Annotated in this window: 55 protein-coding genes, 1 tRNA gene and 1 pseudogene (2 of these 57 cut by a window edge); 34 read left to right on the top strand and 23 right to left on the bottom strand. The window is 66.5% G+C overall.

Annotation, left to right across the window (positions count from 1 at the left end; genetic code table 11):
• Together HNR07_RS12600 and HNR07_RS12595 are read left to right on the top strand one after the other, a co-directional pair.
• Positions 1-243: the 3' portion of a DUF397 domain-containing protein gene (locus tag HNR07_RS12600; protein ID WP_184365145.1), read on the top strand. The gene continues 138 nt to the left of window position 1, outside the view; 243 of the gene's 381 nt are visible here — the last part of the coding sequence; the start codon falls outside the window, past its left edge; the stop codon is at positions 241-243.
• Between the two features lie 27 nt (positions 244-270).
• The gene (locus HNR07_RS12595) at positions 271-807 is read left to right on the top strand and encodes a hypothetical protein (protein ID WP_184365144.1); all 537 of its coding nucleotides are present in this window, start codon (positions 271-273) and stop codon (positions 805-807) included.
• Positions 808-1,012: 205 nt separating this feature from the next.
• On the opposite strand, the gene HNR07_RS12590 is transcribed toward HNR07_RS12595, so the two are convergent.
• Complete coding sequence (locus HNR07_RS12590; RefSeq protein ID WP_312893770.1) at positions 1,013-2,188, bottom strand: methyltransferase domain-containing protein; 1,176 nt, start codon at positions 2,186-2,188, stop codon at positions 1,013-1,015.
• Between the two features lie 522 nt (positions 2,189-2,710).
• Between HNR07_RS12590 and HNR07_RS12585 the strand changes: the two genes are divergently transcribed.
• Genes HNR07_RS12585 through HNR07_RS12575 form a run of 3 tightly spaced genes read left to right on the top strand, consistent with a single transcriptional unit; the run spans position 2,711 to position 4,938 of the window.
• The gene (locus HNR07_RS12585; protein WP_184365143.1) at positions 2,711-2,860 is read left to right on the top strand and encodes a hypothetical protein; all 150 of its coding nucleotides are present in this window, start codon (positions 2,711-2,713) and stop codon (positions 2,858-2,860) included.
• Between the two features lie 60 nt (positions 2,861-2,920).
• On the top strand, positions 2,921-4,144 hold the full coding sequence (locus HNR07_RS12580; protein WP_184365142.1) for a JmjC domain-containing protein: 1,224 nt from the start codon (positions 2,921-2,923) through the stop codon (positions 4,142-4,144).
• A complete protein-coding gene (locus tag HNR07_RS12575; RefSeq protein ID WP_184365141.1) occupies positions 4,066-4,938 on the top strand; it encodes an aldo/keto reductase in 873 nt (290 codons plus the stop codon). The genes HNR07_RS12580 and HNR07_RS12575 overlap by 79 nt, the downstream gene beginning before the upstream one ends.
• Positions 4,939-4,940: 2 nt before the next feature.
• Here HNR07_RS12575 and HNR07_RS12570 read toward each other — a convergent pair whose 3' ends face one another.
• On the bottom strand, positions 4,941-5,888 hold the full coding sequence (locus HNR07_RS12570) for an aminoglycoside phosphotransferase (protein WP_221318793.1): 948 nt from the start codon (positions 5,886-5,888) through the stop codon (positions 4,941-4,943).
• A 69-nt stretch (positions 5,889-5,957) separates the two neighbouring features.
• A complete protein-coding gene (locus HNR07_RS12565; RefSeq protein WP_184365140.1) occupies positions 5,958-9,230 on the bottom strand; it encodes a type ISP restriction/modification enzyme in 3,273 nt (1,090 codons plus the stop codon).
• 251 nt (positions 9,231-9,481) lie between these two features.
• On the opposite strand from HNR07_RS12565, the gene HNR07_RS35580 reads away from it, so the two are divergent.
• Together HNR07_RS35580 and HNR07_RS35575 are read left to right on the top strand one after the other, a co-directional pair.
• On the top strand, positions 9,482-9,610 hold the full coding sequence (locus HNR07_RS35580; protein ID WP_281386568.1) for a hypothetical protein: 129 nt from the start codon (positions 9,482-9,484) through the stop codon (positions 9,608-9,610).
• A 22-nt stretch (positions 9,611-9,632) separates the two neighbouring features.
• Positions 9,633-10,667 (top strand): protein-L-isoaspartate O-methyltransferase family protein, encoded by a 1,035-nt coding sequence (locus tag HNR07_RS35575; RefSeq protein ID WP_184365139.1) that lies wholly within the window; start codon positions 9,633-9,635, stop codon positions 10,665-10,667.
• A gap of 428 nt (positions 10,668-11,095) precedes the next feature.
• Here HNR07_RS35575 and HNR07_RS12555 read toward each other — a convergent pair.
• The 9 genes and pseudogenes from HNR07_RS12555 to fxlM form a co-directional block, all read right to left on the bottom strand.
• Positions 11,096-11,806, bottom strand: a pseudogene (locus tag HNR07_RS12555) (phosphotransferase); the annotation flags it as partial.
• 33 nt (positions 11,807-11,839) lie between these two features.
• A complete protein-coding gene (locus tag HNR07_RS12550; RefSeq protein ID WP_184365138.1) occupies positions 11,840-12,130 on the bottom strand; it encodes a protein kinase family protein in 291 nt (96 codons plus the stop codon).
• A gap of 69 nt (positions 12,131-12,199) precedes the next feature.
• The gene (locus HNR07_RS12545; protein ID WP_184365137.1) at positions 12,200-12,763 is read right to left on the bottom strand and encodes an NUDIX hydrolase; all 564 of its coding nucleotides are present in this window, start codon (positions 12,761-12,763) and stop codon (positions 12,200-12,202) included.
• Between the two features lie 30 nt (positions 12,764-12,793).
• On the bottom strand, positions 12,794-13,909 hold the full coding sequence (locus HNR07_RS12540; RefSeq protein ID WP_246420279.1) for a hypothetical protein: 1,116 nt from the start codon (positions 13,907-13,909) through the stop codon (positions 12,794-12,796).
• On the bottom strand, positions 13,906-14,733 hold the full coding sequence (locus HNR07_RS12535; RefSeq protein ID WP_184365136.1) for a thiopeptide-type bacteriocin biosynthesis protein: 828 nt from the start codon (positions 14,731-14,733) through the stop codon (positions 13,906-13,908). Before HNR07_RS12535 ends, HNR07_RS12540 begins: the two co-directional genes overlap by 4 nt.
• A 26-nt stretch (positions 14,734-14,759) precedes the next feature.
• A complete protein-coding gene (locus HNR07_RS12530) occupies positions 14,760-16,004 on the bottom strand; it encodes a lanthionine synthetase C family protein (protein ID WP_184365135.1) in 1,245 nt (414 codons plus the stop codon).
• The gene (locus tag HNR07_RS12525) at positions 16,001-19,024 is read right to left on the bottom strand and encodes a lantibiotic dehydratase (RefSeq protein ID WP_184365134.1); all 3,024 of its coding nucleotides are present in this window, start codon (positions 19,022-19,024) and stop codon (positions 16,001-16,003) included. The genes HNR07_RS12530 and HNR07_RS12525 overlap by 4 nt, the downstream gene beginning before the upstream one ends.
• A gap of 81 nt (positions 19,025-19,105) precedes the next feature.
• Positions 19,106-19,252, bottom strand: coding sequence for an FxLD family lanthipeptide (locus HNR07_RS12520; protein ID WP_184365133.1), 147 nt, complete (start codon positions 19,250-19,252; stop codon positions 19,106-19,108).
• A gap of 51 nt (positions 19,253-19,303) precedes the next feature.
• Positions 19,304-20,518: a methyltransferase, FxLD system gene (gene fxlM, locus HNR07_RS12515; RefSeq protein WP_184365132.1), complete on the bottom strand. Its 1,215-nt coding sequence runs from the start codon at positions 20,516-20,518 to the stop codon at positions 19,304-19,306.
• 427 nt (positions 20,519-20,945) lie between these two features.
• On the opposite strand from fxlM, the gene HNR07_RS12510 reads away from it, so the two are divergent.
• From HNR07_RS12510 to HNR07_RS34350, 4 genes are all read left to right on the top strand, one after another.
• Positions 20,946-22,178: a helix-turn-helix domain-containing protein gene (locus tag HNR07_RS12510; protein WP_184365131.1), complete on the top strand. Its 1,233-nt coding sequence runs from the start codon at positions 20,946-20,948 to the stop codon at positions 22,176-22,178.
• 11 nt (positions 22,179-22,189) lie between these two features.
• Positions 22,190-23,053 carry a class I SAM-dependent methyltransferase gene (locus tag HNR07_RS12505; protein WP_184365130.1) on the top strand — a complete coding sequence of 288 codons (864 nt, stop codon included), beginning with the start codon at positions 22,190-22,192 and terminating at the stop codon, positions 23,051-23,053.
• Positions 23,054-23,110: 57 nt separating this feature from the next.
• Positions 23,111-23,773: a 3'-5' exonuclease gene (locus HNR07_RS12500; RefSeq protein WP_184365129.1), complete on the top strand. Its 663-nt coding sequence runs from the start codon at positions 23,111-23,113 to the stop codon at positions 23,771-23,773.
• Positions 23,774-24,008: 235 nt separating this feature from the next.
• Entirely contained in the window at positions 24,009-24,191 is a 183-nt protein-coding gene (locus HNR07_RS34350) for a hypothetical protein (RefSeq protein ID WP_221318792.1), read from the top strand.
• A gap of 59 nt (positions 24,192-24,250) precedes the next feature.
• Here the strand turns inward: HNR07_RS34350 and HNR07_RS12490 are convergent, their stop codons facing one another.
• The 4 genes from HNR07_RS12490 to hemC form a co-directional block, all read right to left on the bottom strand.
• Positions 24,251-25,030 carry a protein kinase family protein gene (locus tag HNR07_RS12490; RefSeq protein WP_184365127.1) on the bottom strand — a complete coding sequence of 260 codons (780 nt, stop codon included), beginning with the start codon at positions 25,028-25,030 and terminating at the stop codon, positions 24,251-24,253.
• A gap of 173 nt (positions 25,031-25,203) precedes the next feature.
• The gene (locus HNR07_RS12485; protein ID WP_184365126.1) at positions 25,204-25,524 is read right to left on the bottom strand and encodes a MazG nucleotide pyrophosphohydrolase domain-containing protein; all 321 of its coding nucleotides are present in this window, start codon (positions 25,522-25,524) and stop codon (positions 25,204-25,206) included.
• Positions 25,525-25,644: 120 nt separating this feature from the next.
• Positions 25,645-26,298: a C39 family peptidase gene (locus tag HNR07_RS12480; protein ID WP_184365125.1), complete on the bottom strand. Its 654-nt coding sequence runs from the start codon at positions 26,296-26,298 to the stop codon at positions 25,645-25,647.
• Positions 26,299-26,433: 135 nt separating this feature from the next.
• Complete coding sequence (hemC, locus tag HNR07_RS12475) at positions 26,434-27,348, bottom strand: hydroxymethylbilane synthase (protein WP_184365124.1); 915 nt, start codon at positions 27,346-27,348, stop codon at positions 26,434-26,436.
• A gap of 193 nt (positions 27,349-27,541) precedes the next feature.
• On the opposite strand from hemC, the gene HNR07_RS12470 reads away from it, so the two are divergent.
• The 3 genes from HNR07_RS12470 (at position 27,542) to HNR07_RS12460 (ending at position 29,268) form a co-directional block, all read left to right on the top strand.
• Positions 27,542-28,015 carry a hypothetical protein gene (locus HNR07_RS12470; RefSeq protein WP_184365123.1) on the top strand — a complete coding sequence of 158 codons (474 nt, stop codon included), beginning with the start codon at positions 27,542-27,544 and terminating at the stop codon, positions 28,013-28,015.
• 73 nt (positions 28,016-28,088) lie between these two features.
• Complete coding sequence (locus HNR07_RS12465; RefSeq protein ID WP_184365122.1) at positions 28,089-28,832, top strand: class I SAM-dependent methyltransferase; 744 nt, start codon at positions 28,089-28,091, stop codon at positions 28,830-28,832.
• Positions 28,833-29,007: 175 nt separating this feature from the next.
• Positions 29,008-29,268, top strand: a complete 261-nt coding sequence (locus tag HNR07_RS12460; protein ID WP_184365121.1) for a hypothetical protein — start codon at positions 29,008-29,010, stop codon at positions 29,266-29,268.
• Between the two features lie 38 nt (positions 29,269-29,306).
• Here the strand turns inward: HNR07_RS12460 and HNR07_RS12455 are convergent.
• A protein-coding gene (locus tag HNR07_RS12455) for an IS3 family transposase (RefSeq protein ID WP_184371482.1) occupies positions 29,307-30,505 on the bottom strand; the annotation gives its coding sequence in 2 pieces (ribosomal slippage) (positions 29,307-30,262 and positions 30,262-30,505; 1,200 coding nt in all).
• Positions 30,506-30,988: 483 nt separating this feature from the next.
• Between HNR07_RS12455 and HNR07_RS12450 the strand changes: the two genes are divergently transcribed.
• The 5 genes from HNR07_RS12450 to HNR07_RS12430 all read left to right on the top strand — a co-directional run bounded on the left by HNR07_RS12450 (position 30,989) and on the right by HNR07_RS12430 (position 34,861).
• Positions 30,989-31,264: a hypothetical protein gene (locus HNR07_RS12450; RefSeq protein ID WP_184365120.1), complete on the top strand. Its 276-nt coding sequence runs from the start codon at positions 30,989-30,991 to the stop codon at positions 31,262-31,264.
• A gap of 723 nt (positions 31,265-31,987) precedes the next feature.
• Positions 31,988-32,872, top strand: a complete 885-nt coding sequence (locus tag HNR07_RS12445) for a tetratricopeptide repeat protein (RefSeq protein WP_184365119.1) — start codon at positions 31,988-31,990, stop codon at positions 32,870-32,872.
• A gap of 628 nt (positions 32,873-33,500) precedes the next feature.
• Entirely contained in the window at positions 33,501-33,878 is a 378-nt protein-coding gene (locus HNR07_RS12440; protein ID WP_184365118.1) for a hypothetical protein, read from the top strand.
• Positions 33,879-34,236: 358 nt separating this feature from the next.
• Positions 34,237-34,384 (top strand) — tRNA-OTHER (locus HNR07_RS12435).
• A gap of 27 nt (positions 34,385-34,411) precedes the next feature.
• A complete protein-coding gene (locus HNR07_RS12430; RefSeq protein WP_184365117.1) occupies positions 34,412-34,861 on the top strand; it encodes an NADAR family protein in 450 nt (149 codons plus the stop codon).
• A 139-nt stretch (positions 34,862-35,000) separates the two neighbouring features.
• Here the strand turns inward: HNR07_RS12430 and HNR07_RS12425 are convergent, their stop codons facing one another.
• The 4 genes from HNR07_RS12425 to HNR07_RS12410 form a co-directional block, all read right to left on the bottom strand.
• Positions 35,001-35,216, bottom strand: coding sequence for a hypothetical protein (locus HNR07_RS12425; RefSeq protein ID WP_184365116.1), 216 nt, complete (start codon positions 35,214-35,216; stop codon positions 35,001-35,003).
• Between the two features lie 38 nt (positions 35,217-35,254).
• Positions 35,255-35,485 (bottom strand): hypothetical protein, encoded by a 231-nt coding sequence (locus tag HNR07_RS12420; RefSeq protein ID WP_184365115.1) that lies wholly within the window; start codon positions 35,483-35,485, stop codon positions 35,255-35,257.
• Between the two features lie 147 nt (positions 35,486-35,632).
• On the bottom strand, positions 35,633-36,937 hold the full coding sequence (locus HNR07_RS12415; protein ID WP_184365114.1) for an acetate and sugar kinases/Hsc70/actin family protein: 1,305 nt from the start codon (positions 36,935-36,937) through the stop codon (positions 35,633-35,635).
• Between the two features lie 62 nt (positions 36,938-36,999).
• A complete protein-coding gene (locus tag HNR07_RS12410) occupies positions 37,000-37,449 on the bottom strand; it encodes a prolipoprotein diacylglyceryl transferase (RefSeq protein WP_184365113.1) in 450 nt (149 codons plus the stop codon).
• A 2,122-nt stretch (positions 37,450-39,571) separates the two neighbouring features.
• Here HNR07_RS12410 and HNR07_RS12405 point away from each other — a divergent pair.
• Together HNR07_RS12405 and HNR07_RS12400 are read left to right on the top strand one after the other, a co-directional pair.
• On the top strand, positions 39,572-39,871 hold the full coding sequence (locus tag HNR07_RS12405; RefSeq protein WP_184365112.1) for a hypothetical protein: 300 nt from the start codon (positions 39,572-39,574) through the stop codon (positions 39,869-39,871).
• Between the two features lie 9 nt (positions 39,872-39,880).
• Complete coding sequence (locus tag HNR07_RS12400; protein ID WP_221318790.1) at positions 39,881-40,375, top strand: DUF2493 domain-containing protein; 495 nt, start codon at positions 39,881-39,883, stop codon at positions 40,373-40,375.
• Positions 40,376-40,450: 75 nt separating this feature from the next.
• On the opposite strand, the gene HNR07_RS12395 is transcribed toward HNR07_RS12400, so the two are convergent.
• Positions 40,451-40,801 (bottom strand): histone-like nucleoid-structuring protein Lsr2, encoded by a 351-nt coding sequence (locus HNR07_RS12395; protein ID WP_184365111.1) that lies wholly within the window; start codon positions 40,799-40,801, stop codon positions 40,451-40,453.
• 185 nt (positions 40,802-40,986) lie between these two features.
• Here HNR07_RS12395 and HNR07_RS12390 point away from each other — a divergent pair, with 185 nt between their 5' ends.
• The 3 genes from HNR07_RS12390 to HNR07_RS12380 all read left to right on the top strand — a co-directional run bounded on the left by HNR07_RS12390 (position 40,987) and on the right by HNR07_RS12380 (position 44,359).
• A complete protein-coding gene (locus HNR07_RS12390; RefSeq protein ID WP_184365110.1) occupies positions 40,987-42,912 on the top strand; it encodes a DHH family phosphoesterase in 1,926 nt (641 codons plus the stop codon).
• 17 nt (positions 42,913-42,929) lie between these two features.
• Positions 42,930-43,721 carry a CPBP family intramembrane glutamic endopeptidase gene (locus HNR07_RS12385; protein ID WP_184365109.1) on the top strand — a complete coding sequence of 264 codons (792 nt, stop codon included), beginning with the start codon at positions 42,930-42,932 and terminating at the stop codon, positions 43,719-43,721.
• A 197-nt stretch (positions 43,722-43,918) separates the two neighbouring features.
• A complete protein-coding gene (locus tag HNR07_RS12380) occupies positions 43,919-44,359 on the top strand; it encodes a hypothetical protein (RefSeq protein WP_184365108.1) in 441 nt (146 codons plus the stop codon).
• A gap of 152 nt (positions 44,360-44,511) precedes the next feature.
• On the opposite strand, the gene HNR07_RS12375 is transcribed toward HNR07_RS12380, so the two are convergent.
• Positions 44,512-44,655 carry a hypothetical protein gene (locus tag HNR07_RS12375; protein WP_184365107.1) on the bottom strand — a complete coding sequence of 48 codons (144 nt, stop codon included), beginning with the start codon at positions 44,653-44,655 and terminating at the stop codon, positions 44,512-44,514.
• Between the two features lie 812 nt (positions 44,656-45,467).
• Here HNR07_RS12375 and HNR07_RS12370 point away from each other — a divergent pair.
• The 10 genes from HNR07_RS12370 to HNR07_RS12330 all read left to right on the top strand — a co-directional run.
• The gene (locus HNR07_RS12370) at positions 45,468-47,333 is read left to right on the top strand and encodes a DNA primase family protein (RefSeq protein ID WP_184365106.1); all 1,866 of its coding nucleotides are present in this window, start codon (positions 45,468-45,470) and stop codon (positions 47,331-47,333) included.
• A gap of 31 nt (positions 47,334-47,364) precedes the next feature.
• Positions 47,365-47,526 carry a hypothetical protein gene (locus tag HNR07_RS12365; protein WP_184365105.1) on the top strand — a complete coding sequence of 54 codons (162 nt, stop codon included), beginning with the start codon at positions 47,365-47,367 and terminating at the stop codon, positions 47,524-47,526.
• Entirely contained in the window at positions 47,523-50,777 is a 3,255-nt protein-coding gene (locus HNR07_RS12360; protein ID WP_184365104.1) for a hypothetical protein, read from the top strand. The genes HNR07_RS12365 and HNR07_RS12360 overlap by 4 nt, the downstream gene beginning before the upstream one ends.
• A gap of 180 nt (positions 50,778-50,957) precedes the next feature.
• Positions 50,958-51,119 carry a hypothetical protein gene (locus HNR07_RS12355; protein ID WP_184365103.1) on the top strand — a complete coding sequence of 54 codons (162 nt, stop codon included), beginning with the start codon at positions 50,958-50,960 and terminating at the stop codon, positions 51,117-51,119.
• A gap of 71 nt (positions 51,120-51,190) precedes the next feature.
• Positions 51,191-51,511, top strand: a complete 321-nt coding sequence (locus HNR07_RS12350; protein WP_184365102.1) for a VRR-NUC domain-containing protein — start codon at positions 51,191-51,193, stop codon at positions 51,509-51,511.
• Positions 51,512-51,625: 114 nt separating this feature from the next.
• Positions 51,626-52,576: a hypothetical protein gene (locus HNR07_RS12345; RefSeq protein WP_184365101.1), complete on the top strand. Its 951-nt coding sequence runs from the start codon at positions 51,626-51,628 to the stop codon at positions 52,574-52,576.
• A gap of 303 nt (positions 52,577-52,879) precedes the next feature.
• Positions 52,880-54,820, top strand: coding sequence for a DEAD/DEAH box helicase (locus HNR07_RS12340; RefSeq protein WP_184365100.1), 1,941 nt, complete (start codon positions 52,880-52,882; stop codon positions 54,818-54,820).
• Between the two features lie 196 nt (positions 54,821-55,016).
• Positions 55,017-55,148, top strand: coding sequence for a hypothetical protein (locus tag HNR07_RS35570; RefSeq protein WP_281386558.1), 132 nt, complete (start codon positions 55,017-55,019; stop codon positions 55,146-55,148).
• 13 nt (positions 55,149-55,161) lie between these two features.
• Entirely contained in the window at positions 55,162-55,317 is a 156-nt protein-coding gene (locus HNR07_RS12335; RefSeq protein ID WP_184365099.1) for a hypothetical protein, read from the top strand.
• Positions 55,318-55,473: 156 nt separating this feature from the next.
• A protein-coding gene (locus tag HNR07_RS12330; RefSeq protein WP_184365098.1) for an N-6 DNA methylase crosses the window boundary here: on the top strand, positions 55,474-56,124 show its 5' portion. It continues 87 nt past the right edge of the window; only the first 651 of its 738 coding nucleotides appear in the window; its start codon is at positions 55,474-55,476; its stop codon lies beyond the right edge, outside the window.

Below are 56,124 nucleotides of genomic sequence, written 5' to 3'. Positions count from 1 at the left end.
GACGGCTTCCGCGCCGTCCGGGACGGCAAGTCCTCGGAGAAGGGCACCCTCTTCTTCACCCCCGCCGAGTGGGAAGCCTTCGTCCTCGGGGCCCGGGACGGTGAGTTCGACATCCCCGAGGAGTACCTCACCGAGGAGGAGATCAAGATCCAGCGCGGCCAGACCGAGGTCGAAGCGGCCTGGGTGCCCTCCCCGCTGAACACCCCGGAAGCCATGGCCGAATACCACCGCCGCCAGAACTGAGAGCAATGCTCCTGGCATGCTGAGCCCATGACTGGTAACACTCATCAGGACCCTGAGGAGCGCCATGCCCACCTGATCCGGGTCTTCACGGCTCTGGGTGCGGCGGATCCGCAGGCCTGGGCCGACTCCGAAATGGGCGAGGACATTCCGCAGCTGGCCCGTTTCCTGTTTCTGCGTTGTGTCCGGCAGGTGGTGGCGCAGTGGGAGCAGCCCGGCGCCGTGGAGCAGCTGCTCGCCGATCCGCGAAGCCCCGACGCGCTGGCGCAGTTCGAGGCTGCGGGCATCGAGCCACGGACGTTGGCGCTCTTCGCCAGTCGAGTCGCCCATGCCACCGCCTTCGACCTGGCCTATCGGCTGGCAGACTCCGACTTCGTCGACCACGACCCGCAGGATCCCGACGGATACCCGCCAAGGGAGCTCCGCGACGAACTTCCTGGCTGGTGCCTGGTGGAGTCCACGCCGACCGGTGAACACACGGACCGCCACCTCGACAGCCTGCACGAGGACATCGGCGGGCTCTGGGAGGAGTTCACCGCGGAGTTCGAACCGCGGCGGGGTGAGTAGGAGTACCGAACACCCACACGCTCTCGAACCACAAGTCTTGCCAATTACTCCAGAACGATCGGGAAGGGCACTGCCCGGCTTGAGGGTCCCCTCTGCGCACACCCTTCAGGAGTGCGTGCTCCCTGTCCGTTGGGGATGCTGGACGACCGCCGATGAGTCTCCGCGGTACCAGCAGCCTCCGGAAGGGCGGTGGCGTTGGGGAGGGTCAAGCCACGGGGGTGTGAGGTGTGTCCACCCACAGCCGTTGGTCGCCCCCGACCGTCACGCTCACTCCGAGCCGGTCACGGCCTGGTCTCCCCGCTGCCTCCCAAACGCGGTGGGCTCTGTCGATCTCCGCGCACAGATCGCGGGGCCCGCCGCGGTGCGCCTCGTAGTCGCTGTCAGCGGGCACGTACTCGACCAGGGCCCACGAACCACGCCTGTCGTACAGGTAGACGGTGGCCTCGCCGCTGTCGTCCGCTGCGGGGTAGCGGACCGTACTCAAGTGGGGGACCAGCACCCCGAGCACCAGGGCTAGGCCCCCAGCCGGGTCAGCGTCGCAGACCGGCATGGGGTTGAAGGTCGTGCGGTACTCCACAGCTCCCGGGGCGCCTTCGTCAACGTAGTCCCGCCAACCCCCGGCCGGCACCCGCTGGTCGCGCAGCCACATGAACGGAGCATCACCGCTGACCTGCCCGTGCGCGGTCCCGGTGTCGTCCACGGTCAACCGCAGAAGGCCGGTGGTCGCGAATCCGGTCGCCCAGGGAGTGACGATGACACCGCCGGGCCGGGTCTGGGAGATCCACGCACCGGGGATGTCGTGGGCCGCGACGGTAGCGAGAACGCGATCGTAGAGCGCTCGGCTCGGGACCCCGCCGACACCGTCTCCTACGACCAGGCACGGCTTGTATCCGGCCGCCGCCAGGTTCCTTCGCGCCCGCTCGGCAAGAGCCGGGTCGATCTCGATGGAGGTGACGTGCTCGTCACCGAGCCGCTCACACAGCAGTGCGCAGTTATACCCGGTCGCGGTGCCGATCTCCAACACGCTCATACCCTCGCTCACGTCCAGGGCCTGGAGCATCTCGACGACCAGAGAGGGCTGGGAGGCCGAAGAGGTGGCCCGCTCACCGCGCCCATCCGGGTAACAGGGGCGGCCGTCATCGACCTGGGTGATGACCGAGACGTCATCGTAGGCCCAGCGGGACCAGTTCAGGTGTGAGCGGGCCACAGCAACGAGGCGGCCGTCGCCGGCGTCAAGGTCCTCTCCCCACACGGTGTCGGGGAGAAAGTCGTGCCGCGGCACCCTTTCCAGAGCCTGGCGCCAGGCTGGGTCGGTGAGGATGCCGCGCTCTGCGAGGAGAGCGGCGAGGGCGGCCCGCCGCTCGATGTGGGGATCGGCCACTACTTGCCCTGTTTCTCTCCGCCGCCGCCGTGCGGGCTGAGGTGCTGGGAGTCATTGTCCTTGGGGTTGCCGCGCTGGTCCGGGGGTTTGTCTGCGTCGCTGTGCTTGCCCATGTCAGCTCTTCCAGGGGTGAGGGGAGACGGTACAGGGTGACGGTAGCTCTTCTGTGACTCTGCGTTATGAAGTTGTCCGGAACCGGTCTGTGATGTGTGGGCAGGTGCGAGGGAGGGAAAACGTGTCAGCTCGGGCGAGGCCGCTGTCATGGGCGAGCGCAAACTTCTGCACCTGCCTGGTAGAGCCGAAGATCATCCCAGATGTGCCCTGTTGCGGGCCGGAGCGAATTTCACATCAGCACCACTAGTTCTATTTATTCAACTGAAGAACAACTGGTGCGACAGTCATGAAACCAAGACAAGTCGGCGACCTGTGGTTACAGGTTTTGGTGCTAGATGTCCTATTGACTCCATGGAAGGCTGAAAATATCCTCATGTCGCTTCACCCCTGACGGAAAAGGAGAGAGTCATGAGTGCCCCCTCTGGCGACCTGGTGATGAACGTAGAGGTCCTGGCTGGAGTCCACGACCGCTTCGATGCTGAGCACTCCGATCCCACGGGAACCTCGGTGGGCGACGACGGAGAAAACCGCGACGGATTCGCCCACGTCGAGCCCTAGCGTTTCCCGGAAACAAAATCTTCTCCGAGCTTCGGCAAGCGTTAATCCTGGAAGGGACCCATGGAACACCGGTTCGTACGGGAGATCGAGCAGGCACTCAGCTGGCCAGGGCCAAGCATGCTGGGCAAGGAATTCACGCGCGGGAGCGTGAGCGACTCCAGTCTCCCCACTCGACTGCTGACTCCGCACAAGCTGCTCGACCTCATCATGAGACGCAGCCTGTCGGCCCCGCAGTTCCGGTGCTTTCGCGCGGGAGAGGAGCTCCATCCGTCCCGGTTCCTCAGCGACTCGGTGAGCCGTCGCGGTCAGAGCATCCGGATCCCCGATATGCGCAGACTCGGCCGCCTGCTCGACGATGGCTGCACCCTGGTACTCGACGAGGTGAACTTCTTCGACCCCACCATGGAAGTGGCATGTCGGGCCCTGCAGTGGTGGTCGCATGAACTCGTCCAGGTCAACACCTACCTGACCACCCAGGACGCGGCCGGGTTCTCCCTCCACTGGGACGACCATGACGTGGTGATCATCCAGCTCGCAGGAGAGAAAAGCTGGGAGGTGCGCGGCGCTTCCCGAGTCGCACCCATGTACCGGGATGCCGAACCCAACAACGAGCCCCCCGAGGACGTGCTCTGGGCCGGGACCATGCGCCCCGGCGACGTCATGCACATCCCCCGCGGCTACTGGCACCAGGCCACCCGCACCGACCGGGGAGATGGCTACAGCCTCCACGCCACCTTCGGCTTCGTCAAGCGCGCAGGAGCCAACTGGATCGCATGGCTCGCCGACCGGGCCCGCGAACACGAGCTGTTCCGCCATGACCTGGAACGGTGGAGCACGAGCGCATCCATCGAGGCCCAGCAAGAGGCGCTCACCCAGGCCGCCGCAGAACTACTCAAGGCCCACACCCCCTCGGAGTTCCTCTCCGCCCGGGAAGAGCAGCGTCCAGCTTCACGGCACGTTCCCCACCTGCCGATCTTCGGGAATCTCACCGACGTGGTGTGCGTGACCGAATTTCCCCCACACGTTCGCGAGGATGGTGGCGCTGTCACTGTCCAGGCCGCAGGCAAAAAGATCACCTTCGCCGCCAAGGCTGCCCCGGCGCTGCGAATGCTCCTCAGCGGAGCCCCTGCGCGCGTAGCCGATGTCGCCGAGGAAACAGGTGTCGACGCCGCGCAACTCGCCAACGTCCTGGTCAAGGAAGAACTGTGCGCTCAACTGACCCCGGAGTTGTTCTCGGCCTATACCGGTCTCGTTATGAACGAGACCTTCTCGAAGGCGCTCTGAAACTCGGAGTCCACCGGATCGACACCAGCTACAACTACCTCGGCTTCGCCGCCCACCACACTCTCGCCCAGCGTGCGGGTGACCTGCTGCCAGAGCTGTCGATCTCCACCAAGGTCGGATTCTTTCCTGCCGGGAGGGGCGGCAGTGAGCACTCCTTGGACCCGCAGCGGCTGCGGCAGGCCGTGGAGGAGAGCGCGGAGGAGCTTGGCGTGTCCCCGGACGTGGTGTTTCTGCACAACCCCGAGCACACCCTCGCACGTTTGGAACCCCAGCAAGCGAGCGACGTTCTGGCCGACGCTGGCGCTGAACTGGAAGCCGCGGTGGCCAGCGGATTAACCTCCTCCTGGGGCATCGCGTCGTGGAACCCGCAGCCCCTTCTTCCTGCGCTCGAAGGAACAGGGGACACGTCCACTCCGCAGGTGTTCATGGCGCGCTCAGGCTTGACCGTCAGTTCCCGCACCCTGCACGCCATCGAAGCAGTTACCGCGCTGTGGGGCCTTTCCCCAGCCCAGAGGTGGGGGATGAGCCCGTTCGCTGGGCACAGCACGGACCCGGTGTGGGACCAGGTCAACGCTCGTATGTTCCTTTCGGATGACTCATCCTGCTCGAATCTGGCTGCCGCCTTCCGGGCCTCCTACGAACTCCCGAACGTCAGCCGTGTGGCGGTTGGAACCAACCAGCTCGGCCATCTTCGTGAACTACTCCAGGCCGCACAGCTGCCAGCTAACGACTCGGCGATCGTCAGCTACCGAGCCCTGCTGGCCACCGCTTCCACCAACCGCCGACGCGTGTGAAGCTACGCGCGGCCCTCTCCCTGTTCTGCCCGCAGTTGGCTGATCAAGGAGTCAGCTGCGTGACGCGCCGGTTCGGTGAAGGGCATGGTCTTTCCGCTGCGGGCGTGGGCCCGCAGCACGTTGGCGCAGAACAGCAGCTGAGACAGCCTCCCCGCCCGTGTACAAAGGTCCTGGCGGAACTCGTTCTGGACACGGTCAGCGACCGACGGCACTCCCAAAGAGAAACCCCACAAGGTGGCGGCGTCATAGCCGCGCGGGGCCGCCCCCCAGTCCTCCCAGTCCAACAGGTGACATTTGGCGGCGGTGAGATTGCCCCAATGCAGGTCAGCGTGCGCGGTGCCCCATTCGTCCACATGCGTGTCTACAGCGTCGCCGAAAACCTCGGTAAGGCGGCGAGTCAGGTGGGCCTGGCCCATGCCCACACGATCAGTGCTGTGGGAAGCCAGCGCGGTCAGGGACTTCTTCAGCTCAGACCACCAGGCGTTACCCAGCTGGGGATCAGTGGTGATACTCCCGTTCTCCGCGATGACCGGTGCTTTGACCAACGTCATCTCATCAGCCCGCCACACCGCGTCCCGAGGCTCGTCCTGCCAGCGTACGGAGCGCCGCAGCTGTGGTTTGGAGACCCCGGTCAGTACCGAAGCACATTCAGCACCCGTCCAGGACTGACCATTCATCCGGTCAGCACGACGCCACTGGATCCTCACCCACATGCCGGTGTTCGTGCGGAATCCAACGGTGCTCCCGGTGTTGCCGTAGGCCGCACTGCTTCTGTCGAGTTCAACACCCAACCAGCGTTCCACTAGCAGGAGAACGTCCTCGTGTTCCTGCTGATGGATGTCGTGTATAGGCTTGACTTGGCCAGATTGGGGGGCAACATTTGCCATGAGGAGCCTCCCTCTCGTAAGGAATTTTGGCACCAGCTGCTTCGGTTTGATATTCCTGGCCATGCGTCGAAGCAGAATTTTTTGACTCGCTGGAGAAGGCGATTTTTGTTTGATGCAACTCCCTTGTCTAAATCAGCTGGTCAAGGGTGGCTTTGTGTGCCACTCATGGGAATTGTCTTGGGCGTTTCGGTAGTAAGAATCCAATTTTTCCTCGAGGAGAACTAGCAGAGTTAGGCGTTGGACCGTGGCGGTCACTTGGCGTACTTCACCCGAAGTCAGGGCACGCCCTAGGACACGTTCATCACGGTAGGAGAGCCACTTGCGCAGAACGGCGTATCCGCCGATTTTGTAGCCCCAGACAGCAGAGGGGACTGCGGACCAATGAGCATCCCCGTTGAGATGCACCTCCATCGCTGTCCCTAGACGTTCTATCGCTGTGGGAGGCAGGCCCAAGGTGCCAGTGAGAGCTTGAAGATGATCGTGTTCCTTGGCTGTCCACGACCGGCTGCTCGTCCGCCCGTTGGCAGGCAAGACCTTGTTGGCCTGAATACTCGCCCAAGAGACCAAGCGCAGGCTTTCGTGTGACAGCGGAGTGTCGTGGGTGCTGGTAATCGCCCCCAGCCCGCGTAGGTGTTGACCCGAGTCTCCGACCAAGGAGGACAGAGGGGTATCTGTGGTCAGCAGTCCTGCGATCTGACGCCCGAGTGCGGCACCCGTTCTCAACAACGCTGCGTCTGCTGGGAGGGGCACACGTTGGTAGTGAAAGCCCCCGCCATCACAGTTCTCTGACAAATAAGCAGGGCTGAAGCCGATAGCCAGCGCATGCAGCCACGGCATTTCCCCGACGGTGACATCAACGTCTGGGTCGCCAGCACCGATTGCGGCAAGCCACTCCCGGGCACGTGTGGACAGGTTGGCGCGTGCTTCCTGGCCGGTGTCAAAAATCGAGGTCTGCCCGTTCGGGTCTTCGCGCTCCCCTGCTAGGCGGGTGGGAATGTAATAGGCGTTCTTATGGAGAGCGTGGTCGTCTCCAATGCTGGGGCTATAATAGAAAGCTGCTCCGTCCAAAGCGCGAGGCACCCTGCGTCGGGCGAGGAAGAATTCACTTCCTTCCTCGGCCATATTTTGCAACTCCGGTCGGGGTTCATTCCACAGCGGCCGTTTCGGATCGGTGTAGGCCCACTGGTATTCATAAGGACGAACGAGGTAGGGGCGCAGATGATGAGGATCGTAGCCGCCCTTGGCGATCAAGGCCGCTCGGGTCTTCTCTGGATTGAAGCGAGCCCATGGGTGTGCGAGACCTTCTAGGTCCTGGCCCAAGTCTTCCGTCTTCACAGCCGGGTCGAGGTAACGCCGCATCCGCCCCTCCAAGGCTTGGGGGTCGGAGTCGATGAGCGTTCCTCCGCGTTTTTCGAGCAGCCCTGGCATGGGAGCAGCCTCAGCCAACTCGTCTACACGCGCCCATGTGAAGTAGTCAGGATGCAAGTTCTGCGGTCGGAGAGTGTAGGCGGTGTCCTGTAGCGGAACCAGCGGAGCGTACGCGGGCTGGTCGGTAGTGAGGCTACGGTACAGGTCAGATTTTTTCTCGCTTCCCCAAAAATCCCGGTACAGCACGACAGAAGCCTGGTCCTGCTGGCTTCGACGGCGCACGAAAGTGCTGATCGCCGTGCCGACACTGATCCCCGAGCGGTTGTGGTTGGTGGCGAAGACTGAAGGATCGCTTTGTCCGTCCGGGGTCTTCTTCCCCGTCTCGCGTGCGTCACCGTTGAGGTTGTCGATCCACAGGCAATTGAACTCCTGCAGCAGGCGTTTACGTACCAGCACCAACGAAGGGTCATTCAAGTAGGAGAAGTTGCTGATGAGGCAGACCACACCTTCCCCTTGGGCTTCGGTGATACGGCGCTCGGCCAACCTCAAGAAACGGATGTAGAGATCGTCGATGTTGCTGCGCTTCACACCCCAGCTGGCGAGGCCCTCCTTGTACACGTCAACGAGTCCGCCTTCCTCCTCAGGGCTGACTCCCGCATAGGCGTTGTAGGGAGGATTGCCCAGGACCACGAGGATGGGACTTTTCTGCTTTACCTCGCTGGCCGCATCCCGTTCAGCTACAAGTTCAGGGAAGCCGAGCTGGGGCTGCTCTGCTCCCTTAAGCCAACCGGTCAGTGCGTTGGTCAGATACACAGCCGCTCGCTGCTCGGTTTCGGTATCCAAGGGTGCGCCCAGAGTGCGCAGGTACATGCCGATCTGCAGGTGAGCGACGACGAAGGGGGCGGGAAGTATCTCGAACCCGATGATTCGTTTCAGGGCCGCTTCGCGCACATCGTGGCCGGCGAGAGCGTCACCAGTCGTCTCACTGAGAGTGCGGTGGATACGACGCAGCACCTCCAGGAGAAAGGATCCGGTGCCAGCGCAGGGATCGAGGACATACACCCGCTCGTCGGCCAGCCCGTCGGGACAGTCCATCTCCTGGCGCAGCATCGTGTCGACTCGCTCCACCATGTAGGAGACGACCTCGCGTGGCGTGTACCAAATGCCCAGTTCGCGGCGCAGATTCGGGTCGAACTCGGCGAGGAAGGGCTCATAGAAGTACAGGACGGCGTCACTGGACTCGAACGTGGCGAAGAAAGCCTGACGGTCGACCCGATTGAGAGCATCCCCAGCCCAGTCCAACACCTCGCCCAGGTGCAAGGGCCGCAGCCGGGAAGCGTTGGAGACCTGGTCGAAGAGAGCACGAACCACAGGGACGTTCAGCAGCCAGCTCGCGGTGCGCCAATCGAAACGCTCCGTGCCGTCTCTGGGCTGCTCCGACCAGAAGACCCAGGCCGAGAAGATGCCGTAGAAGAGAGTTTGTACCAGGGTCGACCGGAAGAACCGGTCCTGTTCTTCTCCCTGGAAGGTGAGGCCGAGCGCCTCTCCCAGAGCCTTACGAAGAGGGTTGAGCGCCCGCAGATCGCCTTTATCGATGCGGTCAAGTGCCTGGCGCGCGTATGCGGCGAGGAAGAATGCGAGATCCTCAGCGCGGGTGATCGGTGCCCCGACCATGAGCACCCGGTTGAGGTAGCTGTGCAGGCTTGCGGCCACATCCGGAAAGTCCTTGCGGCGCTCCAACTGCTGAAGTTCTTCAGCGGAGCTGGCCAGAGTGAAGGTTTCCCTGCGCTGCGGCCCTTCTGCTGTTTGCTCCCACAGGGCGAACTCGTGGAAGTTGGTCAGCAAGAGCTTGCCGTAGCGGCGCAGGTACTTCTTTGCCTGAGCTGAGGAAGCGATCTTGTTCAGATCGGTTTCCAAGGGCTTGGCTTCGACCGCCCCGTGGGTAGGGAGTTGACGCTCGAAGGCTGCACCTGATCCCCCGGCCCGGCGAAGCTGGTGGGCAGCGAACAGCCCTCCGTCAGGGATGCCTGCGCCCATGTCGCCTGGATGGAGCACCGCGGTAATCGGTGGTGAGCACGTACTGCCTGCGGCGTTGAGGAGTCGTTCTAGCACTCCATAGTAGGAGGTCTCTGGGACACCGACTCCGGAGCCGAAGATACGGCAGGTGTCGCGTACGTACTGCTGGACGGGGGCAGAGGGGTTTGGTGAGGTTGACACGGCATCATTATGGCTCAGATCTTCTGAATGGGGCGGACCTGGTGGAGGTTGCTGATCGAGTAGTCGGTGTCGTGGGGCGAGAGATAGAAGCCGGATTCGACTCACCCGCCATCCACGCCTGGGCCCAGGCCCCCGACGGAACTCCCGTCGGCGAAGAGGACACCGAGTCCTGGCCGTGGACCCCCGCCCTCCACCTCTGACCCACCGACTGGACCGGACACGATGACCGACACCGCCACCTCACCCGCCATCACCGCCGCGCTGGCCCGCGTGGACGAGACCCACTACCGCGGCACCGACAAACGCGCCGTCCGCCAGACCACCCCGCCCTCAGTCATCGAACGCCACCTGCCCCTGCTGGAGATCGAACCCGGAATGCGGATCCTGGAGATCGGCACCGGCTCGGGCTACTCCACCGCGCTCCTGGCCGAACTCGTGGGCCCCGGCGGGGCGGTGGTGTCGGTGGACGTGGAAGCCGACCTCATCACCCGCGCCCACCAGCTTCACCAACAGGCCGGATACACCACCATCACCTCTTTGGCCGCTGACGGCTACGCCGGCGCCCCCGACCAGGCCCCCTTCGACCGGCTCATCGCCTGGACCACCCCGCCTCACCTGCCCACCGCCTGGGCCGAGCAGGTCCGCCCCGGCGGCATCATCGTGGCGCCGCTGGTGTGCGCACCCATCGCCTACGCCACCGCCATGGCCCACATCACGATCACCGACACCCACACCCCCGGACGGATCAGCCTGCACCGCGGCCAGTACGTGCCCATGACCACCCCGGCACTGGACCGCTCCCGGTACGCCACGGTGGCCCGCACCGTTGACGGCGAGCGCAGCCCCTCCTACATCTCCGCCCCTTGGATCACCGCCACCGGCGACCAGGAACTCGCTGAGCGGGTCTTCGCACGCATGCTCAACGCCCCCCACAGCGAGCCCGTGAGCATCAGCTGGCCCGAGATCGAGCACTTCAAGCTCTGGGTCATCGCCCGCGACCCGGACGGTCTGACCATGGCCCACCGCGGCAAGGAAACCATGGTCGGCACTACCACTCCCGACCATGTGGGGTTCGTGGCGCTGTTCCCCGAGACCCGGCTGGTGGCCGATGCCCCTGACTCGCCCGCACTGGAGACGATGCGAGACCTGCTCCAGGAATGGAAGAACACGGGCTGCCCTCAGATCGAAGACCTGGACGCTGACGTCGCCGCCGTCGCGGATGGATGGACGCTGGAGCTGACCACACGCACCACCTAGGCAGAGGCCGAGCCGACTACGCAAGCGTCGGATTGCTCTTGGCCGGACAGGAGGCGGCCAAGTGCACACCCCGATCTGGCGAACCGGGTCTGACACACGCCGGAGCACTGTACCCCCAGCGAAACCTAGTGAACCCCTGGCACTTGAGCCCACTCCTGGCACCCGGCAGAGTCTGTCCTTCAACCGTCACAGGATGTTCCACCGCAGAGCGCCGTTGCCTTCGCGGTATCCCGCGATGCGACGGCGCACCTAGTTGAGTGTCCGGTGTGTGCTTGGCCTTCCGTGCCACAGGTTCTGGGGTCTACCCTCTCTACGGGGGCCTCGCTGGACATCTTGGGGGACTCCCGTGAACACCTGGCACATGTCGCTGCACAGTCCGTCGGACCCCTCGGACTGCTCCGTGGGCTACTAGGCCAACAGATCCGCGGTCACCAGCGCTCTGGGCGAGAAGCGAGACGGTGAAGTGTCGACTCCACCGTTTCCAGGTTCTCCAGCAGACGTCGAGCTGCCTGGTGGCGTAGCTCCCAGAACTGGTCCAGGTCGTCCTGGAGCAGGCCCGGGGAGCGGTAGTGCTGTTCGACTCCGTACAGGCTGGTCAACATCTGGATGAGGATCACCCGGCCGCAGAAGAGCACGTCCTGTAGGTCGACGTTGGGGTTGGTGTCCTGGTAAGCGCTGATGAGTGTGGCTGCAGAGTCGATCCATCCATCGGTCAGGGTGATGATTCGCGGATCGAAGGCGATGCGTCCCAGCTCCCAAGCCACCAGGTAGGGCACCGGTGGGCGAAAGTCGATCACCGCAGCCAGGTCCTCACCGTCGAACAACAGGTTCGGCGCAGTGTAGTCACCGTGCAAGACCTGTGTGGTCAAGCCCCGGGGAACCTTGGCGAGCAGGCCAGGGACCTCTTCGAGCATGGCCAGCCGTTCGGTGAGAGTGCGCTCTGCGAGGACGTCGAAGTCCTCGTGTCGAGGTCCTCCCCGAGCCAGGTCGAGCAGACCTTCAGCACAGTTTCGGATGGCGTTGACGTCTGGGGCGTACCACTCCTGCACCCAAGGAGAGGGCTCCCTGCTGAGCAGGTGGCGGGAGAAGGTGCGGTGGATCTGCCCCAGGGCATGGCCGGCAGCTTCCTGCTGGGGACGGGTGAGCCCTTGGAGCTCGTGGTGGCCCTGAACCTACTCCCACACCGATACCGCGACCGGTCCGGATCGGTACAGGACGTCCTTGTCCAGTGATCCCCGTACACGGGGCGTGGGCACACCGTCGTCACCAGCTACCCGGGTGAGCTCGATGGCTTGGCGCTCATCCTCAAGGTGGGCACCGCGGGAATAGACCTTCACGAACAGGTCGTGGCCAGTGCACATGGCCCGATAGTTGGTCGTGCTCTGACCACCATGGATACGCTCCAAACGCACAGGGGACAGGGCATACCCAGAACGCAGGGCCGCGATGACATCATCGTTCACAGGATGGTCCTCCCTGGGCCTGTCCATGCGGGCATCCGCCTGTGCAAGGAAGTCTTCACCAGCCCCCGATCAGTTGCCGCGCCTCGGCGGCGCAGCTGCTCGCGCGATGCGTGGCCCGACCAGGAGCTCGGCCTCAGCCAGCGGGTACCAGGCGGCTCCCGTCACCTCCGACTCCTGGATGCGCCCTATTTCCAGTTGCGTTGAGGCGGTGAAGGAGTATCCGAGGTCCAGGTGGAAGTGCGCTGGCTCGTTTCTCGACGGGCGCGCCGGGACACGGCCGTATTCGATGTAGACGGGGTCATGCGAAGCCGGGGAGATCTGGCTGGGGTCGACGTCGGTTTCCTCGACCAGCTCACGCACCGCGCCGCCGAGCAGCGTGACATCCTCCGGCTCCAAGTGCCCGCCGGGCTGCAACAGGATCCCGCCATAGGCGAGATGGTTGACCAGCAAGATCTCATCATTGCGGACCACCAGTGCACCCACGGTCACGTGCATGGGGAAGGTGTACCGGGATGCGAAGTTGCTTCCCTGCGCCAGCAAACGCATCGGTTCGGCCATCGACTCCGCCTCGTTGGGGTAGCGGTCAAGGTAGGCGGCTACCACGCCTGTGATGTCGGAGTCACTGATCGCCACGGTCTGCTCCCTCCCCAGGGCCAAAGCTGGCTACACCAAGCCCGCTGTTTGGAAGCTGTCGGTGAGAAACGCAGCAGCTCTGTCACCGACCCCCGCCAGCTCTTTTCCCAACCCGATCGACTGCTGGGTCCCAGCCGGTTGCGCCTGCGCGACACGTTCCCGCAACGCCTGACTCTGTTCTTCGCTCAACTGTGCTGTGAGGACCGCAGACTCCAGCACCGCGGTAGCCGCGTGCGTGTCCGCGGACTCTCTGGCGCCGACGATCACGTGCGCAGCCAAGGCGTGGTGGTCGGGATCCAGTTCGCACGCCAGCACGCCCAGCCGGGCGGCGAACACCGCCCCACCGGGTGTGGGCGGCAGGTGCTGGACGGCGTCGACCATGGTGGTGATGGCGCCGACCGCATCACGTCCGGCCACCAGGTCGGTCGCGGTGTTCAAACACGCGGCCACCGCGCGCTCCCATGCCTCCGAGCAGTCCGTTGCGGCCAGCAAGCCGGTAGCGGTGTCAGGGTCGTGGAGGTGCAGGGCGGCCAGAACGGCGACTTGGCGGCCATCCAACAGCCGGGCGCCGATGCCGTTGTAGCGGTGCAGATGGACCATCGCGTCCTGCCAACGCCCTGCCGCGCACAGCGCCCGGGTGCCGTCAGCGAGAAGGACCGCCCACAGGAAACGGCGTAGCTCAGCACGATCGCTTGGGGTGGCGACCAGGTCTCCCACTGGGCAGCTGCGGCCGAGCACGTTCGCGGGGCCGCCACGATCGGCGGCCTCGAACAGGGACCCCAGCACCGCGTAGGCGCCGGAGGGGTCCCCGGTGCGGATGGCAAGGCGGGCCAGATTCACCAGGGGCTGCAGGGCGAAGGTCGCCGCCTTCGCGGTCAAGCGCGCTGCCAGGGTGAACGTCTCGTACTGCTGCCAGCACAGAGTGGTGGCCAAGCCTGGGTGGCCGGTGTCGCTGGCGATAAGCGCGGCCTTGTTCATCACCTCGCAGGCGCGCGCCACCTGCTCTTCGGGGGCAAGGGTGTGGTCGGCCTGGTGGAGCAGGTTGTGGAGTTCGGTGACCCGCTGTTGGAGGGGGAGAGCTGCGGGGCGGGGGCGTGGCACCAGCGGCAGGTACCGGGTCGCTGGGGGAAGCTGGGCGCGCCTCATAGTCCGACCGTTTCGGGGTCGAAGATGCTCCGGGCAGCGGCGTGGCAGAGCACGGCCTGGGCCGAGACGGGGATGGCGAGCCGGTTCCAGTGGAAGATGAGGTGGTGGGCCAGGACGTCGCGCAGCCCGCGGTTCAGGTGGCCGCGGGCGTTGAGGTCGGCCAAGGTTCGCCCGCACGTGTGGAAGGCTTCCGCCCAGGGGGCGTAGCCGTTAAAGGCGCCGCCGGGGGAGAAGTGTGCGGCGCGCGGGCCGGGCTCCACGCTCAGCAGGTGGTGCACCTGCCCGCAGATCTTGCCTGACAGGTGGGTGGGGGAGGGCAGAGGGCGCAGAGCGGCTACGCGATCCCACACGTCGCCCTGTTCGAAGGGATCCAGTTCAGCGGCGCGCATGAGGGTGTGGGCCAGGAGTAGCGAGACCTCCTTGCGGCGGGCGGGTCCGTGGATGGTGGCCAAGAAGCGGGTCAGGTGGTGGGTGTCGGCGCAGAAGAGGGTGTGGGCTGCGGCCATCGCCTCGCTACCACCGAAGGCGCGGATCTCAGGCTCGTACACCACGGGTGTCCACCTGCTGATGTGCCCGGTGCGGGCGAGCTCGTCCAGGAGATCACCCACCTGCTCTCGCACGGCAGCCTGCGCAGCCGGGGCCCCGGGCAGGGGGGTGCGGCACCGCCAAGCGCCCTTCTTACGCATCAGGAACCACCCCCTGTCGGCCTGCTCCAGGGCCGGTGCCAGACGGTGGACGCCGGCCTGCTCGGCTGTGGCCGGGTCGGGGAACTCGACGTTGACCTGCCACCACACCTGGGCGGTGGCAGGGGCATCGTTGAGCACGGTCGGCTCCTTTCGAAGGGCTGGGGTCAGGCCAGGGCCAGGTGGGCGTCCCACGGCACACCGGGGGCGGTCCCGTTGGCGTAGGTGTTCAGGGCCAGCGCGATGCCGGCGCGGCCGTCGAGGAACTCCGGATCCAGGTGGGTCTCATCCTCGAGTTGGTCCAGGAGGGTGGTGGCGATCCGGTCCAGGTCTGCTTCCAGGGGAGCAGCAGGGGCGTCGGTGTTGATGCGCCACGCGCAGTGCAACAGCCCGGCCCATCCGTGGCAGAGCCCCAGGTCGGTGAGTGTGCCCAGCTGAGAGGCATCGCGTAGGCAGTGGGCCATGCTCTGCTCGGCCATCGCTTGCCGGTCCTGGTCGTTGAGGGCGAGCCCGGCGAGCTGCTGGGCCCGGGCCAGGCCGGGGGTGCCGTAGCACCACGTGGGCCGTTGCCCGCAGGCGGCGGTGGTAGGTCCGCTCTCCCACCGCTGGGGGGTGAGGTAGTAGGGCCACCACACCCCCGCGGGCGCGCTGTGGCGGTAGGCGTCCAGGATGGCGCACATCCGCTCGATCGCTTCGGTGTGCCCGCTGACGGTCAGACCCCGCAGCGCCGCCAGCGACAACACGGCCAGGGTGGCGCTGATGCCGTGGGCCACACCGAGGTTGAGGTGCCCGCCAGGGAACTGGGGGTCCAGTTGGCTGTGGGGGGACTGCTCGCTCCACCAACCCGGCAACTGCTGGAGGTCTTCGGGCAGCGGCAGGGACAACCGCACCAGGTAGGCGAGGACCTGTCGGGTGATGGCGGCCTCGGGGTGGGTGTGCAGGTGGTAGACGGCCAGCCCGGTGAGCCCTTGGATGAGGTCGAACTCGGCCAGAGGCGGACGTTGCCCCCGCCCGATCCGGGTGTGAGCCTGGTCCAACCGGTGCTGGGTCAGGCGTGTGGTGACCTCGTCCAGGCGAGTGCGTGCTCTGGCCAGGTGGGCGGGCGAGGTCGCGGCGATGGCCGTGAGCAGGCCCAGAGCCGGGGCACCGGACCACAGGGTGGCGGTGTCGCTGCCGTTGACCGGGCCGGACAGGGCGCGGGCGATCCACGTGCGGGCGCTCTCCCAGGAGCCGTGTCCGGTGCGGGCGGCCTCGGTGTGGGCCAGCGCCACCCCCGCGGCCCCACCACCCACCGAGGCGGGGCGTGTGCGCAGGGCCGGTTTGCCGGGCAGGAAGGTCACCTGGTCTGGGTCGGTGAGCTCGTCCAGGAGCCTTCGGGCAGCGGCGTGGGCCCGCTGGGCGGTGGTGTTCACCGTTCCTCCTTGGTGCGGGCGTTCCAGCTCAACGCGGCCGCCCGTGCCAGCGCCAAGCACGCCCGCTCGGCGTCCGGGTCGGGGCCGAACAAGCGTGTGGTGTGCAGGTGCAGCAGGTCCGGCAGCACGTCCTCAACGGTGAGGCCGAGGTCGGCGAGGGCCTTGGTGTAGGCGCGGGCCGCCACCGCACGGCGGCCCCAGGCCCGCTGGAGCGGATCGGGAAGGTGTGGTGTGTGGCCCGGTGCGGTGAGCGTGATCGTCTGTGTGGCCTCGCCGCGGTCGGTGACGCCGGGGGGTGCGTGGTCGATGAGCCACCGTCGGGCGGCCGGTTCGTCGCCCAGAAGGTGGTGGACCAGGCCGGTCATGCTCACCGCCGCCCACACCCGCTTACCGTTGGCGGTCGAGTCGGTGGCCAGCTGGGCGGCCACGGCGCGGGAGTCGGCCACGAACAGCCTCTGGGCGGCCTCCATCGCCGCACCGGGGCCGAACCTGCCGGATTCGGGGGTGTAGGTGTCGTGGACGACGGAGGCGACCAGGCCTCGCTCGCGTAGGTCACGCGTCCAGGTGTGCAGCCCCTGGAGCTGGTCGGGCTCCTCCACCCGGACCCGTACACGCAGGTGGGGGTCGGGGTCCTGGTAGCGCAGGAACCACACCTGGGGTGTTCCTGCCCTGGTCAAGCGGGGGAGTTCGTTGGTGATCAGATCGGTGGTCCGATCGGGGTGACCGTACAGCTTCAGCGAACACCACCCAGCCGTGGTGCCGGGCAGGTGTTCGACACTGCGGGGGTGCGCGGACCCGGGTCGGAGGCGGTAGGGGATCGGTGTCTGGTTCGCGGTCAGGGTGGCGACGAGCTCGTGGGCGCGGCCCCCCACCCATTCCAGGTCCTGCTCGGTGGGTGCTTCGCGTAGGAACACCCGCCCGGCCGCGGCCAGCTCGGCGCGTACCAGGTCCTGGTGCGCGGGCAGGTCCAGGTCAAGGAGGAGGCGTTGATCGTTCTCCCCGAGCTCCACACGCGCCGGGACCCGGTGGGTGGTGCGCCAGTGGTGCAGTTCTTCGACCCATTCCCGCCACGGCGCCCGGGGGAGGGTGTGGGCGTCCAGCCGCCACCGGGCCGGGGCCAGGACGCATTGTCGCCAGCGCACCCGCGGCAGTACCGGCAGGTGGGTGGCGGCTCCCCAGGAGAAGGGGACCGGCACGGCGGTGCGGCTCCAGGGCAGTTCCGCGAGGAAGCGCAGCAGCGGGTGGGCGGCGCGGGTGAACTCGAGCGCGCTGAAGAACACCGGCTCCACCGGGCGCAGGTCGCGGCGGGTGATCAGATGCAGATGGTGCGGGTCGGCGCTGACGGCCAGATCGTCCAGGCCCAGGGCGTGGGGGTCGCCCGGATGGTGTTGTCCCAACGCCAGCCGGGTCGCCAATACCGCGGGGGTGCGTGAGACCTGGTCGCCGCGTGCGGAGGCCGCCGGGCAGGTGAGCTGGGCCAGGGTCGCGTCCTGGCGCAGGGTGGGCAGTTGCCGGTACAGCTCGCTGAGAGCCTCTCGGCCGGATGAGGGCAGCAGGTCGAGGAAGCGGCCCACGGTCGTGCCGGCCCCGCGCGAAGCCCCGGCGACGAGGACGCGAAAGTCACCGGAGTCGAGAGCCTCTCGGCTGGTGGCGTGAACACGCACCCGCAGTTCGGTGTGCGGCCACACCGTCTCGAGTTGGCCGGCGCCGAGACGGTCCAGGAGGGCGTCGTCCACCACGACCTCGCCCGTGCCCTCCAGGGTGGCACGGTGGGCCAGGTCGAGTAGGGCGGCGTCGCGTTCGGAGAGCGCCTCGCCCGGCGGCGAGGGCAGCCGGGAGCCGTGGAACCCGGCGGGCAAGCCGAGCCCGCGGTCGGGGTCGGTCAGCTCGGCCACCGGTACCACCGCTCCGATCCCGTAGCGTTCGCAGAACCGGCGGTGGTAGTCGCGCCAGGCAGGGGTGCCCTCGCGCAGGGGGGACAGGCGTGTCAGGACGGAAGCGGCTTCCTGGATCTGCCAGGCGAGGGTGCGCGGCAGGTGCAGGTCGCTTTCCAACCGCAGATCCACACAGGTCGACTCCTCCACGGCAGCCACCTGCGCCAGAGCGGTGCGGGCCTGGCTTTTCGCCTTGGCCTGCCCTTGGGGGGTGAGCGCCGTGTCGTGCTCCTGTAGGCCCTGGTGGGCGGCCTCAAGTTGGGCCAGGACTGCTGCGGCGCGCGGGTATCGGTCAGCGCCGGCCCCGCGTGCTGTCGCGAGGAGGTATCCCAAGGGGTCGGCGGTGTCCATGGGCGGGTGCAGGCAGCTCAACAGCACACGGTGACGCACCAGCGTGCCCACCAGGTCACGGACAGCCTCGGGCCGGCGGGGAAAGGCCGTGTTCAGCGCGGCCTCCACCGCGGCCCAGGAAACAGGGGCCTGGGCCACCTCCAGGGCCTTGCGCGCGGGTGCGGTCAGGCGCAGCGACGAACAGGTGCCCCGTTCTGCCCCCGGCGCGGGCTGGTGCTCGACAATGATCCTCCCGCTCCGGATGAGGGCGAGGTTGTTGACGGTGACCCTCAGACGGGCAGTGAACTGCGCCTCGCAGGACTCCAACTGCTCCACGGCAGCCCTGATCCATGCCGTACTCACCCGCCCCACGGGCCGGTGGCGGTCCCCGATGCGTCCGGACACAGCGCCGGTAAACCGGGTCGTGGTCACTGCGGCGAACAACCCGAACGGTGCGGCACGGCTCTGGGCGCGCAACACATACCGGACACAGGAGCGCACCACCCCGGCCAGGTCCCGTCCGCTACCCCCCTCGCGGCAGATCTGGTTGATGCGCTGGGCGAGTGGGGGACTGGCGTCGCTGATCGCCGCCCCCAGCATGGGGTGGTCACGGACTTGGCCCAGCCAGAGGAGCCACGCACGGCGGTGCTCGGGGCTGTCGATGGGGCCCTCGGGCCAGGGCGGCGCCTCGTGGGGGCCTGAAAGCGCGGACGCGCGCAGCACACCGGTGGGGTGGGCGGTGAATCGAGGGTGCACGGGTGTGCTCCTTCAAAAAAGGGGGGGGTGTCCCGGCGCCGCTGGCCGCGGCGCCGGGGGCTCAGCCCAAGGCCGGCACGGTTACGAGCAGGAGGTGGAGCAGGCGCTCTCGCACGTGGACCCGCAGTTGTCACCGGTCAGGTTGAGCAGGCTGTCCAGGCGAGGTCCGCTCTCGACGACCTCGACGTCCAGGTCGAACCCGTCGGCATCGAGCTGGTTTTCGGACATGGTGGTTTTCCTTTCGGGTGAAGGGACACGACCCCAGGGGGTGGGGTGTGTTCAGGGCCAGGCCAGGACCGTGCGCGTGTGCGGCTTGTCCAAGACCCGGACCCGGTCGGTGGGCAGGTCAGCCTCGGGTGTCCCGCTGGGCCAGACCTCGATGCGGGCCATGGAACCCTCGTGCTGGTCCCAGGCCCGCAGAACGTCGATGTAGTCCTGGGCGGCGCGCTCACCGTGGGGCCCGTAGGCGAACACCCCGATCTCGAACCGGTCCTCGCCCAGCGCGCGCTTGGCGCGCACCGCCACGCTTCCCTGGTCGGCGAGCACCACCGGCACGGGCTGGCGGGCCAGCGGCCCAGCGGGACCGTGTTCAAGGACGTCTTCGGCCACGTGCAGCATCGCGTACCGGTCGGCGTGGCCCGCGATCCACAGGTGCAGCCGGTCGGGACGGGTGAACTCGATCCCCGGCCAGAACTCCTTACGGGGCCCGTGCAGGGCCGTGCGCAGCGCGTCCACATCCACGGGCTCTTCGGCGCCGTACAGGACGATCTCCTCCCCCTGCACAGCGATCCCGCGCTCTTCGTGCGCTCCGGCGCCCTGCATGGGCACGAACACCGTCAGGTGGTGGTCGGGGCGGCTGACCAGGTGACTGCCGACGCGGTCGAGCCCCACCGTGCGGTTCACCCCGCGCAGACGCATCGGGGTGACCACACGGCCGGTCTCGGTGAGCTGCGCGACCCAGGCCGGGGGCAGGTCCCAGGCCCGGACGGTGACGATGACGCGGTCATAGGGCGCGAACTCCGCCACACCGTATTCGGCGTCACCGGTCACCACCCGCACATCCTGGTAACCGGCCTCGTCCAGATAACGGCGTGCCCGGCCGGTGACCTCGGCGTCGATGTCGATGGTGGTCACCTCACCGGCGGAACCGACCAGCTCGGCGATGAGCGCGGCGTTGTATCCGCCCGAGCCGATCTCCAGCACCCGCATACCGGGTTCGAGGCCGGCCTGGTCGAGCATCATGGCCTGCACCCGCACCGCGGACATCGAACTGGTGACCAACCCGTCCTCGGCTCGCCTGATGGGCGGCGCGTAGTCGGTCGCATAGGCCTGCTCCAGCGAGACCTCGGGCACGAACACGTGCCGGGGCACCGTTCGGAGCACGGCCGCGACCCGCTCGGAGATCTCCGGCATCTGCCACTCCTTCTGCAACTGGAGCAGGGTGTCGACCATGTTCTGCCGGGCCTGGGCGGGGCTCGTCGGTGTGGCGGGCATGGGTGTCCTTCACGATCGTGTTCATCGCCGCCGGGTCAGTCCCCGGGGCTGTGGTCGGGTGTTTCGATGGCCGAGGTGAGACGCAGTCGTGGCGGCTCTTTACGGGCACAAGAGGGCACGGCCGTCCCAGCCCTTCGGTGTAAGGCCGCCTGGCGCAGTATCGTCGAAATTCCCTCACCAGACCATGCGAGATCGCATATGCGAAAACGAACTCATGCGCAGTGTTCGATTCTCCTAATCTCACCTGCGAAAACGGAGAGTTGGTCTGCTGGGTGAATGAAGTTGGCGCAGTAGAAAAATCACATATTCCTCGTTTATTGCATGATGGGTGACGAACGCGATGATGTGTGTGCATTGCGCACGAGAGCGCAGAGACAGCACCTCAGGGTGTGCGTGCATCCCTCCCGGGTTCTGGGACCGGCCAGGGGTGACCCACGCTCTCGGCGCTCGTGATGCCCGCACCGTGGTGCTGTTGCTGCACCGCGCCACCGGTCTCACCCACGAGGCCCTGGCCGCCTTGTGCGGTCTCACCCAGAGCACCATCACCCGGGCCCTGGCCGGGCAGGGCCTGACCCGCCCCGATGTCATCACCCGGGTGCTCTCCGCCCTGGGGGCACCCCTCACGACCAGCTACCCTGCCGCGGGGCCGCGGCCCCGCTCCACAAGCACGCGTTGGGAACAGCGCCTGGGACAGGACGCCACCACCACCCTCGAACAGGTGCGCGCTCTGGTGAGCGGCACGGCCCCCGAGCAGGCTGTGGATCTACTGGAAGCGGACGTGCACCGACTGTGCAGCACCTACGTCCACACCCCGCTCACCGAGCTCTACCCGCACATCATCGAACGCTGCCGCGCAGCCCTGCACCTGGCTTCGACCCTCACCCACCCCGAGCAGTCCCGCCGCGCCCACATCGCCGCCACCCGGCTGGTGGGCCTGCAAACCCACGCCAGCATGGACGCCGGCGCCTACGCCCACGCCACGGTCCACGCCACAGCAGCGCGGGCTCTGGCCGACCGGGTCACCGACCCCGGCCTGCAGGCATGGGTCTGCGCCCTGCACAGCCTCATCGCCTACTGGGACAGCCGCCCCGACGACGCCTTACGAGCCGCCGAAGCCGGGCTCACCCACAGCGCCACCGACAGCAACCTCACCCGCCTGCACGCCCTACGCGCCCGTGCGGCAGCCGCGCTCGGCGATAGGCGAACCACCCGGGAGGCCATCGCCGCCGCCGAAGACCACCACGGGCAGATGGTCCTACCGGGCGTCCTGGGCTTCCCCCAAGCCAAAACACACACCTACGCAGGCACAGCCCTGCTCGCCCTGGACACACCGGCCGAACGCCGGCTCGCCATCGCACACACCGAACGCGCCATCACCCTCTACACCGGACCCACCCGCTCCACCGGGGACCTGCTGGCCGCCCGCCTGGACCTGGCCACCGCTCACCTGCGCAACCACGACCCCGACGGGGCACTGGAACAGATCGACATCATCTGCGCGAGCCCACCCGAACAGCGCACCGCGAGCATCACCCAGCGCGCCCGCCGACTCATCCCCCTGACCCACAGCCTCCACGCACCACCCGTAAGAGAAATCCGCGACCGCCTGGCCGCGTTCACCCCCACCCCCGCCGGCCACAGCCCCAACGCGGGTCGATGAGGATGGAACCCATGCAAGACCGCCCCCGCACCTCCACCGACCGCACCCTGCTCACCGGCCACGCCTACCGCGACGACCGCCCCCTCACCGCCCGCCAACGCCTCTACGACCACCAAACACCCCAGTACGACCTGCCCGTCATGGTCCTGGAACAGGCAGGACACCGAACAGGGGTGTGGGCGGACGTGGGCTGCGGCAACGGCCGCTACCTACAACGCATCCGCACCGAGCGCCCCGGCGTGCGAACGATCGGCCTGGACCTGTCCGCGTCCATGCTCACCGACCTGCCCGGACCCGTGGTGTGCGCCGACGCCGCCCGCCTCCCCTTGCGGTCACAGAGCGTCCAAGTGGTGCTGGCGATGCACATGCTCTACCACGTCGACGCCCCCGACCGGGCGCTCGCGGAGGCGGCCCGTGTCCTGGACCCCGACGGGATCCTGATCGCTTCCACCAACTCCCGGTACGACAAGGCCGAACTGGATAAGTGGTGGGCACAGGCGGCCGCGGACGTGCTCGGAACCGACACAGGGCCAAAGCGGATCAAACTCTCCGAGCACTTCCCAGCAGAGGGAGCAGCTGAAGCAGTGGGCGCCCACTTCGCCAAGGTGGACGTCATCACCCTGAACGGGCTGATCGAGGTCAACACCCCCGACCCGATCCTGAACCACTACGCCTCCTACCGGGCCTGGTCCGATGAGGCAGGCGTACCGTTCGAGGCCACCCTCCAACGGGTTGCGGCCGTGCTGAGCGCACGACTGAAAGACGGCCCCCTGCGGATCACCACACGCCAAGCACTGATCATCGGCCACCGCCCTGCCGCGAACGGGCCGCAGCCCGCCACAGGACAACAGACAGTGAGCCCCGAGCCTGCTTGAGCGATCTCAGACGAAGCACCCAGCGCCAACTGCAGCGGAAGAGGGAAGGGTAGATGCATGGGCGGATTGACGCGGGACCCTGAATTCGGCGACACAGTGTGGATAGTCCTGGACTTCGAAGCAACCACCCCCGCGGGCCACCCGCCTCAGCCCATCGAAGTGGCCGCTCTGGCGCTGCGCTACGCGGCCGGCCGCTGGAGGGAGGCCGGCCGCAGCACCTCCCTCATCCGCCCGCCCGCCTTCGCCCCGGTGACGGCCGCCACCACCGCCCTGAACGGCCTGACCCCTCAACAGCTCGCGGCGGCGCCGACCCCCGCCCAGGCGCTGGGGGCACTGGACCGGCGCTTCACCTCAGGCACCCGGTATCTACTGGTGGCCCATCACGCCTCTACCGAAGCCAACCTCCTCTACCACCAGCGTGAGCACTGCCCGACCCTGGCCCGCATCAACCTGATCGACACCATCCCGCTCGCCAAGCACCTGGCCCCGGGCCTGGACAACTACAGGCTCGACACGCTGCTCACCCACTTCGCGATTCCCCGCCCCGCGGACCGCCACCGGGCCGCCGCCGACGTCGACGTCACCGCGAGGGTGTTCATGCGGCTCATCGACGCTGCCGACCGCGACGACGCCCTCGAAGACCTTGCCGGGCTGGTCAAGATCGCCGGACGCACCGCCAAGACCAACCGGCCCGTCCAACAACACCTCTTCGACCTGTGACCACCCGCCGCACGAGTGGCCAGGTGAGGCCCGGGCAGTGAACCCAAAACCAGTGTGAGGCTCCTTCGGGGACTACGCTGAGGACACCCTCGCCGACCCTGAAAGGGACGCCCCCATGGATCGCGATGTACATCACATCGAACAGAACCTGCTGGGTCTGCTGCGGCGTGAATCTGCCCGACGAGACACGCGTCCGGGCTTTCGCACCTGTGGGCAGGAAACAGCCCCGGCCTGGGTGTTCGCTGAACGAGCGCTACTGCTGGAAGCCATCAACACTGAGCGGGCCCGGCGTGCTCTGCCCGCTGTCACACTCCAGGACGTGCGAGACGTCGAGATGACGGCCCTCGGGCACATCGACTACGCCCAGAAATTGTCGTGGCGATGCGCCGAGCTCGCTCTCGGTCAGGCCCAGCCATAGAAGGCTGGTCTCACCGCCCGAGAACACCGCAGGTCAAGGAATGGTCCAGCGGCAAATGGCTATGCAGTCCAGTGGTCGGCCCACCGCTGAGCGGCGTCGGCCAAGGCCTTCCGCCACTCCTGTGTGGGGCGGATCTTCGCGTAGTGCCGGTTCATCATCGCGTCGGCCCGAGCGAAGACCGCCAGCGCGTCGAGGTCGAGCTGCCCCCACAGGGTGGACGCTGCCAGGAGCTTTTCCACCTCGGCCGCATCATGGCCCGAGGAGACCAGCTGCACGGCCAGGCACGTGGGTGCCACGAGCGCCGAGGCCACGGTGGGCCATGCCCAGTCGACCACCCACACCCGGTCGTTGCGGTCGATGAGGATGTTGCGGGGGTGCAGGTCGGCATGGGTCAGGTGGTTGCCGCGGACCACCTTGACCGTCTCCCCGGGCAGAGCACGGTCCCACCGGGTCTCCACCCACGAGCGGGCCACCTCCGGGACAGGGAGAGCGGCGATCTGGTCCAGCGCCTGCACCACGCGGGGCAGGTCCGGTGAGCCCGGGTCGAAGTCGGCCGCCCTTCCCTCGATCACCTCGAATCCCAGCGCGAACCACCCGGCCCTGCGGGCCTGCCACAGCAGGGGCGGGGCCAGCCCGTTCAGGTGCGGGTTGATCTGCCCCTCACGCTCGACCTCGGCCAGCACGCCTCCAGGGCGGTCGGGGACAGCTTTGAGGAACACGCGCCCTTGCTGGCCGGTGACCACGGCAGTGGTCGAGTAGTCACTGCCCTCGGCAACAGGGCTCACGTCGGTGATGCGCCCGGTGTGGGGGGTGATGAGTTCGGTGAGCTCGGAATCCATGTCCTCAGTTCCTGGAGAAAACAACAGGTGGATCTGCGGTTCATCGCCCAGCGCCCCTCCAGCCCAGGCAGAAAGCGGGCGACGTGAGCCGTCTACGTCTTCTACACGGCCGGGCGCCGAGAGCCCTCTGCGAGCGTCCCCGGCCTGCCAGCAAGGGGTGGGCGCTGGGGGAGTCACTGCCAGATGCGTTGTTCGTTCACGCACTCTTTGTCCCGCAGGGCCTGGCTCAGGTCGATGCCTTCCCGGTTCGCGATCGACGCGAGATAGATCAGCACGTCGGCCAGTTCCGCGCCGAGCTCCCCGACCGTGCTGTTGGGGTCCATGCTGAGCGAAGCGCCCTTGCGCACCGCTTTGCACACCTCCCCGGTCTCCTCTGCCAGCTTCAGGGCCTGCTCAACCGTGGTGCTGTCGGCGAAGCCGCGCTCCAGCTCCATCCTCGCCACGTAATCCTGGATCTGCGCCAGGGTGAGCGGGCCGGGAGGCAGCGGTTGCATACAGAGCGCCTTCACAGAGGAGGGGGTCAGAGCACGGACGCTACCAGCGCAGCGCCCCCGTAGGTGGGCAAACGGGCGAACACGCCAGATCCGAGAAACGGCACAGGCTCTGGACCCGTATCAGGGCCCAGTGGGGTCAACGACGATGCCGCGCTCAGCGGAGAACTGGGAGACCTGTGCCTCGGACAGCACGGCGGAAACCGTCTCGGGGGTGTGTCCAGAGGGGTTGCGGATATGGAAGCGGCCGTTGCGGTGACCGATCACCAACACCAAGTGCCCACCCTTCCCCGGCGGGGGAAGGTGAGGGCGGCGGATCTCTTTGTGGACCGAGGCCACCACCATCCGCCCACGGTCCAGCTCCGCGCGCATCGCTGTGGTGTCCAGGTCGGTGCGGACCTGCGCGTGCAGACCGTGATGGTCACGGACGTACTCCACGAACGGCGCGTACACCAAGCCCTTCACCGATCCGTCAGCCTGCTCCAGGTACCCGCCGGCCCGACGTACCCCGTGCAGGAGCTCCATCAGGGACGGGGCATGCCCATCACGGTGGAGCAGCACCATACGCAAACTCGCCATCCCGCAGGCGTGCCGACACCAGCGGGCGTACTCCTCCTGCGACGCCGCCCCTGAGACCTTCCAGGCAGGGTCCTCTCCAGGGGTGTACCCCTGGTAGGCGATCTGCTCGATCAAGGCGGGCGAGGCGTACTGGGTGATCGCCGGTACGGGCTCATGGAGTGTGGCCAGGCCCGCGCAGGCCCCGCACTGTGAATGCATCGTCCTGTCCTTCGTGTGTGGTGTGGAGGTATCCCGGGGGTGGCGGGTCATGCCAGGTCACATTCGCCTTCACACCGCCCGAACGACCCCGTCGCCTTCCGCCGTCGGATGCGGAACCTGTCAGCGACCTGTGCTTCAGACGCTGGAGGCCAGGGCGGCCTCTACCCCCTCGTCCAGGAGCCGCTGAGCCACGTGCTCGCCCACCATCTCCGGTTGGTCGGCCGCTCCGGTGGCCTCGGCGCGGATGGTGGTGGAGCCGTCAGTTGAGGTCACCTGGGCGAGCAGGTGTAGCCCTCCGGCGCGGATGGTGGCATAAGCGCCGATGGGTACGTGACAGCCGCCCCCGAGGATCGCCATGAGCGCACGTTCGGCCCGTGTGGTGGCCGCTGCCTCCTCGTCGTGCACCGCGGCCACCACACGGGCCAACGCGGTGTCGGCAGTGCGCACCTGCACCGCGATCGCCCCCTGTGCAGGGGAGGGCGGCCAACGGGCGGGGTCCAGGTACTCGGTGATGCTCTCCTGCAGGCCCAGCCGGTGCAGCCCGGCCGCGGCCAGCACCACCCCGGACAAGCCCTTCTCGCGCATCTGCCGCAGGCGCGGGGGCACGTTGCCGCGGATGGGGACCGCCACCACACCGGGGCAGGCGTGGTGGAGTTGGCCCACCCGGCGGGGCGCGCCGGTTCCCACCCGGTGCCCGGGGGCGAGCGCGTCCAGGGCGGTGCCGCACAGGGCATCGCGCACCTCGTGGCGGCGCGGGATCGCAGCGACCACCGTCCCCGGGGTGGTGGCGGTGGGCAGGTCCTTGAGGGAGTGGACGGCCACGTCGATCTCCCCGTCCAGCAGGGCTTGTTCGACGGCGCCGGCGAACACCCCGGCCCCGGCGGAGGCGAGGTCGCGCAGACTGCTGGTGCGGTCCTGATCTCCCGCGCTCATGATGGTGCGCCGCACCCAGGTGTGCTCCGGGTGGGCGGCGTTCAGGTGGTCCAGGACTTCGGTCACCATGGTCTGGGCCAGACGGCTCCCCCTGGAGCCGATCCTCCACGTGGGCATACGTTCTCTTCCTGACGGAACGGCTGTGGTCTGAGCGCCTACAGGTCCAGGACAAGACCAGCTGGATTGGGTCCCGGCCCAGCAACACCCCGGGCCGGGGCGAGGCACAGTCAGCGTAGAACGCCAGCCATCCGCGGGCAGCGTTGTTCTGAGAAAACGCCACACGAGCGTTCTGGGGTACTACCGTCAAGGCATGGCTGCTCCCCACACGCCCGTCACGGACCTGCACCAGACCAGGATCGAGTGCCCCGGTTGCGAGTGGCGCCAGCTCCTGGATGAGGACCTGCACGAGGGCTACACCGCGGAGCTGTTCGCCTGGCACCAGGCGAACCCCGCACAGGGCATCGACCACCTGGCCGCGGCGGAGGGCCTTCAATGCGGGGTAGGCGTTGCCGAGTACGTGCGCTGGACAGATGACGGCCTGGGTCGTCTGGTGGTGGGGGATGAGCGCACCGGGCAGGCGGGGCACTTCAACCACGAGTGCTTGGCCGTCATGGAGTCGGTCCATTTCACCCGCGGACTGACTGAAGCGGTTCAACGCACCAGGCGCCGCCTTGACTGCAGCCGCTCCCAGGCTGCTGCCACGGTCGTGGACCTGGCGGTGCGCCTCTACCGCAAGGGCCTGCTCGTCCCCGCGCCTTCGGCCAGCGACCAGCCGGGCACCTGAGTTCCTGCCCGGACCTGCGCGGCCGAAAGAAACCAGCTGCGCCGCGCCCGAAGAGCTGCGAGGCTCACCCGGTATGGAATACACCACCTCTGAGCCCCGGATCGGTGACGCGTTCGGGCGCACGCTCCAACGCTGCTGGGCGGCCGGCGCCGCACCGGGCGCCGCTTGGGAGATCACCGAACGCGATGACGGCTACATCAGCGCCGCCGACGCCACCCGCTACTTCACCCCCGCCGATGAGCTGTCCGAACTGGACCAGAGGGCGGTAGCGCTGGCCCAAGGGCGCATCCTGGATGTGGGTACGGGGGCCGGACGCCACGCCCTGGCCCTCCAACAGCAGGGCAAGGACGTTTTGGGCCTTGACCCGTCCCCTGGGGCTGTGGAGGTGGCCCGCCAGCGCGGGGTCGCCGCTGAGCTCGGCTCCATCGCCCACCCACCCGAAGGCATCGGCCCTGTGGATACTTTTCTGCTGCTGGGCAACAATCTCGGACTCCTCCAAGGCGAGCGGGCGGCCCCTGAGGTGTTGCGTCAGCTGGCGTCGCTGGCCCGCCCCGGCGCCCTCCTGCTCGGCACCGGCATGGACCCTGCTGGTAGCGACACCGAGCACACCGCCTACCAGGACCGCAACAGGGCCCGGGGGCGCATGCCCGGCCAGATACGCATGCGGGTCCGGGCCGGCACCCTGGCCACCGAATGGTTCGACTACCTGCTGCTGGACCCGCACGAACTCGAACGGCTCATCGGCCCCTCGCCGTGGCGGTGGGAGACCATCCACGAGCAGGGACCCAAGTACCTTGCGGTGCTGCGCCTGGGGTGAATGTCAGGCCTGGTTCATCGCTTCGATGGTCGGGCAGGGCGCGGGCACCGGTCGGCCGTAGCGATCAGGAGGTCCGAGCGTGCTTCCTGAACAGGCGCACATCCTGGGATGTCTCTAAGCGGTGCCACGATTGAGATCCGCCCCCACTTTCACGGAGGACACCATGCTGAGGAACATGTACAAACCGGTGACCCGTATCCGTATCACCCCTGACGGCTCCGAGGATCGCTCCGAGGTCAAGGCGCACATCCAGTCCTCCGTCGCCTTCCTTCCCATCACTGCGGATGTTGAGGAAGCCGACCTGCTGGAACGCAAGCTCCCTAACGGAAAGACTCAGACGATCCGTCTGACACAAGTCACTCACTACGAGGCCCCTGGTGCTGGCCAGCAGCTCAACCACATCGAAGCTAAGTTCGTTTCCGCTCGGTCCCGCTGATGTTGCTTCAGTTCGGTAGACACCTGTGAGCTGGGGTTTTACGCGGCCTGAGACAGCGCCGCAAGCCTGTCTTGAGCAACTTCGGTGTGGCGACGTTCATACTCAGCCGGGCTGAGCTGACCATTGGCCGAATGCCGCCGCCAGGGGTTGTAGAACCCCTCGATATAGGAGAACACCTCCCGCTCCGCATCCGCCCTGGTGGCGAAACGGGTGCGGTCGATCAACTCGGTCTCCAACGACGCGAAGAAGCTCTCGGTGACGGCGTTGTCGTAACACGACCCCGTCCGCCCCGTCGAGGGAGCGATCCCTGCCTCTTCGCAGCGGCGACCAAAGGCCAGACTGGTGTATTGCGATCCCTTGTCCGAGTGATGGATCAGCCCCGGACCGGGACGGCGGGCGGTCACCGCCATGGCCAGCGCGTCGCAGACCAGATCGGCGCGCATGTGAGGGGCCATCGCCCAGCCCACGATGCGGCGCGAGAACAGGTCCATCACCACCGCCAGGTACACCCACCCCTGGTCGGTGGGCACGTAGGTGATGTCCGCGCTCCACTTGGTGTTGGGGGCATGGGCGGTGAAGTCACGACCGACCAGATCCGGTGGGGCTGTGGCCATCCGGTCCTGGGAGGTCAGGCTTTTGCGGCCGGTGCGGCGGTGGACCCCGACCAGGCCCTGGCGGCGCATCAGCCGGGTGATGCGGTTGCGTCCAGCGCGGATGCCGTCGAGCTCGGCCAGGTCGGCCTGGAGCCTGGGGGAGCCGTAGGTGCCGCGGGAGCGCTCGTGGTGGCCCTGGATGCGCTCGGACAGGTCAGCGTCGGAGCGTTCCTTGGCCGTGGGGCCGTCCTGGATTCGGTGGTGGTGTTTGTAGTAGCCCTGCCGCGATACGCCGAGCAGCCGGGACATCAGGGAGACGGAGTGGCGTGTCTTTTCTTCGTCGATCAGCCGGAACATCACCGACTGGTCTCCCGGACGAAGAAAGCCGTGGCCTTGCGCAGGATCTCGCGCTCTTCGCGCAGCTGGGCGTTCTCTCGGCGAAGGCGGGCCAGTTCGGCCTTGTCATCGCTGGTGGTGCCCTCTGCCTGGCCGGAGTCGATCTTGGCCTGATTGATCCAGGTGCGGATCGTCTGGGCCGAGGGTTCGAACTCAGCTGCCAGGTCCTCGGGGCTACGGCCGGAGCGGGCCAGCGCGATGATCTGATCGCGGTACTCCGGCGGGTACGCAGGGCGGGTCTTGGGCACTTCAATCTCCTCGTTCAATGACAAAGTATCCGAAAGCGGACACCTGTCCACCGAACCGAAGCAAGATCAGTCGTGCTGTTGCCCTCGGGCAACAGCACGACCGGCGCGGAGATACGCCAATGGCTCCAGGCACAGGAACAACAGCGATAGAAGCAGTGCCCCTACCCGTGAACTCAGTCGGAAGGGCAAGAGGTCAGCGGTTCACATCCCGACCGTGCGCCCCGCCACACTCGCCGTGAACATTGACTGGCCCCTCCTCCTCACGGTGTTCGGATAGACGGCTCCAGTCAATCTCATCACTGGCCCTTGCTGATCTACGAGGTAAAGGTCGGCGTTGCTCACGATTGGCCCGACTAACCCTGCGAGGAGGACGAGGACCTGTGCGCCGCGCTTGGCGCAAAGGTGCCCAAACCCTGACGCCAGACCTCTGTGCAAGCAGTTGATCAACGACTCACCGAACCCATCACCGAAAGAGGCTGACTCATGTCCGTCATCATGTTCCTGTTTACCGCCTGGCTCTACATCTCCCTGGCGATCGGCGTCGTTACCGGTCTTGGCTACTTCTACTGGTGGAACTTGTGCCGCCAGGAGCCCACCGAGAACCGCGTCGCCACGCGGCGCTGGTGGGCTGGTCGCCTCCGACTCGTCCTGACCTGGCCCGCCCACGTCGCCCGCTTCGTCTCAGCTCTGATCGCCGACATCAGAAGCGAGGGTCGAGCGACGACCGGGACGAAGGAATCCCGCCATGACGATCTCTGACGCCCCCGCGCCCTGCTTGCCGCGGACAAGGGCGACCGAGCCGTCATCGCCAGAGCGGTCTCGACCATCGAGCCGTGGAGAGCCACCGTCGTCGAGATGGTCGAGCGCTACGGCATGCTCAGCGCGGTCGCCAAAGCCTGGGTCGACAAGCAACTGACCTGGGAAAGATAATCGCGAAGGCGCTGCTACCTACAGAAGTCCCGCCCATCGCCGGGCTGTAGCAGCCCGGCGATGGGCGCAGTGCCAAGACCACGATCCAGCCGCACATGACCACAATCGGACCGGCTGCGACCGAGCCTCACGTCGCTGGTCGGGGATGACCGAGCATAAGCCGCTTACGGCAGCGGTGAGCCCATCACTGACGAATCCGGAGCCATCCGTGACCGTGCCCGCTCATGACCTGGGGCGAGGAACATCGCGGTCTCGACGAGGTCGGAGCCGACCGCCTCCTGGACGCAACGTCATCGCCGAACTGCGAACCGCCCCAAGCACGCGGTACCCGAGTGGCCTCTCACCGCGGGTTTCTCCTCGGAACCGTTCCCGATGACCCGGTGTGACGGTGTGGTCGAACCCACCCGTGCGTGACGAGCACTCAGGCCCCGGTGTCCGAGACCTATCCGTACAAGGTCGAACCTGCCCGCGGGCGCGAGCACTCAGGCCCTGCCGTAATTGCGCTCCGCACCGTCGCGCCGGTCCAGTCCCGGCAACGAAAGGAACCTCCGCGTGAAACCCACTCTGGACGCAGCAGATCGCGTGACCGGTGAACTCATCGACGTCTTCCTGCCGCTCGCGCAGGCCGCGGACCGCAAAATCAACCCCCGACGCTGGACCCTGGCCGACTACTCCACCGCAGCACACTCCGAGTTCCATTCTTACGATGCGGCGCTCGCATGGCTCGACAGCACCGCTCCCGTAATCTGCGGAACGATCCGTATCGCCAACGCGACTGCGCGCCACGAAGCCGCCTGGAAGATGGCCGAAGCCCTGCATGCATGGCTGAACATCCGCAAAGACTGGGTTACCTGGAAGACCAGCCACGAGGTTGCCCTGGAATCGGCTCGCGAGTGCGGCGCCGCTCCGCTCGCCCACATCCTCACCTCCTTGGGCGAGTGCCACCTGTGGCAGGACGACCCGGTCAGAGCCGAGAACTACCTGTTGAGCTCCCGCGCGCGATGGGCAGAGGTCGAGCACTCTCTGGGGCAGGCGTCCTGCTTAGAGGCGCTCGGCACGCTCGCCCTGAAGAAAGGGGAGCCCCAGAAGGCGAGGGAGCTGGTCAGCCAGGCCCGTGAGCGTTTCGCTGCTGAGGGCCGGGAGCGCGAAGTGGTGCTGATGCAGCGATGCATCGGCGAGAGTTACCGAGATGAAGACCTCTTCGATCAGGCCATCAGCATTCTCGAACCGGTCTTCATCTGGTTCGTCGCTGATGGCGACGAGTACCAGCAGATCCGGACGGGCCGCAGTCTCGCTCTGGCTTTGGGAGGTGCGGGCTCCACCGGCCAGATGCGAATTCTGCTGGAGGAGCTGATCAGCATCGCCACAGCGATCGGTGCAGACACCGACGCACGCGAACTCTCTCGTCTGATGCCGGACCTGGCCGCGGGAATCTGAACCCCGTCCGGCTGGATCCCCGAACCTTCGACTGGAGGAATTCGCAGCGGCGGGGCAGAGCGGTCGACACCCCAGGACGCCGCCCCCGACGCGCCCGCGGGGTCTTCGCTTCACCACAACCCCGCCGATGCGTGTGGACGTCGTCCATGTTTACGGCCCGATGATTCGGCTGGGCACGGACCGCGGCCAACGTCGTCTGACTCATACCCGGTACCAACTACGCATGCAAGACGGGAGCCCCGCTTCTGCCTCTACTTACGCTCGTCGCGAGCCTCGTCATCTGGGGCACCGGCTTCGACGTGATCGCGCTCTTCCGCTACACCCACCGCGCTCAGGTCGCCGACTGCCGACCCATTATTGAGATTGCACGCTGGTGACCGCGTCAGCGACAACCATCATGACCCCGCTACCCCATCGCAGCGGGGTCTTCTCTTGTCACCGCACTTCTCGTGCCGTCAGGCTCGGCGCAGCCGAGCTCGGGAGCTTCTTCGCAAAGACATCATCACCGCTTGGAGGTCGGCATGACCACGCGCATCGCCAAGCCCGGCGACGAGGCCGAAGCCAGCTCGACGAAGGCCCACCGGATCAACCGACCCCAGCAGAAGGCTGACAAGGAGCACTGATTGCCATGGCATTCCACCTCCCTTTCACCGAGAGCGCAGAACAGGAGCGCAAGCGTCTGGCTTCCGCCCCGGCCGGCTCGAAGACCCACGCGCTGTCGACGCTGCCCGTGACCATCCTCCAGTGGCCCCAGGACCTGCTCATCGAGCTGCCCTGGAGGGCTATCGGAGAGAGTGAATACCGTGTTGTCGTAGTGCCCTTCCAGTTTCGCGGCGAGATCGAACCGGCCGTTGGCCGCCAGCGCGAGCCGCGGCCGCGCAAGCGCCACTCCGGCTCGTGGGACTGTATCGTCGTCGCCTCCGATCACCCCGCCTACCCTGTCGGAGGCTACCGCCTGAGTATCCCGGCCATCGAGATCGTGCGCGGTACCCAGATCTTCATCTGAAGGAAAGCACCATGTTCGACCTCATGTGGGCCAGGGCGGCACCGTACGGACGGGGGCCGTTGCGGCCGTCGCGGCCAAGTCCGACGCGCGCGAGGTCCTCTACGCCCTGTGTGACTGCGCCTGGACCTGGGGTCTGTTCACTGACAGCTGCGCAGTCCGGAGGAACGATCCTGCCGACGTTTCGCAGGGCTCGGCACAGCCTCGCCGGGGTTTCCCCGAAGAAGATCTTCACCGCTTCCCTGGACGGGCGACGTGGGACCTCGTGCCGGAACTACCGCACGAGGACACGCCGCGACTGAGGTGGGAGCGGCTAAGACCGCCTGAGGTCACCGCCATTGCGATGCACGACCATTACTTCGGCGCTCTAGCTCAGCGGCAGAGCACTCGGCGTTCTGACTGCCCGCGGTTCGACTCCGCATCGCGACCACCGGGAGGGCAGACCCAGGCGACAGGCCCGGCGCAGGGCGATGCACGAGAGGTCGCGGGTTCGATCCCCGCGAGCGCCACGGCACACAACCACCAGGAGGACCACCATGCCCGCCCCCATGTTCACCGGCCAGCTTGGATTCCTGTCGAACTTCGACACCACGTCCTTCTTCGTCTCCCAGCTCAGCACGGAGGTGCCGTCTGGAGAACACGCCTTCAACGCACTGAAGACTCTCAGTGACGACGAACGCCGCCACGTATTGGCTGCCCCGACAACAGCGGAGAGTAAGAAGCGCGGACGGCGCGTAACTCTGCGGCCGGAATGGGATGCCGGAGTACGCGTCTGGGCAATGCAGCGAGTGCTCATGGCGAAGTTCTCCGTGCCCGAGCTCAGCGCCAGGCTCCAGGCCACCGGATCACTCCGGCTGGTCGAGACTAACCGCTGGCACGACCAGTTCTGGGGCGACTGCTTCTGTGACCGGCACGCTCAAACCCCCGGCCAGAACATGCTCGGCGAATTGATCATGGCTATTCGCGCCCACCAGCGGATGAGCTAACACGACGAGCTCATCGCTGCATCCCTGCTGTACGACAGAGAAGCCTCCCCGCCAGCAACCGCGGTTGCTGGCGGGGAGGCTTCTTTTTTCTCCGCGAGGGCCTGGCTGGAGGCCCGCGTGAACCCGCGGCTCTGCCCCGTCACGGCGGCATAGGCCCGGGTGCCAGCGTTGTCGACATCCCGAGGTCACCGACCATGAAGCCGCCGACGACCAGGACCACAGCGGAGGCACCTATGACCACGGCGGAGCCGCCCAAGAGCGCCAGGGCGAAGACGATCGGTCGCTCGACGTAGGTCCGCTTGATCCTCTCGATCAGGCCGGGTCGCGTCTCACCGCCCTTGTGCTCGTCGTCCATTGCTCCATTCCCCTCTGTCTGATCCGTCATCGCTGGGTTCACCGTCCCCTCACCAGCGGCACTTTGAGGTCGCCGATCATGAGCATCGCGCCCTTGCTCAGCAGGGTCGCCTTCGAGCCGAGGCCGGCCGTCGCCGAGAACGCCACGTTCCACATCCGGGCGGGCAGCTCGACGACGCTCAACGGGCCGTGCCCGGTCATCTCAACCATCCGCCCGGCCGCGTAGATCGGCCTGCCGCAGGTCACGACCTGGTTTTTGAGCGGCCCCATCCGCGGATGCGCGGTTGTCCAGGCCTCATGACAATGATGATTTAAATGAGGAGTCCCCTAGGGATTTGATCCTCAGGTCGAACGGCGCGGGAACGCCCGGCCCTCATCCCCAGGAATGCTCGGGAGGAGGACCGGGCGTGGTCAGGCTCAGGCCACCGCGGTGCTGTGCTTGCCCTTCTTCGCGTTCTCCTCCGCTGTGGTCGCGGCGAGGAAGAGCCCTTCGCGGTTGAGATGGCGCGAGTAGCCGGAGTCGAGGTAGAGCACCGGCGTGGAGCCCGCTGCCTTCTGCAGGACCGGGCGCAGCAGCTCCTTGATCGGGCCCGAGCCGCCGCCGTAGACGTAGATCACCTCGGTGGTGCCGCCGACCTCGACCAGGACGTCCTCGAACCGCGTCCCGATCTCGTCGCAGAGGTAGCCGGCCTCCTCCTCGACGAAACCGGAGGCGATGTCGTAGCGGCCGCGCGTGAAAGGGCTCGGCTCGGTCTGGAGGAAGTCAGCGAGCTGCTTGCGGTTGGCGAACGCGAGGTTCTTGTGCCCGCTGGTGACCATCTGCTCCAGGGCGTTCGTCAGCGCCGTGCCGTAGCCCTGCTCGAGCGTCGCCGCCGCCTCCGGGTTGAAGTCGCCGTCGGTGAAGACGGGGAAGTTCACCGTGCCCTCGCCGACGTCGACGCCGATGGTGTTTCGCACGCTCACCAGTGCCTCGGCGGTGACGTCGGCCAGCCCCTCCGCCGCATCCGGGTCCGAGGCCCGCAGATCGTCGAGCAGGGCCTGGGCCAGTCCCAGGCCCTTGTCGGCGATGGCGAACTGCGCGCTTGCGCCCTCGGGTAGGACCTGCACGTCCTCGAACTGCAGACGCACCGCTACCGGAGTCGAGAAGTTCTTGATCGTGACCATGTGCACCGCCGGGTCCGCGCCTCCCAGAGCTCCAATGAACTGCGCGGCGTAGGCTGACCGGCGCTGGACGTACTCAGCGATCGGTAGCGCCAGACCCGCACGAACGGTCACCCGCAGTTCGGCCTCGGGCAGAGCGCGGTGAGCACGCACGTAGTCGCGCAGGGCCTTGGCGGCGAAGACGCCGAGGACCAGGACGGCCGAGAGCTCCTGGTCGGCCTTCGAACGGGTCCCGGTGACCTCGAACTGGGTGAACTTCGACCCGCGCATCGTCAGCGCAGCCCGGCCCATCGTGCGCAGATCAGAGTGGCCGACCAGGGGAGTGGTGAACGACCCGGAGAACCTATTGAAGAAGTCGTCGTAGACGGCCACGCTCATCGCGTGGGCGTCGGCCTCGGGGACCTTCGGCATCGACCGGGACGTGCTCGAGACCGCCGAGGGCAGGTCGACGGAATCGTAGACAGTCTCACCGTCCACGGTGCCGCGCACGACTCCCTTGACGTAGCCGTTGCCGACGTCGATGCCGCCGATGAGCCTCATGCTCGTGTTCTGCGTACTCATGCTGCGGGGAACCTCTCAGTAGTTGTCGTCGTCGAATGCGCGTTCGTTGCGGTCGGCCCTCACTAACCGGTGAGGAAGGCGTCCAGGCCCGAGGGGGCCTGGGGCTTCTTGGTCTTCGGCTGCTCGGCGGCGGCTGGCTCGACCTGCTCCGGCTCCTCGGTCGGCGGTGTCCAATCGGTCCGCGCCTCGGCATCCTCTGCCTCGTGGTGGGGCTCCTCTGCCAGCTCGGCCTCGACAGCATCGGGGCCGTCGATCTCGTCGTCGGCGGCAACTGGCGGTGGCTGCGCGAAATCCTCCTCCTCGCTCTTCGGCGGCCGTCCCCGCCGGGGCTGCTGCTCGACGGGCCGATTGACTACGTCGACGTAGCCGTCGCGCTGGATTGACTCGCGGATGAGCATCCGCATCGAGGCCGACGAGTCGTCTTGGAGATCGATCCACGCCTGCGACGACTCGTCGGCGGCAGGGATCGTCAACCGGACCCGCCTGGGCTCCGGCTTCTTCTTAGCAACCATCTCGAACCCCTCGCGTCGTGGTCATCCGTCTCTCCTTCCTCTGTGTTTGATGGCGAGTCAATGGCCGATGCTATTGAGCGTTAGATGCAACCCTAATGGTCATTTATGACCAATGGCAAGCCATCCATGGCCAGATCTGGGACGGGCGCGGTACCTGCGCAGGGCGTCCCGCGCGCGGCTGCCTCACGGCGGTCGACCGTGTGCGGCCAGAACAGACCTCGTCTCGGGCGCTTCGTGCCCGGCTTTGACCACGACTTCCGAGGGCCGCCCATGTCACACCCGGTCATGACCTGTCGCTGGCCAGCAATGGCGGCCTTTCGGGCAGGGTGCGAAACGAGCACGTACCAACCCCGGTCACATCACGCCCGGCAGTGATGCATCATCCGGGCGGATCATGGGTGGTTGTGGTCGGAAGACGAGCCCCGCCCATCAATGGCCACATCATTGCCGGTTCATGGCTAACGATGACCCGATTCGTACCGCCAATGACCGAGCGATTCGACATTGGCCATGCATGGCCGCCATCCGACCGTGGATTAACCACGTTCGGGTCGAAACGATGTCGGAATGGAGACGTGGTGCCGCGATGCGACCCCGAAAAGACGATTTGACAAGGAGTAAGATACATCATTGACAAGCATGGCCGTGTCAACCCCAAGTCCGTCCAAATCGTTGCAGTGGATGACCGGATTCGGCACGCGAAAACAAGGCCGTTCCTAGGGTTGAGAAGAGCGCTGGAGACCCTCAGGCGCGCTCCGACGACGACCGCAGTGGGTTCCGCAGCGGCGCCGAGGTGGCGACACGAGTAGCCAAGCGGGGGAGAGCGGTTCGCTGCCAGCGGGTCGATTCCTTCCGCATGCGCCCACGTCGACTACCCCGGTCGCGGGTCCGCGACGAGCTCATAACGGGGAGGGTATCCGGCTCCGGCAACGACCGGCAGCGACCGGCGGAGCCAGCCCCGGGAGCGGTGCAACAAGGTGCCCGGCGAGGAAGCGGAGCAGGCACCGCGACAACGGGCGGAGCGGGAAGCCGCGTTGTCAGAACTGCGGCTGGAGCGACAGCCAGTGACAACGGATGCAGTGGTTCGGAACGACGACTGCCACGAGAGTGATCCACGGCTGTGCAGTCATCGCGACGATGAAGAGGAGACTGCGACGATGCCTGCGGCGACAACTGCTGCACGACATCTATGTGGAGGAGCGCAGCAGTGGGAGGACAACCGTACGGTCACCCACTCGTGCCTCGCTAGGGCGAAGAAGCCCAGACCGTACGACGGTACCACGGTCGTTGAAAGTGCCGTACACCGATCTATTGCCATGACCAGGGAAAACCCAACCGTCCGTACACCGCTTCGCGATCGATATCGAACCGTACGGTTGATGGGTGTACACAACGTTTCCCCTGATACACGAGCCGTTCCGGTCCTCGGCCAAGGCCTCGGACGCGGAACATGGGGGAGAAAAGGAAAGGGCATAAGTAAAGCTGGCAACCCACCCCTGCGGGGACCCTCGCTGCGCTCGGTCGGGTTGGTCGGCATAGCCGACAGCTTTATCCTCCGGATCCTCGGTCGCTGGCGCTCCCTTGGCCTATGCCCATCCGCTGCGCTCTGCAGAAGAATGAGCCGCCTCGGAGCTCGCCCGGTATCCACAGGAAGACGCCCTGCGGGTGCACCCATGAGCGAAATGACGATCGCCTCGATGGCTGCCAGAGGGATGGCTCATGGCCAGCACAGCTGGCACGGGAGGAAACAGGAGTCGACAGAAGTGCCCAGGCCCCTGTCGGCACGACGCCTGCGAAATCTTCGCTCCTGCCCCTGACGTCCTTGTGCTTGATCACGACTGCGGGAACCGGACCTGCATCCGCACTCATCCCGATCACCTCGAGCCTGTGACGAGCGCCGAGACCGTCATCCGCAGTGACGAGTTCATGGCTGTCCACGACCGCAAGACCAACTGGCCCCAAGGCCATCCCTTGCGGCGACGAGGACCTCCGATGCAAACCCAGAGCCAGCGTCAGGGTCGGCACTCGTCGCTGCCGTGAGAACAAGAGCGGCGAGCACGAGACCGCCGTCTCCGACTGACTCGAATCATTCCGAGAATCATTGACCGAAAGGACGATCGAAATGTCGACGCCCTATCTCACGCCCTACGACACTGGTGCCCGCTGCGAGCCCCAAATCTGGCCGACCCCGACGCGGCTCGCTCTCGAGAAGTCGTCGCCCGACGCCCGCGCCATCGAAGAGGACCGCTTCGGCAGGGTCGACTTCGACAACGACGAGGCGACCAGCGTATGTACCGTCCACATCGAGCGCGGCGAAGACGGTCGGCACATCGTGGTCATCGGCAACCTTCGTCACGAGAAGCCGATCATCGCCATCGACGACAACGGTGTGCGGACCTTCGTCAACGCCCTGACGGACTGAGATCCGATCATGGCTCTCGACTACTCCCACGCGCTCCTCATCACCGGCTCTCGCACCTGGGACGACGAGGTCGCTATGCGCCGGGTCTTCAACGAGATCTGGACCGACTGGGCCGCTCGAGGCCCCATCACCCGGCCCGTGCTGGTCTCGGGCCATTGCCCTGCCGACAAGCACGGGCGGAGCGCCGACGCCATGGCCGAGCGCCTGTGGAGGTCAGCCAGCCTCCACGTCATTAAGATACCTGCGGACTGGAAGGCCCACGGCAAGAAGGCCGGACTGCGGCGCAACGTGGAGATGGTCAACGCCGTGCTCAGGCTCTGCGAGGCGGGAACCGAAGCGCGGGCCGCGGCCTTCCTCGACCTCTGCGACAAGAACGGCTGCCCGCGGGCGAACGACGAGCAGCTCCTGCCGGCTCGACGTGGTCACTTCTCACACGGCACCGTCCATTGCCGCCGCGTTGCGATGGCCGCCGGGATCAGCGTCGTCGACGTTGCCTGCGCCTGAACAGCGCCATGGACGCAGAAGCCCTGGACCGACGGCGGTCCGGGGCTTCGCTGATCCACTACTCTGTTAGATGGTCTACGAATCGTAGGGGGCGTCCTTGGGAGGGCCGCCGTGGGCTGCCCAGTACGCCTTGAAGATCTCCTTTCGGATTCTCCCGTACTCGGCCACCTCGTAGCCGTTCTCCTTGGCCCACTTCCGGATCTTCTCCCGCTCCTCTGCGGTCGTGGTGGGCACGACCTTCTTCTTCCCTGGCTCCTTGGACGCCTTGCGTCCCGCCTTCATGTACTCCTTCAGCGAAGCCTCGAACTTCTCCCGCTCCTCGGGCGTCAGGTCGACCTCATACCACTGATCGCCGACTCCGAAGGTGACGGTCGCCGCATCGGGCTTGCCGCTGAGGTCTGATTCGATCACTTTTCGGATGGCCATACTGGGGAGAGTAACCCACGAATCCATGGCTGCAAAGACAGCCCGGCTGAATCGTTGCCGAATGCTCGTTGGTGCTGCTATATGAGCATCTTCGAGGTGGCGTGCTGCTAGAATCACACCATCGAATCGTGCGCGCCGACTCGTGATCCGCGCGTGAAAAACCCCGGATCCGAAAGGTCTTCGTCATGACCTATACCCCCACCATCGACATCGACGACTTCGCTGGTGTCACCGGCCAGGGCCTCTTCGCCACGCTCTGCGCTCGCCGGGGCTGGACCGACGAGTACCTCTCAGCCATCCAGTCCGACGAGCACGACACCCTCAAGGACGTCGAGACAATGGTCGCCGTGCTCGAAGACGCCCGATCCTCGAGGTCCAAGGTCGTCATCGCGCCCGACTTCGACATGGACGGCATCGCCTCCGGCGTCCTTGGCTACGCGGGTCTGTCCGAGCTCGGATTCGACGTCGAGCTGCACCTGCCCGACTACCGTCGCGGTCACGACCTGTGCCCGGAGGACATCGCCGAGATCCACGCGGCCTGGCCCGATACCCGGGTGCTGCTCACCTGCGACGGGGGCGTGAACTCCCACAAGGGCATCGCCGCGGCCAGGTCGCTTGGGTGGACGACGCTGGTGACCGACCACCACGCCGAGCTCGAGCCCGGATCGAGCGCCGACGTCACCGTCAACCCCTGCCGCATCGATGAGACCTACGCGCTCAAGGGCATCTGCGGGGCACACGTGCTCTACCAGGTGATCGAGGCCCATGCGACCGCCCACCGTCCCGACAAGCTGTGGGAGGTCCGTTTGCTGCGACTCTTCGCCGGCCTTGGCACTGTCTCCGACGTGATGCCGCTGCTGTATGAGAACCGCCAGCTCGTGCGCGACTCGCTCTCGCTGGCCCGACTGCTGTGGGTCAGGCCCCCCAAGACGGTTCCCAACCGGTTCGGCGGCCTCGACCCCGACCTCAAAAGGATCGACGTCGACCGGGCCGTCCTACTGCAGTTGCTGCGCGCCGACGAGCACCACCCAGTCTTCCTCGCGGCCTTCGAGGGTTTCGCGCTTCTACTCAAGGCCTTCACGCAAGCAGGTAAGATCCGCGAGGTCGACTCGATCGACGAAGGGCTCTACGGCTTCTACCTGGCACCGGCGATGAACTCGCCGCGGCGCATCGAGGCTCCGCTGGCTCCGTGCTTCGAAGTCTTCACCGCCCCGACGCCCGAGGCCAAGCTCGACGCGGCCCGGGCGGTCATCGAGGGTAACGAGCACCGCAAGGAGCTCACCGCCACCTACACCGAGGAGATCCTCGGCGCCGACCAGCCGCTGACCCCCTGGGTCTACTTCTCCTCTGCCCCGGCGGGCATGTACGGGCTGTTGGCCAGCCAGATGATGCAGCGCACCGGCCACCCGACCGTCGTCGTGACCCGGCCCGCGCGTCCCGACGAATTCGTCTCCGGCTCTGGCCGGGCCCCGGAGTGGTTTGACATCATCTCCAGCCTCGAGCCGCACGAGGGACTGTCGGCCATCGGCCACCAGCAGGCCTGTGGTGTCAAGGTCGAGCGCGCCGACCGGCTCACACAGCTGGCCCAGGTGCTGTCCGACGAGACCCGGCTGGCGATGCTCCGGCGCGACCCCTCGGCCTCGCCCGGCGACCTCGTCCTGGGTACGGCCGCAGAGGCCGACGCTCCGCTGACGGACATGACCCCGCTCATCGAGCTCGTCGAGCGCCTGGAGTCCCTCAAACCCTTCGGCCACGCCTTCGCCGAACCGCGGGTCGAGATCGTGCTACCCCCGGTCGACTTGCGCGTCGACCGCATCGGCTCCGACGCCGACTGCGACCACAAGCGCACCCCCGAAAACGGGGAGGAGGGCGAGCGCGGCTGGTGGGTGTGCTTCCGGTGCAAGAAGCACCTGCGAGTGATCACCCGCGACGGCCTGGCGTGCCTGTGGTGGAACGCCGCGGACGAGCACGCCGAGGCGCTGGCGTCCAGGGTCCGCGACGCCCACCAGGACCCGAGCACAGAGCCCTTTCGATTCCTCGCCAAGCTCCAACTCAACGAGTTCATGGGCAAGACCCGCGTCCAGCTCGTCATCGACGAACAACTGGCATGACGGCGGGAGGTCCGGCGATGGCCGCATCAGCGAATCCCGCAGGCTCCCGGCCCCGGCCCCGGGACGGGGCGCTTCTCTGGTGCCTGGTCGTCCCCGTTCTCGTCGTCGGTGCCTACATCGGCCTCGGGCTCGCCGCTGCTGGGCTTGTGGCCGACCCAATCACCGCGACGGTGGTCCTCGGCGTGGTGGTCACGCTCGTCGTCGGCCTCTTGCGCTGGAGGCGTCCGGCCTGGTTCGCGTACGAGCCAGCTCCCGTCCCGCTGGAGTCTAGGAGCGGAGCCGTTCGGTTCTGGGCGGGGGTGGCCGGTGCCGGGCTGCTGGCCTTCCTGGCCGGCCAGACGATGGGGCTGTGGCTCTACCTTGTCTTCGGCTCGCCGGGTTTTGAGGCCCAGGCCGCCTCCCGGCACGCCGCTGGCGTAATGGCGATCATCCTCGTCCTGCTCGTCTCCCCGCTCAGCGAAGAGGTTCTCTTCCGGGGAGTGCTCTACCCGTTGCTGCGCAGGCGAGCGGCGGTCGTCGTGGCCGTGGCCGTCCAGGCCGCGGCCTTCGCGATCATGCACGCCAACATCGTCCAGACCGCCTCGGTCCTGCCCCTGGCAGTGCTCTTGGCGATCGTCTACGAGCGCACACGCGGTCTCGTCCCCGTCGTCTTGGTCCACATCGGCTTCAACCTTGCTGCGGCTCTCGTGCCACCGGCCTGGCTGGGGTTTCTCGCCCATCCGCTGGCCGTGATTCCGCTGGGCGTGGCCTTCGGACTCGTGCTCGCCGGTCTCGCCCCCGGCCGCGCTACGGGCGGCCCCGCTGCCTGAGAGCGGTCGGGATCCAGGACGAGGTTCCATCTCCTTTCTGTGCTCATCGGTGATGACCAAGTCCCTATGGCTGGCGCGCTCGCGCGCGAGGCTGCTCAGGGACTCGGTCGGACCGGGGTGACCGGGCCATCCGGTCACCGGGTGGGTGACTGAAAGTTTTTCATCAGTCATACTCGTGAAGAGAGGAGAGGATCATCATGGCTGTCATCGGACCCTGTGAGTACGACGCGGACGGCAAGCTGTTGCGCCCCAGTGCTTCCGCGATTGGCCGCGCCTACGTAAGCATGGACACCAGCATCGGCGGCGAAGACAGTGATGCCCTCACTCTCGACCGCGGGTGCACACACTTCGCCGTGCTGAACTTCTACGCCAAAAGTCCCGAAGAAGCCGTGCGCCGAGGCAACAATGGCTTGGCCCGAACGATCAGCCGCCTCGAGTTCGAGACCGGCTTCCGTAAGATCAGCGTCGAGCGTTCCACGGGCCGCATCCCGGTCAGCCGCGACTACGTGGTCACCCACAAGATGGTCTACGCCATCGAGGCCGACCGATCCTTGCAGACCGTATCCCCCAAGGCGGGATATTCCCGGGACGGCGCGTCCCCGTCGGGCTTCAACCTCGCGGACTTCGCTCCGTACTGAGGTCCAGTGCCCGCAGTTTCTTAGGCACAAGAAAGAGGCCGGAGGCTCCCTTCCCACGGGGAGGACCTCCGGCCTCTTTCTTTTTCACGTTCCTGTGCGACAACCACACGAGGGTGAGAGCTGAACAAGCCGCAATTCACCTGGACCCAACTCTACCAGGAGATCCATTCCCCTCGCAATGAATCGAACGATCCCGTGAGGTAGTGATCATTCATATCGCTCATGGTCATGGCGGAAGGAGGAATCGCATGGTTCATGAAGGAAGCCATGTCGGCGTCGAGGAAGAGTTGCCGCATGGATCATTGTGTACCACTTCCTCTGGTACATCCATGATTTGCGCTCTGATCTGGGTGAACGCTTCTTTTGGAGGGGGTCGGCAGGCGACGTGTACCACATTGGATTCTCGCCGTGGTACAGGTGTTTGCTCAGGTCGAGATTGTAATTCCGCGCGTTGTACCACGGGTACCAGATTTTCCTCACTCTCTTATGGGAAGTGGGGGCATCTCGTTGGCACCAGGTCGTCGGTGGGGATGCGGGGGCCTGCTTACGCGTATTACTTCATGTCATTCATGTGGTACGAGTGGTACGGAGGGTATATAAAGACCCCCTGGCCTGGGCAAACAGATGTACCACATCAAGAATGAGAAGTGGTACACGCGGTACAAAGCCCCTCCTGTTCCCTTCTGAGCTGGGCAAACGGGTGTACCACGCTATGGCGCACGTTCTCTGAACCCCCAGAGGGTATTTCCCCGTTGGTATCCCTGCGTGTCCATCCCTCACGAGCGAAGAGCTCTTCCTCGCGCCCTTCTGGCCTGTTGTAGGCGGCTCACGCCGCCTCCGGGCTGGTGATGCACGAGAAGCCGCCTGCTTGCGCCCGGACGCCCATGCCCGGCCTCGGCCATAGCTGCTTCTCGCAGGGCTGGTTCGGTCCTGGCTGGCGCTCGCTGCGCCGCAAATTGAGCATCCATTGATCATCTAGTCCCGATTCAATGCATTGCTAAAGATCATTTGCATGGCATAGGGTCAGTATTGCGTTCCATTCAATAACGAGACCAATCGGCTTCCCACGCCATCGCCGACAGGTTTCGCCCGCCAGGGAGACAACCTCATGACGACTCCTGACCAGAGCACATCTGTGTCAGCCGACCCCGATAGGTCAGCCGACAACGCCGTCCACGACGTCGAGGCCACCCTCGACACGATCAAGGCCCACTTCGCCCAAACACAGGCCATCTCGCCTCTGAACCAGGTCATCACCGTCGTCACCGAGACCTACCTCGCCGATCTCGATCCCGCCCGACCACCGCGGCCAGCAGCCTTGGAGCAGCAGCTGCTGGCCATCGTCAACAGTGTCGTCGTGGTCGAGAACACCAAGACCAACGTCCAAGCCATGAAGCTGCCCATGGCCAAGCACCTGACCCCCTGGCAGATCGCCCAAACCCTCCTGCACCTGCACCACGTCAAGCGCATCGCCCCCTCCGACAAGGACACCGACCGCGAATACGACCTACTGGCGATGTACCAGGCCTCGGGTCCGGGCCGCGGGACCTACACGGTCAGCGAGGACGACATCCGGATGAAGGCACGCCGCTACCACGCCGGCATGACTCTCAACGACTTCAAAGAGGTCATGGCCGTGCTCAAGGAGGACGCGCCGCGGACCACCCAGTGCCTGCACCGCGACCTCATCGCCGTCGGCAACGGTGTCGTCTACTACGGCAGCGAGCCCGCGACCGAGACCATCGGCGGCACGGACTTCTCCTTCGAGCCCAAGGCCCTGACCCCCTTCGACCCGGCTCTAGTCTTCCTGGCCAAGTGCCACGTCGACTACGTTCCTGACGCCCCCAACCCGGTCATTGTCCACCCCGTCGACGGCTCAACCTGGGACATCGTGTCCTGGATCGACGAGCTCACCGACGACGAGGGCGTGGCCGAACTGCTGTGGGAGATCATCGGCGCGATCATCCGCCCGCACGTGCGCTGGAACAAGACCGCCTGGTTCTACTCCTCGGCCGGAAACAACGGCAAAGGGACGCTGTGCGCGCTCATGCGCAACCTGTGCGGACCGCGCTCGCACACATCGATCCCCCTGGCCGACTTCGGCAAGAACTTCGCCCTCGAGCCGCTGGTGAGGGCCAACGCGATCGTCGTCGACGAAAACGACGTGGGCACCTTCATCGACAAGGCCGCCAACCTCAAGGCCGTCGTCACCGGCGACGTCATCCAGATCGACCGGAAGTACCGGATGCCGATCGCCTACCAGTTCTTCGGCTTCATGGTCCAGTGCCTCAACGAGTTCCCACGGGTCAAGGACAAATCCGAGTCGTTCTACCGCAGGCAGCTGTTCGTACCCTTCTCAAAGTCCTTCACCGGGGCTGAGAAGCGCTACATCAAGGACGACTACCTGCAACGGCCCGAGGTCCTCGAGTACGCACTCTGGCACGTCCTGCACAGGGCAGGCACCTCCGAGCACAAGCCCGAAACCTCGACCGACGCCCCGGGCAGCTACTACGAGCTGGCCGAGCCACCGGCGACGAAGATGGTGCTCGCCGAGTACAAGGAAGCCAACGACCCGGTCCGGGCCTTCTGGGAGGAGTTCCGGGAACGTTTCGCCTGGGACCTGCTGCCGTTCACGTTCCTCTACGACCTCTACAAGGTCTGGTTCGTCTCCGTCTCGCCCTCGGGCTCGCCGGTCTCCAGGCAGCAGTTCGTCACCGACTTGGTCGCGATCGTCAAGCCCGACCAGGAATGGCACTGCCCGGACAAAAACCGAAAGATCCGGCCGGGCAAGCCCGACACCGGGCTGATGAGCGAGCCGGAGACCCTCATCGCCGAGTACGACCTCAAGGCATGGAAGCAGCCCGGCTACATCGGCACGGACCCGACCAAAGCCTCCCGCCCTCTGCTCAAGCCCAACTACCGCGGACTCCTCCGCCAGACCGCCGGTGACGACGACCAGGACGCCCAGGGCTGAGCCAGAACCCCCTCCACGAGAAAGGACGCCCATGCTCAGGATCGCCAAGTCGATCGTCCGCTCTCGGCTGGCCACCGCCCCCGGGAAGACGCTCCCGCTGCGCGGACCCCGCCAGGGCACGAAGGTCCCGCGCCAGCGCGCTCCGCACGAGCGGCTCCAGGCCGCGCCGAGAAGAAAGGCACGCCCCTCATGAGCACCGAGAGGACGCCCATCACCGCTGAGCAGTCACTGTTCACCTTCTACGACATCGAGTCGCTGACCAATGTCTTCAGCCTCGTCGCCTACACGCCGTTTCCCGATGGCACGGGCACCATCGAGGTCTTCTACCTCGTCGACGACGCGGGTGAGGGCACCAACCTCGCCGACACCATCGACCACCAGACCCTCGGCCACCGGCTCTTCGCGGCCAACCCGGGACTACCGGCCTTCCCCGCCACCGCGGCAACCTTCTTCGACCTACGGGCCGAGGCTAGCAACATCCGACTCGCCCAGATCGTCGGTCTCTCCGACGCCGACCGGGTCAACGACCCGGCCGAATCCTCTTCCTACCCGGCGAGTCTGCGCCCGGTCTGCGACACCGACGCCGAGTACACCCCCGCAACCCATCCGTTCCTCGCCGGGTACAACTCGACGAACTACGACACGACGATGCTCGCCCTCTACCTGAACGAGGTGTTCCAGGCCACCGAAGGCGACGTCTTCCGACCGACCACGGCCGCCGAGATGCGCACACACAACGACCGGCTCTTCAGCGCCGACAACATCGAGTACATGCCCAGGTACCTGGGCTGGGACTCCACGCCCGCGAAGATCCGTCAGGCGATGCTCCACTCCGGTCGCCACATCGACATCGCCCGCCTCAACGAGCTGCAGTGGAAGGTCCCACTCAAAGGGTTGCTCGGACTCCTCGGCCGCCAGATCAAGGAGTCCGACCGGCTGGCCCACGACACGACGCTGACCGAGCTCGACGACCTCTACGAGCTGCTGGCCTACAACGTCTCCGACTGCCTGGGCCTGGCCCAGCTGTTCGAGGAGCCGACCTACTCCTCAACGTTCGACCTCAAGGCCGGCCTGCTCGCCGAGTACCCGGAGACTGTCTACGAGAAGGACTACCGCACCGGCAAGCCAGCGATCGACCCGTCCCGGGTCCGCCGCAACCGACTGACCATCGACTCGACCTCGGCTAAGTTCGTCGGCCTCATCCTCTCGCCCTACGGCAAGCTCAAGGACATCCCCGCGGTGTCCTTCAAGTACCCGGCGGCGTCGGTGGCCGAGGAGCAGGGCATCGAGCAGGTCGACGTGCTCGCCCAGTGCCAGCGCTTCTTCGAGGACGAGGTCGCCCCCGACCGGGCGACGAATCCCGACCAAGCCGAGGCCCACCGGCAGTTCATGGACGTCGTCGCCTACTACCGGTCGATCGAGGGCGAAAACTTCAACGACTCCGACGAGTACCGCAGAGTCCACGGCGACCGCGAGGCCAAGGTGCTCAAGGAGATCGACAAGCTGCCGAACAACCTGCCCTACTTCGACGCCACAGGTGCGCCGACCTCCTGCTTCGTCACCTTCTCCACCGGTGGCATTCACGGGGCCGAGGCGGACATGAACGCCTATGCCGCCGACAAGCTCGCCTATGCCGAGGCGGAGAACATGCTCCTGCTCGCGCAGGCGATGTTCCCCGATCCGCTCGACTTCCGTGCCGCAGCCAAGCGCCAGCATGAACTGCTGACGCTGCCCGACGGCTCGCAGGTGACCAAGTCGCTGGTCATCAGCGGCAAAAAGTGGCGCAAGCCGAAGAAAGGCGATGAGGTCCAGAACAAGCAGCTGGCCCTGGCCCTGGAGCAGGTCGCCGATCCCGAGGAGCTGTTGGCCACCCAGCGGCCCAAGGCCGAGGAGCTCGACGTGGTCCTACCCACCGGCGAGGTGCTCCTTGGCAAGGTGGTCCTGGCCAAACACACGATCTCAGGTGCGACTTATCGGCAGGTTCCGGCGACCAAGCGGCCGGAGCTGTTCGTCGAGAACAAGAAAACGCCGGGCGACCGGTCGACCCGACTCGACGCCAAATACGCCCGGACCTCGGCCGGCCACGTCGTTCACGAGGATTTCAGCTCCTACTATCCGAACCTCCTGCGCAACATGCGGGCGTTCTGGAACCCGGACCTGGGCGAGGATCGCTACGCGAAGATCTTCTTCGATAAGGAGCACTACGGGAAGCAGATGAAGGTTCCGGGCATCGGCCCGGAGGAGAAGACGCGGCTGAACACCCTGCGCAACGGGACGAAGCTCATTCTCAACTCGGCTTCCGGTGCCGGGGACACGACCTTCGGCAACTCACCGATCCGGATGAACAACATCGTTGTTTCGATGCGCATCATCGGCCAGCTCTTCTCCTGGCGGATCGGCCAGGCCCAGACGCTGGCCGGGGCGCGGATCATCTCGACCAACACCGACGGCCTCTACTCTGTCGTCGACACCTCCGGCGCGCCGGAGGCCTTCAGCGCCGAGGCCAACAACAGGGTGCTCGCCGAGCAGCAGGCCGCGATCGGTATCGAGATCGAGCCGGAGCCGATGTTCCTCATCAGCAAGGACTCGAACAACAGGCTCGAACTCGGCCCGACCGAAGAGGACAAAGTCGCCTCCGCTGGCCGCGTTGATCACGCGCCGGCCGACCCGCTCGCCGACTGGGAGATCGACGCGGCCAGCGGAGGGACGCTGGCCTGTCACGCCGGTCCCACGCCCGCGAAGAAGCTCGCCCACCCCGCGGTGACCGACTTCGCTCTGGCCCGCTACCTGCAGACGGTTGCGGCCAGGGGGGAGCAGGCCCTGTCGGAGCCCTTCGACCCTGAACTGGGGCGCAGGATCCTCCAGGAGGCGATCGATCCCGACGACCCCGTGAAAACTCTGATGCTCTTTCAGAACATCATCACCGCCTCGCGGGGATCGATCACCTACCCTTTCGCCGTCGACCCGCTCGGCCGGGACGAGGAGGAGGTCCTCGACCAGGACCTGGTCCTGGCCAACCCGCGGGCCCTGCAGACGGTCAACCGGGTCTTCGTCGTCGAGCACGGCACGCCGGGCGCCCAGAGCCTACTCTCGGCCAGGGCGAGGGTCGTGAACGCCGACTCGAAGGAGCGGCGTCGCGAGCTGGGCGAGGCCCCGGTTAGGCGGGAGAAGGAGGCTCTGGCCATCCTGCGCGCCCACGGCTGGGCCGGTGACCGCCTGGAGTTCGGCTCCGCCGACGGGCTCGCGCTCATCCCCGAGGACCGCGACGTCGTCGCCCAGCGCATCAGCGGCATCGTTCCCTCGTGGTCGATGGTCGTGCGCAACGACGACCTCCACGCCCTCGACGCCCAGGTACTCGACGACCTCATCGCCTCGCTCGACCTCAAGGTCTACCTGGGGATGCTCGACGCGACGTTCTCGAAGCACTGGAAGAATTTTACTTAGCGCGCCCTTCCCCCGTGGCCGCCGCAGGCCCCGCCAGCGACCCGTCGTCGTCGGCGGGGTCTGCCCTTGTTATTGGCGCAACCATTGCCGAAGGAACCCACTCACAATCGAATCATCTAATAATTGATTAGAATCGAAGATGTATTGACATGAAATGATCATTGTTGAAAGGTTTGAATTATGTCCCAGTCCACACTGCTTGTGCGAGCAGGCGACCCCGGCACGTCGAGGGCCTCCGAATGGGGCATCTGCACCCGGCTCGAGGAGCTTGCCGCGACCAGCCTGGTCAAGGAGGACAACGAGAAGGTCGTATCGATCTTCACCAACTCGACCAAGCGCTGAATGGCCGCCGTCTGAGGCGCGACCACCGACCACACGCTTCACGGAAAGTACGAACGGCGACGAAGGAGCCCATGACCATCGCGGACCGCGCAGCGCCAGCGACCGAGACCGGCACCATCGAGAACGAGATCGAGGCGTACCTGCTCGAGAGCTGCAGGGCCGTCGGCTTCCTCTGTTGGAAGTTCACCAGCCCTGGCAGGGCAGGGGTGCCCGATCGTGTTGTCATCGCCCCTCAGGCCACGGTCTTCGTTGAGGTCAAGCGCCCCGGCGGACGCCTCCGCCCCCTCCAGGAGGCGGTCAAAGCCAAGATGCTCCGCGCTGGCGCGGCCGTCTACGTCGTCGACAGCCGATCGGCCGTCGACGCCCTCATCGCCGAGCTCGCCGCCGACTGACCACCCAGCTTCGAAGGATCAACACCCCATGACAACTTCATCATCTGCCGCGCGATTCCTTGACATCCCGTCCGCCTTGAGCACGAACGACGCTCACGAGAGCGGTGGGCTCTGATGGCCAAGAGGCGGGCCTCATTCGGCCAGCTCACCCGCCGCGACTTGCAGGGCTTCGACCAACGAGCGGCCCGGCTCGTCCTGGAGGCGATCGACGCCGGGTGCACAGGTCGCGTCTCGTCCAAGGGCCACGCCATCCTGCGCAACAGCGCAGGCCAGACGGCGAGCGTGCCACCCACGTCGATCTCTCTCAACCGCTCGGCCCCAAACACCGCGGCCGACATCAAGCGCCTCCTCGAGGGGCACGCGGCCCGATCCGAGGTATCCTCCCCACCCGCAACCTTCGCCTCGCCGATCACCGTCGTCGAAGCCCTCGCGACCCACGGCATGACCTTCTCCAACTGGATGGGCGCCCAAGACGGGCTGTGCCCCGACGACGAAATTGAGGTCGCTCCCGGCCCGGACGGATCGCCGTGCTTCGCACGGCTGTCGACCTCCGACCAGAGGCCGGTCGAAGCACCGGCCGCCGATCTCGATGAATCGGAGTCGGAGGGGCTGAGCGTGCTCGGGGCACAGACCGAGGTCGACGCCCCGACCCCTGGAGAGACCTCGGGGACCGAGGAAGAGGTGTACTCCGTCGCTGAGGTCGCCGAGATAAACTCGGTTACCGGCAAGACCGTGCGCAACCGGTTGCGGGCCATCGGGGGCCGTGACGACGACGGGCGCTACCGCGCGACGCCCAGCAGGCTGCGTCGCGCCGGACTCAAGGTGCCCTGCGACCAGTCGGCGCTCCCGGCCGACGCCGCCGAGATCCTCGGCCGGATTCGCTCGCTCCTCGGCGAAGACCCCCGCGTCCAGATCCTCGAAACAGAGAAGAAGGCGCTCTCAGACGAAGTGGTCGAGCAGGAGCGCCGCGCCGTTGCCGCCGAAGAGCGCTGCGCCGAGCTCGAGAAGGAGCTCCGCGAGATCAGGGCCCGGCAGGCGCTGGTCAAAGAGGACTGCGAAGCCTGATGGCCTCAACCTCACGAGCGCAGGCCTCCCAGGAGTAGACCGGCGTCCACGCTTCGCACTCCTGGGCGCTTCCGCTGGACCACCCGGATCGCCTGGTGGCCGACGAGCTCGCGCGCATAGCCGAGGGGAACAACCCAGCCGACTTCCACCGCAGGTGCCCCCAGCGGAGGGCCATGCTCACCAGCCCTGCCCCTGCTCCGACCACGCGGGCCGAGATCGATGCCCTGTTCCTTGCCGGGCCAGCCTCGTTCGTCGCCCTCGACGAGGCCGAAGGACCCACCACACCACGAAAGGAGGTCGGTCATGACCATCGCGCTCAAACCGCACCAGCAGCAGACGGTTGACTTCATCACCAGCCGCCAGCACTGCGGTGTCTGGGTGGACATGGGCGGAGGCAAGACGTTATCGACCCTGGCCGCGCTCATACAGCTTCGACCTGTCGGCCACATCCTCGTCATCGCGCCCGTGGCGATCGCTCGGTCGACCTGGATCGAAGAGATTGAGAAATGGCAGATGCCTATCCGCACCCGTTCCCTCATCGTTGACGACAACGATCGGCAGCTGAGCAAGGACGAGCGGCTCGCCCGCTTCGCCGAGATCGCCACCGACCCCCCGTCGATGTACTTCATCAACCAGGAGATGCTCACCCAGCCGTCCCAGTCGACCCGGGTGCTCGTCGCCGCCCCTGACACAGCCGACTCCGTGCCGGTCTCGTCCGAGGCGCAGGCCGTGCTCGACCTGGGCCGGGCGCTGGGACCGCTGAAGCAGGATGAACTGGTCTCGGCCGTGAGGGCCGCGGCCGTCGATCGCGGCGAGAAGCCAGCGGCCAAGGCCCGTGTCACCGCCTGGATCAAGGAGCTGGTCAAGACCTCCCGCCTGGCGCGAGAGGTCGTCGAGTGCCGATCCTGCTCGGGCAAGGGCTGTCGGCAGTGCCGCTTCGGCCTCGTCGATCAGATGCTGTTCGACGAGGCCGAGCCCGCCTGGCCGTTCCGCACTGTGATCATCGACGAGTCGCAAGGGTTCAAGTCCCACTCCTCAAGGCGGTTCCAGGCGCTCAAGACCATTCGTCCCACCGTCGACCGCTTCATCGAGCTCACGGGCACACCCGCAGCCAACGGGCTCGAGGGCCTGTGGTCGCAGATGTATCTCCTCGACGGCGGTGAGGCTCTCGGGCCCAACATCACCGCTTTCCGGGACCGCTGGTTCACCCCGAAGATGGTTTTTGGCACCAACACCCCTGCCAAGTGGATGCCTAACCCGGGTGCCGAGGACGAGATCCACCGGGCCATCAGGCATCTGGTCATGAGCGCGAAGAACACCGAACTCAATCTGCCCGGCCGCACGATCGAGGACGTGACGGTCAGGCTCGCGCCGAATCTGATGGGGGACTACAAGTCCTTCAAGCGCGAGCTTGTCCTCGATGTCGTCAGCCAGCACCTGGCACCTCTCGCGCGCGAGGAATTCGACCAGTGGCTGGCCACGCCCGACTCGAACGCCCAGACCATTCGTGCAGAGCTGTCGGGGCTGACAGGTGACGACCGCGAGGACGCGTACCAGAGCCACCTGCAGCGCTTCCTCGACGCCAACCACGTGTCCCTGGTGACCACGGTCGTAGCTCAGAACGAAGCCGTGCTGACCTCGAAGCTGCTGCAGTACGCGAGCGGCACGCTCTACACCTCCGACCCGGACGACCCGTCGACCAAGGGCCGCTACGAGGTCGTCCACACTGCCAAGGCCGAGATGGCCGAGTACCTTATCCGCAACAACGGCGGCTCCCCGGTGCTGCTGGCCTACCACTTCCGCTCCGACAAGGAGCAACTGCTGGCCAGGTTGACCAAGGCCGGAATCGCCGCCGAGGAGTTCGACGGCTCGCGGACGATGATCCGCCGGTGGAACGCCGGCCGGGTCGAAGTGATGCTCGCCCACCCGGCCTCGGCCGGCCACGGACTCAATCTGCAAGACGGAGGCCACACCCTCATCTGGTACACCCTCCCGTTCAGCCTCGGGCACTACCTGCAGATGAACAAACGCCTCGACCGCCCCGGACAGACTCGACCGGTGACCATCTACCGGCTGCTGACCAAGGGCACTCATGACGACCGGATACCCGGTGTCCTGCGGGAGAAGAAGAACACCCAGGACACCTTGCTCGACGCGGTGTCGATGCAGCGCCGCGACGACCCGAAGCTTGCCGCTCTCAGCGACGAGCTCGCCGACGACATCCGAGCCCTCGCCCCCGCGTGATCAGGGTGCCAAGTCGAGCTCGCCGCCGAGGCCGATGAGCGCGAGCAGGCCGAGGACTGGCTGAAGACCACGGTCGAGAGCATCGACCGACCACCAGCTCGCCTTCCACCGCGACGACGTCCGCGAGGCTGAACTCACCGAAACCGCCGAGGACTCCCGACTACGCCAAGTCGAGTTCACCGCTGGCGCAAGCGCGATGCACCTCAAGCACCTGCGTGAGAAGCGCATCCACGACCTCAGGGCACCCCGATCACGTGCACGCGAGCAGGTCGAGGCCAACAAGAACATTGTCCTCAGCCTCGCCCCGTCCGGGCAGTCGGCCGCCTGAGCCCTGCCCATCGGTGACACCCGAAGAAGGAGCAGAACCCTCCACGGCACAGGTACCTCAGCAGCCGCTCGTTACCGCCGCCGAGTGCATCGACGAGATCGAGCAGCCCTTGGCCGACACCAGAGTGGTCCGCGCCGACAACGGTGTGCGCTGGACCCCGCGCGATTGAGCTGACCACGAGCACGCTGGCCGTCCTCGACGCGGTGCTCGCCCTGCTCATCCGGCCGGAGTAATGACCCCGACATCGCACCCCCCGCGGACGATCCGGCTGCCCACCAGCGGCCGGGTCGTCCGCGTCTTCGACCCAGAACAGGACGCCCACCCCATGACCAGGACGACAGCCGCGAGCCACCGCCGAGAGATCGCCGGGCTATTACGCGCCAATGCCGGGCCCCGCCGCCTCCCCGTGGTCTTCGACAACTTCGTCGAGACGGCCGCGCTGACGTTGCGCAACGCCGTCGAGATCCGCGGGCGCGGCGAGCGGGAGGCGCAGTACCTCGCCATCGCTGACCGGTACTCGCGCCAGGAGCTGGACCGCTTCGCCCGCGCCCTGGCACTGACCACGCTGGCTATGGAGGCCGAGCCCGGCGATGTCCTCGGGCGCCTCTACATGGAGCTCGAGCTCGGCAACGACCGCCTGGGCCAGGTCTACACACCGGACGACATCGCTCGGCTCATGGCCGCGATGACCATCGGCAACGTCGTCGACCAGGTGGCCACTCACGGGTTCGCCCAGCTCTACGAGCCCACCTGCGGGGCTGGCGCGTTCATCGTTGCCGTGACCGAAGAGATGGGCGCGCACGGGCTCAGCCATCAGACCCAGCTGCACGTCACGGCCGAAGACCTCTCCCGGCAGGCCGTCCACATGATCTACATCCACCTGGCGCTGCTTGGCGTCCCGGCGATCATCCGCCACCAGGACACCCTCACACGCGAGGTCTTCAGTACCTGGCCAACCCCCGCCCACCTCCTCGGC

The sequence above is a fragment of the Nocardiopsis metallicus genome (assembly GCF_014201115.1).
Classification (GTDB): domain Bacteria; phylum Actinomycetota; class Actinomycetes; order Streptosporangiales; family Streptosporangiaceae; genus Nocardiopsis; species Nocardiopsis metallicus.
Note: the sequence above shows the minus strand (reverse complement) of the source record. Positions and strands in the feature narration are given on the sequence as shown.

Excerpts from the sequence above, each read along its gene's own strand:
- HNR07_RS12595 (WP_184365144.1), top strand. The coding sequence starts at position 271 with ATGACTGGTAACACTCATCAGGACCCTGAGGAGCGCCATGCCCACCTG.
- HNR07_RS12585 (WP_184365143.1), top strand. The coding sequence starts at position 2,711 with ATGAGTGCCCCCTCTGGCGACCTGGTGATGAACGTAGAGGTCCTGGCT.
- HNR07_RS12580 (WP_184365142.1), top strand. The coding sequence starts at position 2,921 with ATGGAACACCGGTTCGTACGGGAGATCGAGCAGGCACTCAGCTGGCCA.
- HNR07_RS12570 (WP_221318793.1), bottom strand. The coding sequence starts at position 5,888 with ATGGCCAGGAATATCAAACCGAAGCAGCTGGTGCCAAAATTCCTTACG.
- HNR07_RS12565 (WP_184365140.1), bottom strand. The coding sequence starts at position 9,230 with ATGGGCGCAGGCATCCCTGACGGAGGGCTGTTCGCTGCCCACCAGCTT.
- HNR07_RS35575 (WP_184365139.1), top strand. The coding sequence starts at position 9,633 with ATGACCGACACCGCCACCTCACCCGCCATCACCGCCGCGCTGGCCCGC.
- HNR07_RS12540 (WP_246420279.1), bottom strand. The coding sequence starts at position 13,909 with ATGAGGCGCGCCCAGCTTCCCCCAGCGACCCGGTACCTGCCGCTGGTG.
- HNR07_RS12520 (WP_184365133.1), bottom strand. The coding sequence starts at position 19,252 with ATGTCCGAAAACCAGCTCGATGCCGACGGGTTCGACCTGGACGTCGAG.
- fxlM (WP_184365132.1), bottom strand. The coding sequence starts at position 20,518 with ATGCCCGCCACACCGACGAGCCCCGCCCAGGCCCGGCAGAACATGGTC.
- HNR07_RS12505 (WP_184365130.1), top strand. The coding sequence starts at position 22,190 with ATGCAAGACCGCCCCCGCACCTCCACCGACCGCACCCTGCTCACCGGC.
- HNR07_RS12500 (WP_184365129.1), top strand. The coding sequence starts at position 23,111 with ATGGGCGGATTGACGCGGGACCCTGAATTCGGCGACACAGTGTGGATA.
- HNR07_RS12490 (WP_184365127.1), bottom strand. The coding sequence starts at position 25,030 with ATGGATTCCGAGCTCACCGAACTCATCACCCCCCACACCGGGCGCATC.
- HNR07_RS12485 (WP_184365126.1), bottom strand. The coding sequence starts at position 25,524 with ATGCAACCGCTGCCTCCCGGCCCGCTCACCCTGGCGCAGATCCAGGAT.
- HNR07_RS12480 (WP_184365125.1), bottom strand. The coding sequence starts at position 26,298 with ATGCATTCACAGTGCGGGGCCTGCGCGGGCCTGGCCACACTCCATGAG.
- hemC (WP_184365124.1), bottom strand. The coding sequence starts at position 27,348 with ATGCCCACGTGGAGGATCGGCTCCAGGGGGAGCCGTCTGGCCCAGACC.
- HNR07_RS12470 (WP_184365123.1), top strand. The coding sequence starts at position 27,542 with ATGGCTGCTCCCCACACGCCCGTCACGGACCTGCACCAGACCAGGATC.
- HNR07_RS12465 (WP_184365122.1), top strand. The coding sequence starts at position 28,089 with ATGGAATACACCACCTCTGAGCCCCGGATCGGTGACGCGTTCGGGCGC.
- HNR07_RS12460 (WP_184365121.1), top strand. The coding sequence starts at position 29,008 with ATGTACAAACCGGTGACCCGTATCCGTATCACCCCTGACGGCTCCGAG.
- HNR07_RS12450 (WP_184365120.1), top strand. The coding sequence starts at position 30,989 with ATGTCCGTCATCATGTTCCTGTTTACCGCCTGGCTCTACATCTCCCTG.
- HNR07_RS12440 (WP_184365118.1), top strand. The coding sequence starts at position 33,501 with ATGGCATTCCACCTCCCTTTCACCGAGAGCGCAGAACAGGAGCGCAAG.
- HNR07_RS12430 (WP_184365117.1), top strand. The coding sequence starts at position 34,412 with ATGCCCGCCCCCATGTTCACCGGCCAGCTTGGATTCCTGTCGAACTTC.
- HNR07_RS12425 (WP_184365116.1), bottom strand. The coding sequence starts at position 35,216 with ATGGACGACGAGCACAAGGGCGGTGAGACGCGACCCGGCCTGATCGAG.
- HNR07_RS12420 (WP_184365115.1), bottom strand. The coding sequence starts at position 35,485 with ATGGGGCCGCTCAAAAACCAGGTCGTGACCTGCGGCAGGCCGATCTAC.
- HNR07_RS12415 (WP_184365114.1), bottom strand. The coding sequence starts at position 36,937 with ATGAGTACGCAGAACACGAGCATGAGGCTCATCGGCGGCATCGACGTC.
- HNR07_RS12410 (WP_184365113.1), bottom strand. The coding sequence starts at position 37,449 with ATGGTTGCTAAGAAGAAGCCGGAGCCCAGGCGGGTCCGGTTGACGATC.
- HNR07_RS12405 (WP_184365112.1), top strand. The coding sequence starts at position 39,572 with ATGTCGACGCCCTATCTCACGCCCTACGACACTGGTGCCCGCTGCGAG.
- HNR07_RS12400 (WP_221318790.1), top strand. The coding sequence starts at position 39,881 with ATGGCTCTCGACTACTCCCACGCGCTCCTCATCACCGGCTCTCGCACC.
- HNR07_RS12395 (WP_184365111.1), bottom strand. The coding sequence starts at position 40,801 with ATGGCCATCCGAAAAGTGATCGAATCAGACCTCAGCGGCAAGCCCGAT.
- HNR07_RS12390 (WP_184365110.1), top strand. The coding sequence starts at position 40,987 with ATGACCTATACCCCCACCATCGACATCGACGACTTCGCTGGTGTCACC.
- HNR07_RS12385 (WP_184365109.1), top strand. The coding sequence starts at position 42,930 with ATGGCCGCATCAGCGAATCCCGCAGGCTCCCGGCCCCGGCCCCGGGAC.
- HNR07_RS12380 (WP_184365108.1), top strand. The coding sequence starts at position 43,919 with ATGGCTGTCATCGGACCCTGTGAGTACGACGCGGACGGCAAGCTGTTG.
- HNR07_RS12375 (WP_184365107.1), bottom strand. The coding sequence starts at position 44,655 with ATGCGGCAACTCTTCCTCGACGCCGACATGGCTTCCTTCATGAACCAT.
- HNR07_RS12370 (WP_184365106.1), top strand. The coding sequence starts at position 45,468 with ATGACGACTCCTGACCAGAGCACATCTGTGTCAGCCGACCCCGATAGG.
- HNR07_RS12365 (WP_184365105.1), top strand. The coding sequence starts at position 47,365 with ATGCTCAGGATCGCCAAGTCGATCGTCCGCTCTCGGCTGGCCACCGCC.
- HNR07_RS12360 (WP_184365104.1), top strand. The coding sequence starts at position 47,523 with ATGAGCACCGAGAGGACGCCCATCACCGCTGAGCAGTCACTGTTCACC.
- HNR07_RS12355 (WP_184365103.1), top strand. The coding sequence starts at position 50,958 with ATGTCCCAGTCCACACTGCTTGTGCGAGCAGGCGACCCCGGCACGTCG.
- HNR07_RS12350 (WP_184365102.1), top strand. The coding sequence starts at position 51,191 with ATGACCATCGCGGACCGCGCAGCGCCAGCGACCGAGACCGGCACCATC.
- HNR07_RS12345 (WP_184365101.1), top strand. The coding sequence starts at position 51,626 with ATGGCCAAGAGGCGGGCCTCATTCGGCCAGCTCACCCGCCGCGACTTG.
- HNR07_RS12340 (WP_184365100.1), top strand. The coding sequence starts at position 52,880 with ATGACCATCGCGCTCAAACCGCACCAGCAGCAGACGGTTGACTTCATC.
- HNR07_RS35570 (WP_281386558.1), top strand. The coding sequence starts at position 55,017 with ATGCACCTCAAGCACCTGCGTGAGAAGCGCATCCACGACCTCAGGGCA.